The organism is Streptomyces sp. NPDC056480 (genome assembly GCF_042795405.1).
In the GTDB taxonomy this organism is placed as follows: domain Bacteria; phylum Actinomycetota; class Actinomycetes; order Streptomycetales; family Streptomycetaceae; genus Streptomyces.
The window spans coordinates 1-56781 of record NZ_JBHTSA010000030.1 but is presented as its reverse complement, the minus strand read 5'-3'; the positions used below and the strand labels follow the sequence as shown (position 1 = coordinate 56781).

Here is a 56781-nt window from a genome sequence, read left to right as displayed (position 1 = left end):
TCGCTCGCGGGGACCGGTGCGGGAAACGGGTGAACGCGGTCCTGGGTTCGATGGGGGCACCCGGGGCCGCGCAGGAGTCAGCCGCCGGGCGCTGTGGCGACCCGGCGGCTGCTGTGGGATGTCAGTCCGGCCGGGTCAGCTGGCTACTCGCGCGGCGAGCGCGTCGCCGATCTCGTCCGTCGTGCGGACGCTGTCGCCGCGCTCGGTGAGGTCGGCCGCGACGGCCTCCTCGACCCGGGCGGCCTCGGTCTCGTAGCCGAGGTGGCGCAGCAGGAGCGCGACGGAGAGGACGGTGGCCGTGGGGTCGGCTTTGCCCTGACCCGCGATGTCCGGCGCGGAGCCGTGGACCGGCTCGAACATGGACGGGAACTCGCCGCTCGGGTTGATGTTGCCCGAGGCGGCGACGCCGATGCCGCCGGAGACGGCCGCGGCGAGGTCGGTGATGATGTCGCCGAAGAGGTTGTCGGTGACGATCACGTCGAAGCGGGCCGGGTCGGTGACGAGGAAGATCGTCGCGGCGTCGACGTGCAGGTAGTCGGTGGTGACCTCGGGGAACTCGGCGGCGACCTTGTGGAAGGTGTCCGTCCAGAGGTGACCGGCGAAGGTCAGCACGTTGTTCTTGTGGACCAGCGTGAGCTTCTTGCGCGGGCGGGCCTGGGCGCGGGCGAAGGCGTCACGGACGACCCGCTCGACACCGAAGGCGGTGTTGACCGAGACCTCGGTGGCGACCTCGTGCGGGGTGCCCTTGCGGATGGTCCCGCCGTTGCCGGTGTACGGGCCCTCGGTGCCCTCGCGGACCACGACGAAGTCGATCTCGGGCTGGCCGGCGAGCGGGGTGGCGACGCCGGGGAGCAGCTTCGAGGGACGCAGGTTCACGTGGTGGTCGAAGGCGAAGCGGAGCTTCAGGAGGAAGCCGCGCTCCAGGACGCCCGAGGGCACCGACGGGTCGCCGATGGCGCCGAGCAGGATGGCGTCGTGCTTCTTGAGGGACGCGAGGTCGGCGTCGGTGAGGGTCTCACCGGTGGCGTGGTAGCGCTTGGCGCCGAAGTCGTACTCCTCGGTCTCCAGCTTCACGTCCTGGGGAAGGACGGCCGAGAGGATCTTGAGGCCCTGGGCCACGACCTCCTGGCCGATGCCGTCGCCGGGAATGACTGCGAGATTGATGCTGTGAGACATGTCGGCACCCTACTCTTCGTCCCATCGTCTGACACGTCACGTCCATCATGTGGACGAAGCGCCATTCGGGTGAAGGTGTGTCAGTGGCCGGTGGAGCCGCCGTTGTCACGGCGGTCGAGGGCGCGCTGGAGGGCGGCGGCGGCGTTCTGGCGGGCCTCGTCGCTGGGACGGTTGGCGGAGTGGCGGACGCGGCGGGCGGTCTGAGTTGCCATGAGGGATCGACTCCTTGAGATCAGTGGTGATCCGAAGTGCGGAGATCAGTGGTGATCGAAGGTGCCGGCAGGGGCGGGGAGCGCCGCCGCAGGGGTTGCCTGCTCAGGGGCGTCGCGCTCTCGACCGCCATTCGCTGATGGAGCGAGACGTTCGGCTTCTACAAAGCTAGGGCAGGTCCTCTCATCTGTCTCCACAATTACTCGGACTTCCTACTATCTGAGACGGCGCGGGACGGCGCGTCAGCCCGCGATGGCCCGCAGCTCACGGATCAGGGCCCGCACGGCGAGGGAGCCGGCCAGTTCGGGGGTGGTGACATAGCCGACCGAACGGGTCGGGCGCTCCGGGCCGAGATCGGTGATCTCGACCGAGGGCGGCGCTCCGACCAGGGACAGCTCCGGCATGACCGCCATCCCGAAACCGGTGCCCACCATCGAGAGCACCGCCCCGTCGTCCTCGGCCTGGACGGTCGCCGGCGGCAGCCACTCCTGCCCGGCCCACCACTCGCGCGTGTAGGAGGTGCAGTTCTCCGTCCAGTCGATGAGCGGGAGCGACCGGGGCGCCGGATGGCCCGACGGGTGCACCAGCGCGTACCCCTCCTCCACCAGCACGCCGCCGACCAGCTCCGGCGGGACCGGCGAGGTCGTGCCGAGCGTCGCGATCCCCAGATCGGCCCGCCCGTCCAGCACCTCACCGGCCGTGCCGCGCCCCACCTCCCGTACGATCCGCACCTCGGGCACGATCCCCGGATGCCGCTCCGTCAGACGCCCCAGGGCGCGCGGCAGCAGATGGAGCGCGGCGCTGCGGAAGGCCGCGATCCGCAGCGGCCCGGCGAGGGCCCCGGCCCCCGCGCCGAGCCCCGCCCCCGCGGCCGACGCCGCGCCGCGCACCTCGGAGCCCATCACCTCCAGGAGGCGCAGGACCCGCCGCGCGTACGCGAGGGCCCGCTCCCCGGCCGGTGTCGGGGTGGCACCGGACCGCCCCCGGTCGAAGAGGACGGCACCCAGCCTGCGTTCGCTGCCCCGCACCGAGTGGGAGACGGCGGACTGGGTCATACCGAGCGCGACGGCGGCGGCCGAGAAGCCGCCCTCGCTCGCGACGGCGACGAGGACACGCAGCTCGCGGGGCGCGAGATCAGCCATGAGGGCTCCCACCTGGATGTATGAGCGGCTTTCATGGATGAGCCGCAGCCATCGACGCTACCCCCTGCCCGGCCGCCGGATTCCTTCCTACCGTCTGGGCCATGACGAACGACACCATGATCACCGTCCGGCAGACCGCCCGTCCGACCGGCTTCCCCACTCCCGACCTGTTCGCCTTCGTCGAGGCACCGGTCCCGGCGCCGGAGCCCGGCACGGCCCTCGTCGAGAACCTCCTGTGGTCGGTCGACCCGTACCACCGCGAGGCGATGGACTCGGACGAGATCTGGACCCTGAACTCCCCCATGGAGGGCCGCACCCTGGGCCGGGTCCTCGACTCCCGCGACCCCGCGCTGCGGCCGGGCGACCTCGTCCTGCACCGCCGGGGCTGGCGGACCCATGCCGTGGTGTCCCCCGCCGAGGCCCGCAAGGTCCCGGACCTCGGCCCCGGCGTCCCCCTCACCGCGCATCTGAGCCTGCTGGGCGGTACGGGCCTGTCGGCCTTCGTCGGCCTGACCCGGATCGCCCGGCTCCAGCCGGGCGAGGACCTGTTCGTCTCGGCGGCGGCGGGCGGGGTGGGCACGGCGGCGGGCCGGATCGCCCGGCTGCTGGGCGCGGGCCGACTGGTGGGCAGCGCGGGTTCGGCGCGGAAGGTGGCGTACCTGACGGAGGAGATCGGCTTCGACGCGGCCTTCGACCACCACGACGGCCCGGTCCCCGAGCTGCTCGCGAAGGCGGCGCCGGAGGGGCTCGACGCGGTGCTCGACGGGGTGGGCGGCGACCACCTGGAGGCGGCGATCGGAGCGCTGCGCCCGTTCGGGCGGATCGCGTGGGTCGGCGCGGTGGGCCAGTACCACTCGCTCTCCGCTCCCCCGCCGGCCCCGCGCAACCTCTTCGACGTGGTCGGCAAGAGCATCCGGCTCGAGGGCTTCCTGGTCCGCGACCACGCGGACGCCCTCGACGAGCTGTACGACCTGACCGTCCCGCGTCTGCGCGAGGGCTCGCTGCCCCTCGACGTGACGGTGGTGGAGGGATTCGAGCACATCGTGAGCGCGTTCCTGGGGATGCTGCGCGGCGAGAACCTGGGGAAGATGCTGGTCGCCCGGTGAGGTCGACCCTCCTATCTAGTTTGCATTCCTACCTAGCTGGTGCTCCAATACACCCATGGCCGCAGACCGCAGATCCAGCTGGCTCAAGGGAGTCCTCGACCTGCTCGTCCTCTCCCGCCTGACCGACGGCGAGAGCTACGGGTACGAGATCGCCAAGGCGCTCGCCGAGGCGGGCCTCGGCGAGATCAAGGGCGGGACGCTCTATCCCGTACTGAACCGCCTGGAGGAAGCGGGTCTGGTGGAGGCCGAGTTCCGCGCCGCCGAGCGCGGCCCGGGACGCCGCTACTACCGGCTCACCGAGCGGGGGCGCGAGCACCTCGCCGCCGAAAGCCGCGACTGGCTGCGCTTCCACCGCGCCGTCGAGACCACGCTCCACCCAGGGGGAACCACCGCATGACCACGGAATCCGACCGCTACTTCGCCGAACTCGCCGACGCGCTGCGCACCACGGGCGTGCCGGCGGAGCAGATCGCCGCCACCGTCGAGGACCTGCGGGGACACCTCTCCGGGACGGGCACGCGCCCGCAGGAGGAGTTCGGGCCGGCCGCCGCCTTCGCCGCCCAGCTCGGGGGGCTCGCGCCGCTGCCGGGCGAGCCGGACGGGACGGCGGAGAGCTGGACCTGGACGGCCGACCTCTTCAACGACCGCCGGATGCTCGCCGTCCACGGCGACCAGGGCTGGGAGGTGGAGTCCCTGGACTCCCTCGGCCGGTTCGTCTGCCGCCGCTCCGCGACGGCCGCGCTGCGCTGGGAGTACCGCCGCGAGATCATCGGCGCCCGGCGCCGCGCCAAGGTCCTCGCCGAGCTGGAGCCCGAGGGCTGGGAGCTGTGCGGCGAGTGGCTGGTCTACGGCTACTTCAAGCGGCCGCGCGCGGCGACGGCGGGCCCGGCGGGCGCCCTGGAGACCCGGCCGGCCGCCCCGCTCCGGCAGCTGTTCCTGAGCCGCCGGGGCAAGGCGCTGCTCGCGGTGTGGCTCGTGGTGGTCGGCGGCGCGATGGCGGCGACCTTCATCGGGACGCTCGGCACGGGCGGGCTCGCGATCACCATCGCCCTCGCCTCCATGGTCTTCGCCCTGGTCACCTCCCAGCTGGAGACGGCCAGGGGACGGGTGGACCAGGACCGCGCGAAGTCCTCCTGACCCTCCCTCACATCACGTCGCCGTCCCGCCAGTCGAAGAGGAGCGCCGCGGCCGGATCGGGCAGTGCCCGGCCGGCCGCCGGACGGAGGTAGACGTACCCCTCCTCCTCCGCGAGGTGGACGATCCCCTCGGGCCCGACGGCTTCGATGCGGCCTTCCCAGACCTGCCAGCCGCGCCCCCGGTAGAGCGCGGCCCCGGCGTCCGAGGCGCCGAGCGCCCCGAAGACGTACGCCCCGTCGATGACCCGCTCCAGCTCGGCCATGACGGCTCCGGCGAGCCCCCGGCGCCTGAGGCCGGCGCGGACGGCGACGCCTTCGACGTACCCGACGCGGTGCGAACGCCCGCGATGGAGGGCGCGGCGCATGACGACGGCACCGTGAGCGGCGATGCCGTCCTCGTCCTCGATCCAGGCGTGGACGCCGCCGAGCGCATGGTCCCAGTCGTCGTCGGAGAAGTCTCCGTCGAAGGCGGCGTCGAGCAACGCGCGTACGGAGCGGAGCCGGTCGGCCCCGAGTTCATGGGTGGGCGCGGTCCTCACGGTCATGCGCCCAGACTCCCACACGTCCATTTCTAACCTTTAAAAAGTCATTGACAGGTTAGCCGTCGCCTGCTTGAGTCATTCCATAACCAGTGACACGCACCTAAGGGGTTAGAGATGACGAGCACCGTGCTGCCGACCCACCACCGCACCGTCAAGGTCCGCGACCACGAGATCGCCTACCGCGAGGCGGGCCCCGCCGACGCCCCTGTCCTCCTGCTGCTGCACGGCTTCCCCACCAGCTCGCACATGTTCCGCGACCTGATCCCGCGGCTCGCCGACTCCTACCGCCTGATCGCCCCCGACCACCTGGGCTTCGGCCGCAGCGCGGCTCCCGACGCCGCCGACTTCGACTACACATTCGCCGAACTGGCGTCTCTCACCGCAGAGTTCACCGAGGCACTGGGCCTGGACCGGTTCGCGCTCTACATCCAGGACTACGGCTCGCCCATCGGCCTGCGCCTCGCCCTCGCCCACCCGGAGCGGATCACCGCGATCATCAGCCAGAACGGCAACGCGTACGAGGAGGGCCTCGGCGCCGAGGCCTGGGCGCCGGTCCTCGCGCTGATCGAGGAGCGCACCCCCGAGACGGAGGAGCCGGTGCGCGCCATCCGCTCCCTGGACGGCATCCGCTGGCAGTACGAGACGGGCGTACCGGCCGAGTACCGCGACCTTCTCGACCCCGGCGCCTGGCACCACGACGCCGCCCTGATGGCCCGCGAGGGCCAGGACGAGATCCAGCTCGGCCTGATCGCCGACTACGGCTCCAACTTCGCCCTCTACCCGGCCTTCCAGGAGTACTTCCGCACCAGCCGGGTCCCGCTCCTCGCGGTCTGGGGCGAAGGCGACCAGGTCTTCGTCCCGGCGGGCGCCGAAGCCTTCCGCCGCGACCTCCCGGACGCCGAGATCCACCTTCTTCCCACGGGCCACTTCGCCCTGGAGACGCACGCGCCGGCGATCGCCGCCCTGATCGGCGACTTCCTCGCGCGGCGCGTCCCCGTCAGGCCGTAGCCCTCTCCAGGTCGCGGGCCATGCGCTCCACCCAGTCGGTGAGGCCCTCGCGATGGCGGCCGTCGGCTTCGAGCAGGGTCGCGATCTGCGCGTCCGTGAGCTGTTCGGGCCCTGGCACGGTCAGCATCCGGTGCAGCTCCTTCATCAGGGACAGCATCCGCAGCGCGTCGAGGTGCTCGATCGCGTCGACCCCGTGCCCGGGGCCGAGTGTCGTCGAACCGGGCATGTCGTGCCTCCTCACCGAGCCCCCTACCAGCAGCGTAAGCCCCCCGCATGAGAACCGCCCCCGTCCTCAGGTTGGGGGACCGAGGAGGGGGGCGGTGATCAGGGGCCGCTCGCGCGGCGGGCCTCCGGGCGGAGGCGGGGGGCGTCAGCCCATGTGGGGGTAGCCGTACTCGGTCGGCGGGACCAGCGTCTCCTTGATGGCGCGGGTCAGCGTCCAGCGCATCAGGTTCTGCGGGGCGCCGGCCTTGTCGTTCGTACCCGAGGCGCGGCCGCCGCCGAAGGGCTGCTGGCCGACGACGGCGCCGGTCGACTTGTCGTTGATGTAGAAGTTGCCCGCGGCGAAGCGGAGCTTCTCCATCGTGTACGCGGCCGCCGCGCGGTCGCCGGAGATGACCGAGCCGGTGAGGGCGTAGTCCGAGACCGACTCCATCTGGGTCAGCATCGCGTCGTACTGGTCGTCCTCGTACACGTGGATCGCCAGGATCGGGCCGAAGTACTCGGCCTTGAAGACCTCGTTCTCCGGGTCGGTGCAGGCGATGACGGTCGGGCGGACGAAGTAGCCCACCGAGTCGTCGTACGTGCCACCGGCGATGATCGTGCAGGTCGGGTCGGCCGCGGCACGGTCGATCGCGGCCTTGTTCTTGGCGAACGAGCGCTCGTCGATGACGGCGCCGATGAAGTTCGACAGGTCGGTGACGTCACCCATGGTGATGCCGTCGACCTCGGCCGCGAACTCCTCCTTGAAGCCGTCGTTCCAGATGGAGGCCGGAACGTAGGCGCGCGAGGACGCGGAGCACTTCTGGCCCTGGAACTCGAAGGAGCCACGGGTCAGCGCGGTCTTCAGGATGGCGCGGTCGGCGCTGGGGTGCGCGACGACGAAGTCCTTGCCGCCGGTCTCGCCGACGATCCGCGGGTACGAGCGGTACTTCTCGATGTTGGTGCCGACCGTCTTCCACAGGTGCTGGAAGGTCTTGGTCGAACCGGTGAAGTGGATGCCGGCCAGGTCGGGGTGGTTCAGGGCCACCTCGGAGACGGCGATGCCGTCGCCGGTCACCAGGTTGATGACGCCCTTCGGCAGGCCGGCCTCCTCCAGGAGCTCCATGAGGAGCACGGCGGAGTGGGTCTGCGTCGGGGACGGCTTCCAGACCACCACGTTGCCCATGAGGGCGGGGGCGGTGGGCAGGTTGCCCGCGATGGCGGTGAAGTTGAACGGCGTGATCGCGTAGACGAAGCCCTCGAGCGGGCGGTGGTCCAGACGGTTCCACACACCCGGGGAGTTCGCCGGCGGCTGCTCGGCCAGGATCTGGCGGGCGTACGCCACGTTGAAGCGCCAGAAGTCGACGAGCTCGCACGGGGTGTCGATCTCGGCCTGCTGGGCGGTCTTCGACTGGCCGAGCATGGTGGACGCGGCCAGCGTCTCGCGCCACGGGCCGGCGAGCAGCTCGGCGGCGCGCAGGATGATCGCGGCACGGTCGTCGAAGGCCATCGCGCGCCAGGCGGGGGCCGCGGCCAGGGCCGCGTCGACGGCGTCCTGGGCGTCCTGCGTGGTGGCGCCGCGGAAGGTGCCGATGACGGCCTTGTGGTTGTGCGGCTGGACGACCTTGAACTCCTCGCCGCCGCCGAGGCGCTTCACGCCGCCGATGGTCATCGGCAGCTCGCGCGGGTTCTCGGCCAGCTCCTTGAGCTTGATCTCGAGGCGGGCGCGCTCGGGGGAGCCGGGGGCGTAGCTGTGCACCGGCTCGTTGACCGGAGCGGGGACCTGGGTGACAGCGTCCATAAGTCTCGTGACTCCTTGTGAGAGGTGGGCTCAGCCCTTGGTGAGGATGGAGCGGACGAAGAAGAGGAGGTTGGCCGGCTTCTCCGCGAGGCGGCGCATGAAGTAGCCGTACCAGTCGGTGCCGTAGGCGGTGTACACGCGCATGCGGTGTCCCTCGGCGGCCAGCCGGTGCTGCTCCTCGCTGCGGATGCCGTACAGCATCTGGAACTCGTACTCGTCCAGCTTGCGCCCGGCACGGCGGGCGAGCTCCTGGCCGATGGAGATCAGGCGCGGGTCGTGGGAGCCGATCATCGGGTAGCCCTCGCCGTCCATCAGGATGTTCATGATCCGGACGTACGCCTTGTCGATCTCGGGCTTGTCCTGGATCGCGACGGAGGCAGGCTCCTTGTAGGCGCCCTTCACGATCCGGACGCGGGAGCCGTTCGCGGCGAGGCGGCGGGCGTCGTCCTCGGTGCGGAAGAGGTAGGCCTGGATGACACAGCCGGTCTGCGGGTGGGTCTTCCGCAGCTCCTCGTGGATGGCGAACATCGAGTCGAGGGTGGTGTGGTCCTCGGCGTCCAGGGTGACCGTGGTGCCGATCTCGGCCGCGGCCTCGACGACCGGGCGGACGTTGGCGAGGGCCAGCTCGTGGCCGTTCTCCAGGGACTGGCCGAACATGGAGAGCTTCACGGACATCTCGGCGCGCTCGCCGAGGCCCAGCTCCTTGAGACGGCCGATGAGCTCCAGGTAGGCGTCCCGGGCGGCGTACGACTGCTCGACGGTGGTGATGTCCTCACCGACGACGTCGAGGGTGACCTCCAGGCCGCGGTCGCTCAGCTCCTGGACGATCGGGACGACGTCGCCGACCGACTCACCGGCGATGAAGCGGGCGACGACCTGCTTGGTCCCGGGGGCGGCCGACACGAAACGGCGCATCTTGTCGCTGCGCGACGCGGCGAGGATCACGGGACCCAGCACGGGGACCTCCAGAAGGACAGGGTGACGAAGGGGCCGTACCCGATCTTTCGTAAGAAAACGGGAACAGCACGAAGAACCACCGTGAAACCTATGGATCGCTCCGATCGTCCGCCATCTACAGCTGTCACGCATCCGTGCGCGGCATCTCATACATATGTCTGAGAGGGTGCGAGAATGGCGCTGTGAAGGGCGATTACCAAGAACTGGTGGACGAGATCTCCGCGCTGCTCGGCGCACCGGCGACGCTGGAGAACCGCGATTTCGGTCTGATCGCCTTCGGCGCCCACGACAGCGACGACGACACCGCGATGGACCCCGTCCGGACGCGGTCGATCCTGACCCGGAAGTCGACCCCGGCGGTCCGCGCCTGGTTCGAGGGCTTCGGCATCACCCGGGCGACCGGCCCGGTCCGCATCCCGGCCGCCCCGGACGCCGGGGTGTTCCGCGACCGCGTCTGCCTGCCCGTACGCCATCGGGGGGTCGTCCTGGGGTACGTCTGGCTGCTCGACGCCGAGCCCGGTCCCACGCCCGCACAGCTCACGGCCGCGATGGAGGTCGCCACCCGGATCGGCGACCTCCTCGCCGACGAGGAGCGCGCGGACGCCGACCTCTCGCGCGAGTTCGCCGCGGCCCTGACCGCCGGGCGCGGCTGGCAGAGCGACATGGCCGTCGCGACCCTCCGGGTGGCCCTCGGCCCCAGCGCGGACGGACTGCACGCCGTCGTCTGCGTGACCCCCTGGCAGGGCGAGGCCCCCTCGATCCGGTCGGTCGCCGCCGCGGCGGCGGTCGCCGTCCTCCCGGAGGGCGAGTCCGGCGAGTCCCTGGCCGTCCTCGTACGGCTGCGCACGCCCGAGGACCTCGCCCCCGCCCGCGCGGCCGCCGACCGGCTGCGCGGCGCCGTCCCGGCCGGCGTCGCCACCCCCCGCCGGGGCCTCGCGGACCTGCCGGCGGCCTGGCGCGAGGCCAACACGGCGGCCCGTGCCGCCACCGCCCAGCCGACCCTCGGCCCGGTCGCGGAGTGGGCAGGGATCGGCCCGTACCGCCTGCTCGCGGCGCTCTACCACCCCGAGGTCGACCCGGTCGTCGCCCCGCTCGTCGCCCCCGCCCACGCCGAACTGGCCCGCACCGCCGAGGTGTTCCTCGACAACGCGGGCCAGGCGGGCCGCACGGCGGCGGCCCTGGGCATCCACCGCCAGACCCTCTACTACCGGCTGTCCCGGGTCGAGCAGCTCACGGGCCTCGACCTGGACGACGGCGAGGACCGCCTGCTGCTCCACATGTCCCTGAAGTCGGCGCGGCTCTGAACCACGCCGTCGGGAACACGGCGGCCCGGCTCCGAACCATGCCGTCGGGGACATGGCGGCCCGGCTCCGAACCGACCCCGTCAGGGGCGCGGTGGCCCGGCTCCGAACCGAGCCGTCAGGGGCGCGGGCGGCGGCGCAGCTCCGGCTCCGCCAGCGCGGGCGGCACGTATCCGCCGTCCCGGGCCGACAGGTTCGTGCCCGGCGGCACGATCGTGTCGATCCGGTCGAGGACGTCCGTGGTCGAGGATCGCGCCCAGGACGGCGCCGGTGCTTGCGGCGCGGCGCGGCGGGACGGCCGCGGAGGGGATGTCGGCGCGGCGCGGAGGGACGGGGCGGGAGGAGGACATGCGCGTTCTGTCCACGAGGGCCTTCTTCGGGTCCGTTGCGGTGGTGCGTGCCGCCGCCGCGCGGGGTGCGGCCGCCCGTCCCGCCGGGTGCGGCGGCGGGGAGGGACGGCGGACCGGAGGGGCCGGACGGGCGGGGGCCGTTCCGGAGGCGGGCGGACGCGCGAAGCTCCCGGGCGGGAGCCGCTCTCGGCGTGCGCCGACGGGCAGCGGGTCCACTCCCCCGCACGTTCTCGGGGTGTCAGGGGGCCGCGCGGTCTCCGCCGTACGCTCGCGCGGCCCCCCTCCCGTGCCGCCGTCGCCCCTGACATGACGTCAGTCCTGCTCCCCCATGAGCACCTTGAGGCCCTCCGTGAGGTCGTCCGCCGTCGGCGCGGTGTCCGGGTCGACCATCCACTGGATCATCACGCCGGCCACGAGGGCCTGGCAGAGCAGGCCGGCCACCCTGGCCTTCTCCGGCTCCGCCTCCGGGTCGATGCCGAGGAAGCCCTCGGCCATGCCGAGCCGCCCCTCGCGCTGAGGCTCCTTGATCGCCTCGCGCAGCTTCTCGTCGTCGTCGAGCCGGGTGACGATCTCGGTCTGGAGCTTCCAGACGGGCCGGCTGGCCCCGGCCGCGGCGATGACCTGCTCCCAGACGGCATGGAAGCGCTGGTACGGGTCGGCCGGCAGCTCCCGCTTCGCCTCGCCGCTGCCCGCGGGGCCGACCGCCTCGCCCCACTCCTCGGTGACGGCGAGGAAGGCCTGCTGGAGCAGGGCCTCCTTGGAGCCGTAGTGGTAGCCGATGGAGGCGAGGTTGGTGCCGGAGGCGGCGACGATGTCACGGGCCGTGGTCCGCCCGTACCCCTTCTCCAGGAGGCAGCGCTTGGCGCCTTCGAGCAGGTCTTCCTTGTGTCCCATGACAGCACTGTACCCGGTCGATAGACGCTTGTGTAAGACGAGCGTCTATCGACCGGGTACGAGGTCGTGCGGGCACGAGATCGTGCGGGGTGAGGCGTCAGATCAGGTTGACCGAGCGGGCCGAGGCGGCACCGATCTCGGCCGAGATCTCCGCGAGCACCGCGGCCGGGACGGTGTCGTCCACGGTGAGGACGACGAGCGCCTCGCCGCCCTCCTCCGCGCGCGCCACCTGCATGCCCGCGATGTTCAGACCGGCCTCGCCGAGGATCCGGCCGACGGTGCCGACGACACCCGGACGGTCCTCGTAGCGCAGCACGACCATGTGGTCGGCGAGCGCCACGTCCACGTCGAAGTCGCCGACGGCGACGATCTTCTGGAGGTGCTTGGGGCCGGCGAGCGTGCCGGAGACCGCGACCTCCTCGCCGTTCGAGAGCGTGCCGCGCACGGTGACCACGTTGCGGTGGTCGGGCGACTCGGAGCTCGTCGTCAGGCGCACCTCGACACCGCGCTCCTGCGCGAACAGCGGGGCGTTGACGTACGACACGGTCTCGTCGACCACGTCCTCGAACACGCCCTTGAGCGCGGAGAGTTCGAGCACCTTCACATCGTGCTGGGTGATCTCGCCGTACACCTCGACGTCGAGGCGGGCCGCGACCTCGCCCGCGAGGGCGGTGAAGATCCGGCCGAGCTTCTCGGCGAGCGGCAGACCCGGCTTGACGTCCTCGGCGATGACACCGCCCTGGACGTTGACCGCGTCCGGCACGAGCTCACCGGCGAGCGCCAGGCGCACCGAGCGGGCGACGGCGATACCGGCCTTCTCCTGGGCCTCGTCCGTGGACGCGCCGAGGTGCGGGGTGCAGACGACCTGGTCGAGCTCGAAGAGCGGGGAGTCCGTGCAGGGCTCCTTCGCGTACACGTCGAGGCCGGCGCCGGCGACCCGGCCCTCCTTGAGCGCCGAGTACAGCGCCGCCTCGTCGACGATCCCGCCGCGCGCGGCGTTGACGATCCGGACCGAGGGCTTGACCTTGTGCAGCGCCTCGTCGCCGATGAGACCGAGGGTCTCGGGGGTCTTCGGCAGGTGGACGGTGATGAAGTCGGCGACCTCCAGGAGCTCGTCCAGGGCCAGCAGCTTCACCCCCATCTGGGCGGCGCGGGCGGGCTGCACGTAGGGGTCGTACGCGACGATCTTCATGCCGAACGCCGACATGCGCTGGGCGACCAGGACACCGATGCGGCCGAGGCCGACGACGCCGAGGGTCTTCTCGCTCAGCTCGACGCCCGTGTACTTGGAGCGCTTCCACTCGCCGTTCTTCAGCGCGGTGTTGGCCTGCGGGATGTTGCGCGCGGTGGCGACCAGCAGACCGCACGCGAGCTCGGCGGCGGTGACGATGTTCGACGTCGGGGCGTTGACGACCATGACGCCGGCCTTGGTGGCGGCGGAGACGTCCACGTTGTCCAGACCGACGCCGGCGCGGGCGACGACCCGCAGCTTGGTGGCGGCGGCGATGGCCTCGGCGTCGACCTTGGTCGCGGAACGGACCAGGATCGCGTCCACGTCGGCGATGGCGGGCAGCAGTTCGGCGCGGTCCGCGCCGTTGCAGTGCCGGATCTCGAAGTCCGGGCCCAGGGCGTCGACGGTGGCGGGCGACAGCTCTTCAGCGATGAGTACGACGGGTTTCGAGCTCACGTGAGTCCTCACAGATCCAGTGCGGACGGCCGTCCCGACGGCCGCAGGCGGTGGAGGGGGCTTGCCGCGTGAAAGCGCACGACGCTGTGGGCCTGAACGCGAATGTTGTTGAGCAGTGTAGTGGTGCGTCGGCGCCGAGCATGCGCCTCGTTGGAAGGATCACCCGTCCGTGGTTGGACGGGGTGTCCAACGATGCGGACCGGGGCCGGACGGTGTGTCCGGCCCCGGTCCCGGAGGCTTACGCCTCCTCGTCGTTCACCCAGCTCATGAGCTTGCGCAGCTCCTTGCCGGTGGTCTCCAGGAGGTGGTTCTCGTCCTGGGTCTTGTACTCGTTGTACTTCTTCAGACCGCCGTGGTACTCGGCCATCCACTCCTTGGCGAAGGTGCCGTCCTGGATCTCCGCGAGGACCTTCTTCATCTCGGCCTTGGTGGCGTCCGTGATGATCCGCGGGCCGGTGACGTAGTCGCCCCACTCGGCGGTCTCGGAGACCGACCAGCGCATCTTCTCCAGGCCGCCCTCGTACATGAGGTCGACGATGAGCTTCAGCTCGTGGAGGCACTCGAAGTACGCGATCTCCGGCTGGTAGCCGGCCTCGGTCAGGGTCTCGAAGCCCGCCTTGACCAGCGCCGCGGTGCCGCCGCAGAGAACGGCCTGCTCGCCGAAGAGGTCGGTCTCGGTCTCCTCGGTGAAGGTCGTCTTGATGACGCCGGCGCGGGTGCCGCCGATGCCCTTGGCGTACGAGAGCGCCAGCGCGAAGGCGTTGCCGGTCGCGTCCTGCTCGACGGCCGCGATGCACGGAACGCCGCGGCCCTCCTCGTACTGACGACGGACCAGGTGGCCCGGGCCCTTCGGGGCGACCAGGGCGACGTCGACGCCCTCGGGCACCTTGATGAAGCCGTAACGGACGTTCAGACCGTGGCCGAAGAAGAGCGCGTCGCCCTCCTTCAGGTTGTCCTTGATGGACTCCTCGTAGACCTGGGCCTGGATCGGGTCCGGGGTCAGGATCATGATGAGGTCGGCCTCGGCGGCGGCCTCGGCGACGGAGACCACGCGCAGGCCCTGCTCCTCGGCCTTGGCCTTGGACTTCGAGCCCTCCTGCAGACCGACGCGGACGTCGACACCGGAGTCACGGAGCGACAGCGCGTGGGCGTGGCCCTGGCTGCCGTATCCGATCACCGCGACCTTGCGGCCCTGGATGATGGACAGGTCGGCGTCGTCGTCGTAGAACAGCTCGGCCACTGGGTATCTCCTTGAGGTGCTGGTGTTGCGTCCCACCGTACGGCGGGGAGCGGGAGGAAAGTTTTCGGGTCTCGTCAGTCGGACCGGCGGACGGACCGCCGGTCGACCTCCGACGACTCTGAGGCGATGATTCTCAGGCGCTGCGGTCGAGGGCCCGGAGGGACCGGTCCGTGATGGACCGGGAACCACGCCCTATGGCGATCGTGCCGGACTGCACGAGCTCCTTGATGCCGAACTGCTCCAGCATCTTGAGCATCGCGTCCAGCTTGTCACTCGAACCGGTGGCCTCGATGGTGACCGCCTCGGGCGAGACGTCCACGGTCTTGGCGCGGAACAGCTGGACGATCTCTACGATCTGGGAGCGGGTCTCGTTGTCGGCGCGGACCTTCACCAGGACGAGCTCGCGCTGGATCGCAGCGCTGGGCTCGAGTTCGACGATCTTCAGGACGTTGACCAGCTTGTTGAGCTGCTTGGTCACCTGCTCCAGGGGCAGGTCCTCGACACTGACCACGATGGTGATGCGGGAGATGTCGGGGTGCTCGGTGATGCCCACGGCGAGGGAGTCGATGTTGAAGCCGCGGCGCGAGAACAGGGCGGCGATCCGGGCGAGGATGCCGGGCGTGTTCTCGACGAGAACGGAGAGCGTGTGCTTGGTGGACATGGTCTGGGTCTCTTCCTTTTCGCTCTGCTTCGTTCCGCGCTTCAGTCGTCTTCGCCGTCGCCGAAGTCGGGGCGGACGCCCCGGGCGGCCATAACCTCGTCGTTCGAGGTGCCGGCGGCGACCATCGGCCAGACCTGGGCGTCCTCGTGGACGATGAAGTCGATGACGACGGGGCGGTCGTTGATGGCGTTGGCCTCGGCGATGACCTTGTCCAGGTCGGCCGGGTCCTCACAGCGCAGGGCGACACAGCCCATGGCCTCGGACAGCTTGACGAAGTCGGGGACGCGAGTGCCCTTGTTCGCCTGGATGTCGTCCGGGCCGGAGTGCAGGACGGTGTTCGAGTAGCGCTGGTTGTAGAAGAGGGTCTGCCACTGGCGGACCATCCCGAGGGCGCCGTTGTTGATGATGGCGACCTTGATCGGGATGTTGTTCAGGGCGCAGGTGGTGAGCTCCTGATTGGTCATCTGGAAGCAGCCGTCGCCGTCGATCGCCCAGACCGGACGGTCGGGCATGCCGGCCTTGGCGCCCATCGCGGCGGGGACCGCGTACCCCATCGTCCCGAGGCCGCCGGAGTTCAGCCAGGTGGCCGGGCGCTCGTAGTCGATGAAGTGGGCGGCCCACATCTGGTGCTGGCCGACGCCCGCGGCGAAGATCGTGTCGTCGGGGGTGAGCTCGCCGATGCGCTGGATGACCTGCTGCGGCGAGAGGCTGCCGTCGTCCGGCATGTCGTAGCCGAGCGGGTAGGTCTCGCGCCAGCGGTTCAGGTCGCTCCACCAGGCGGTGTAGTCGCCCTTGTTGCCCTCGCTGTGCTCGGCCTGGACGGCCTGGACCAGGTCGGCGATGACCTCGCGGGCGTCACCGACGATCGGGACGTCGGCGGTGCGGTTCTTGCCGATCTCGGCCGGGTCGATGTCCGCGTGGACGATCTTGGCGTACGGGGCGAAGCTGTCGAGCTTGCCGGTGACGCGGTCGTCGAAGCGGGCGCCGAGGGCGATGATCAGGTCGGACTTCTGCAGCGCGGTGACGGCGGTGACCGCGCCGTGCATGCCGGGCATGCCCACGTGCAGCGGGTGGCTGTCCGGGAAGGCGCCGAGCGCCATCAGGGTGGTGGTGACGGGGGCGCCGGTGAGTTCGGCGAGGATCTTCAGCTCGGCGGTGGCGCCGGCCTTGATCACGCCGCCGCCGACGTACAGGACGGGGCGCTTGGCCGCGCTGATCAGCTTGGCGGCCTCGCGGATCTGCTTGGCGTGCGGCTTGGTCACCGGGCGGTAGCCGGGCAGGTCGGTCTGCGGCGGCCAGCTGAAGGTGGTCTTCGCCTGCAGGGCGTCCTTGGCGATGTCGACCAGGACCGGGCCGGGGCGGCCGGTGGAGGCGATGTGGAAGGCCTCGGCGATGGTCCGCGGGATGTCGTCGGCCTTGGTGACCAGGAAGTTGTGCTTGGTGATCGGCATCGTGATGCCGCAGATGTCCGCCTCCTGGAAGGCGTCCGTGCCGATCGCCTTCGAGGCGACCTGGCCGGTGATCGCGACGAGCGGCACCGAGTCCATGTGCGCGTCGGCGATCGGGGTGACGAGGTTGGTCGCACCGGGTCCCGAGGTCGCCATGCAGACGCCGACCTTGCCGGTCGCCTGGGCGTAGCCGGTGGCCGCGTGGCCCGCGCCCTGCTCGTGGCGGACCAGGATGTGGCGCACCTTCTTCGAGTCCATCAGCGGGTCGTAGGCCGGGAGGATGCAGCCACCGGGGAGACCGAAGATGGTGTCGGCGCCCACCTCTTCGAGAGAGCGGATGAGGGACTGCGCGCCCGTGACGTGCTCGACGGCGGTGGCGGTCTGAGCGCCGCTACGGGGCCGCGGCTGCGGATGGTGCCCGGTGGCCTGGTCGGTCATCAGCATCTCTTCTCGAAGCAGAGGTTTTACGAGGGTTTGGGACGACTTTGGGGTGAGCCAGTGCAACAAAAAACCCCTCGTGCCGTGAGGCAAGCGAGGGGAGCGCGTCGGGTGCGTTTCAAGCGGGGCCTACCGTGGCCCTGCTTCAGCCGACGCGCTTTCCAAGTACGAGAATTCGGGTGCGCATGGCAATGACCCTCCCTCTCAGCCCTCACCACTGTCAAGTGGGTGGGACGGGCGTCTCAGTATTTGAGCGGAACGGGGGACGGTTTCCGACCCGCACGGGGACCGCTCCGGGCAGCGGGTACTCGTCCCGCACGAGCGCCCTGCGCAGCCGGTACTCGTCGAGCGGGCCCGAGAAGGCCATGCCCTGGGCGTGGGTGCAGCCCATCGCCCGCAGGGCGACGACCTGCTCCGGTACGTCGACCCCCTCGGCGACGGTCTGCATCCCGAGCTCGTCGGCGATGCGGAGCACCCCGCGGGTGATCTTGCGGAGCCGGGCCGACTCGACGACGCCCTCGACGAGTCCCCGGTCCAGCTTCAGTATGTCGACGGGAAGCCTGCGGAGGGCGTTGATCGCCACATGTCCGCTGCCGAATCCGTCGAGCGCGATCCGCACCCCGAGACGGCGCAGGGTGACCAGGCGCTGCTCCAGCTCGTCGAGCGGGGTCCGGGGGTCGCTGTCGGCGAGCTCGACGATCAGCGAACCGGACGGCAGCCCGTGCCGGGTGAGCAGGGACTCGATCGAGCCGAGGGGCAGCGAGCGGTCCAGGAGGCGGCGGGCCGAGATCCGGATGGACACGGGGGTGCGATGGCCGATTCCCGCCCGCTCGGCCGCCTGCTCGACGGCCTCTTCGAGCAGCCAGCGGCCGAGCTCGGCGGTGCGCTCGCTGTCGTCGGTGACCCGGAGGTACTCGGCGGGGGTGAAGAGGATGCCCTGGGCCGACCGCCAGCGCGCCTGGGCGCTGACGGCGGAGATCCGGCCCGTGGCGAGGTCGACGACGGGCTGGTGGAGCAGGGCGAACTCGCCGTCGTGGAGGGCGGTGCGCAGCCGGGCGGCCAGCTCCGTCCGGCGGACCACCTCGGCCTGCATCTGGGGCGCGTAGAGCTCGACGCGGTCCTTGCCGGCCGCCTTGGCGCGGTACATGGCGAGGTCGGCGTTGCGCAGGAGGTCGCCGGCCTCGATGCCGGGCTCGGCGAAGGCGACGCCGATGGAGGCGGCGACCCGCACCTCGTTGCCCCCGTCGACGCGGTAGGGCCGGGAGAGGGTGAGGCGGAGCCGGTCGGCGATCTCCTGGACCTGCTTCTGGCGGGCCGCCTGGTCGCGGCCGCCGTCCCCGAGGATGAGGGCGGCGAACTCGTCGCCGCCGAGCCGGGCGGCGGTGTCCCCCGCGCGCACCGAGTCGTGGAGGCGGCGGGCGGCCTGGACGAGGAGGTCGTCGCCCGCCTGGTGGCCGAGGCGGTCGTTGACGCCCTTGAAGCCGTCGAGGTCGATGAAGAGCACGGCGGTGCCGGGATCGGAGGCGCGGCGGCCGCTGAGGGCCTGCCGGACCCGCCGGGTGAAGAGCGCCCGGTTGGGCAGGTCGGTGAGCGGGTCGTGCTCGGCGTTGTGCTGCAACTGCGCCTGGAGCCTGACGCGTTCGGTGACGTCCCGGCTGTTGAAGATCAGTCCGCCCTGGTGCCGGTTGACCGTGGACTCGACGTTCAGCCAGTCGCCGCGGCCCGAGCGGAAGCGGCACTCGATCCGGGTGGTGGGCTCCTCGGCGGGTGTGACGGCCAGGAAGCGCCGGACCTCGTGGACGACGGCGCCGAGGTCCTCGGGATGGATGAGCGAGGCGAGCTCGGAGCCGATCAGCTCCTCGGCGTCCCGTCCGTACACCCCGGAGGCGGCCGGGCTGACGTAGCGGAGGATCCCGGTCGGCGCGGCGATCATGATGACGTCGCTCGAACCCTGCACGAGCGACCGGAAGTGGTTCTCCTTCTGGGCCAGTTCGTGGGTCAGGGCGATGTTGTCGAGGAGCATGATGCCCTGCCGTACGACCAGGGCGAGGACCACCGTGCAGCCGGTGAGGACGACGACGCGGTCGACCCGGCGCCCTTCCACGACGTTGTACAGGATGCCGAGGGTGCAGACCGCGGCGGCGAGGTACGGCGTGAGGGCGGCGAGCGAGCCGGCGACCGGACGGCTGTGCAGCCACGGCCCGCGCGCGGTGACGGCGCTGTCCGGGATGCGGCGCACGCCCCAGGGCGCGTAGGCGAGCAGCAGGGAGCCGGCGAACCAGCCGGCGTCGAGCAGTTGGCCCGAGGCGTAGTTCTCGCGCAGCAGCGGCGAGGTGAACAGCGCGTCGCACAGCACGGTCAGGGCGAGGGCGGCGATCGCGGTGTTGGTCGCCGAGCGGTTCGCCTGCGAGCGCCGGAAGTGCAGCACCAGGACCATGCTCACGAGGACGATGTCGAGCAGCGGGTACGCGAGCGACAGTGCCGCCTGGGCGACCGGCTCGTTCTGGAAGTGGGCGGTGCGGGCGAGGGCGAGGCTCCAGGAGAGCGTGAGGAGCGAGCCCCCGATGAGCCAGGCGTCGAGCGCCAGGCAGACCCAGCCGGCCCGGGTGACGGGTTTCTTGGCCAGGACGAGCAGGCCGACGATGGCCGGCGGAGCGAAGAGTAAGAAGAAGAGGTCGGCGATGGAGGAGTCGGGCACCTCCGTGCGGAGCACGACCTCGTACCACCCCCACACGGCGTTGCCCGCTGAGGCCATGAACGAGGAGAACGCGAAGAGCAGCCAGGCGGGGCGGGCGCTGCCGCGGTGGGCGCGCCCGTAGAGGAAGCAGGAGACCGCGGCGGTGAGGGCGGCGGCGCTGAGTCCGAAGTCGCCCATGAAGAGCGCGAGTTCCGGTGATCCCCAGCCGAGCGAGGCGCCGGTCGTGTAGCCCGCGCAGATCACCACCAGGGCGATCTGGGCGAGGAGCGAGCCGAAGCCGGGCCGCCCGGGGTCCGGGTGTCCGGTGTCGCCCGCTCCGGCGACGGGGCGCCGTGCGAGGACCGCCCCGGGCGCGCTCACCGGTCCCTCCGGCGCCGCGCCACCGCACCCGGCCGCGTCGTGCGGCCGCGCCGGCGGCTCGTCGGTGCCGCCGGGGGCGTGCCCGTCGCAGTCGTGGGGGCCGGCGGGGTCCCGTACGGCCGGGGCGGCCCGCTCGGGTGCGGCGCCCGGCTTCCGTACGGCAGGGGCGACCGGCTCCGGTGCGGCGCCCGGCTTCGGTACGGCAGGGGCGACCGGCTCCGGTGCGGCGCCCGGCTTCGGTACGGCAGGGGCGACCGGTTCCGGTGCGGCGCCCGGCTTCCGTCCGACCGGGGCGGGCGGCTCCGGCGCGGCGGCGCCACAGGCCTCGCAGGCGCCGTGTGGCGTGAAGTCGCCATGAGGAGCGGGGGCGCCGTGCGCCGCGGGCGCGCCGTGCGGCGCGGCGGCACGGGTGGCCGGGGCCGTGGCGTCGCCGGGGCGAGCGCCCGCGCCCGGTGGTTCGGCACCGCGCCCCTCGGCCCGGCGGTCCGGTCCGGTGCGCGGTCCGGCGCCCGGCCCGGGAGCCGGGTCGGTGTCCGACCCGGCCTCCGGTCCGGGGTCCGGTGGCTCGGCGGTTCGGGGCGCGCGATGCGGCGCGGCCTGGTCCGGCACGGAACGCGCGAGGCCGGCGGCGAGGTGCGGAAGGCTCGCCGGAGGCGGCGTCGCCGCGTCGGATCGTCGGTCCTCCGGCCGTGCTTCACCCGTCGCCCCCCTCGGAATCTGATGACCCGTCACTTCGCTCCCCAGCGTCAGCCCGTACTCGACGCAGTCCCCCCGCTCCGGGACGATACACCAGGACGGTCACTCAGGGACAGGGTCGCAGTACTCTCCGTGACGGTCCAGGGGCTTGCAGGCAGCGCGTGTCGGGGGCGCGTACCACCCGGCCGGCCCAGCTCGGCCGGTCAGCCGGTGGTGAGCAGGACGTTGGCCTGCTCCTCGCCCGCCGCGAACCGCCGCAGCTGCCCCGCGATCAACCGCTTCGCCCTCGGCATGAAGGCGGAAGTGGAACCTCCGACATGGGGGCTGATCAGGACACCGGGAGCGTGCCACAGCGGATGCCCGGCCGGCAGCGGTTCGGGGTCGGTGACATCGAGTGCCGCCGTGATCCTGCCGCTCTCGACCTCCTTGAGCAGGGCCGCGGTGTCGACGACCGGCCCGCGGGCGACGTTCACCAGGAGCGCCCCGTCCTTCATCCGGCCGAGGAACCCGGCGTCGGCGAGATGCCTGGTCGCGGGCGTGAGCGGGGTGGAGAGCACGACGACATCGGCATCCGGAAGCAGCGCGGGCAGCTCCGTCAGGGGGTGGACCTCGCCGCGCGCTGTGGTGCGCGCGGAGCGTGCGACGCGCGACACCCGCGCGCACTCGAAGGGCGCGAGCCGGTCCTCGATGGCGGCGCCGATCGACCCGTACCCGACGATCAGGACGGACTTGTCGGCGAGGGCCGGGTAGAAGCCGGCGCGCCACTCCTCGGCGTCCTGGCCCCGTACGAAGCCGGGGATGCCGCGCAGCGAGGACAGGATCAGCGCGAGCGTCAGCTCGGCCGTGCTGGCCTCGTGGACGCCCTTCGCGTTGCAGACGGCGACGCCCGGGGGCAGCGAGCCGATGCCGGGGGTGACGTGGTCGATGCCCGCGGACAGGGTCTGCACCACCTTCAGCGAGGTCATCGCGGCCAGCGGCCGTACGGCGATCTCGGAGCCCTTCATGTACGGGACGACGTAGAAGGCGCAGTGCGCCGGGTCGGCCGGGAACTCCGGCCCGCCGTCCCAGAAGCGGTAGTTCAGCCCCGACGCGCCCGGTTCGGGGAGATCTTCGATCTCGTCCGCGGGAATCGGAAGCCACACGTCAGCGGTCGTGTTCGCGAGTCTCATGAGCGGGAGGCTATGCGAAGAATCCCGGGCGTCATTGGTTACTTTGGGGGACGGCACAGGGAGGGGTACCGGCAGGTGGAGCGCAGGACTATCGGGGCGACGGCGCTCGACGTGGGTGCGATCGGCCTGGGGTGCATGCCGATGAGCTGGGCGTACAGCCGTTCGGAACAGCGGGGTGACCGCTCGCTGCGGACCGTGCACGCGGCGCTGGACGCCGGGGTGAACCTGCTCGACACCGCCGACATGTACGGACCGTTCACCAACGAGCTTCTGGTGGGGCGGGTGTTGAAGGAGCGACGGGCGGACGCCTTCGTCTCGACGAAGTGCGGACTGCTCGTCGGCGACGGCGGCGAGCGCCGGCACGTGGTCGCCAACGGCAGGCCGGGATACGTCCGCCGGGCCTGCGACGCCTCGCTGCGACGGCTCCAGACCGATGTGATCGACCTCTACCAGCTGCACCGCGCGGACCCCGAGGTGCCGGTCGAGGAGACCTGGGGAGCGATGGCCGAGCTGGTCTCGGCCGGCAAGGTGCGGGCGCTCGGGCTCTGCGCCGTCGGCAGTCGCTCGGCCCGGCGGGGCGCGACCGGTGTCAGCCGTGACGGCTATGAGGGAACGATCCGCCAACTGGAGCGGATCCAGCAGGTGTTCCCGGTGGCGGCGGTGGAGGCCGAGCTGTCGGTGTGGTCCCAGGAGGCGCTGGTGCGGCTGCTGCCGTGGTGTGCGGCGCGGGGCGTCGGCTTCCTGGCGGCGATGCCCCTGGGGAACGGCTTCCTGACCGGGACGCTGACCCCGGGCGGCGGCTTCGAGCCGGACGATCCGCGGGCCCGGCACCCCCGCTTCACGGCGGAGATGATGGCGGCGAACCAGCCGCTGGTGGCGGGGCTGCGGCGGGTGGCCGCGCGGCACGGGGCGGAGGTCACCCCGGCACAGGTGGCGCTCGCCTGGGTGCTCGGCCGGGGGCGGCACGTCGTGCCGGTGCCGGGGGCGAAGCGGGAGCGCTGGGCGGTGGAGAACGCCCGGGCGGCCGGGCTGCGGCTGACGGCGGCGGACCTGGCGGAGATCGCGGCCCTTCCGGCGGCCCGGGGGTCCTGGGACTGAGGGTCTCGGCGGATCGCGGGAGCGGCTTGTCGCGGAGGTCGGGAACCTGATCGCGCCGGGCGGTGTATCAAGGGTGAAGGGATGCCGCTCGACTCATCGAAGGGGACCGTGCCATGAGCCGTCCTGCAGTTGTGAAGGCCCTGTGGGGCGCCGCCGTGCTGGTCCTGGTGGCGGGCTGCTCCTCGGGAGGTACGGAGGATCGGCCGGGTACGGCTCCGCCGACGTCGGCTTCGGCTTCGGCTTCGGCTTCGGCCACCGCCCCGGCGAGCCCGTCCGGCTCCGCCACCGCTCCCGCCGGCGGGCGGGTGACGGTGACGGGCACGCTCACCGAGGGGCTGCGGTCCCCCTGGGGGCTCGCCGAGCTGCCCGGCGGGGACCTGCTGGTCTCCTCGCGGGACGAGCGGACGATCACCAGGGTCGACGGACGGACCGGGGCGAAGACCCCGCTCGGCGAGGTGCCGGGGGTGGTGCCGGGCGGCGAGGGCGGGCTGATGGGCCTCGCCGTGCGGGACGGCTGGGTGTACGCGTATCTGACCGCCGAGTCGGACAACCGCATCGTGCGCATGCGGTACGGCGGCGCGGAGGGGGACCGGCTCGGCGCGCCGCAGCCGGTGCTGACCGGCATCCCGAAGGGGATCGTGCACAACGGCGGACGGATCGCGTTCGGGCCGGACCGGATGCTGTACGCGGGGACGGGCGAGACGGGCCGGACCGGTCTGGCCCAGGACCGGGAGTCGCTGGGCGGGAAGATCCTCCGGATGACACCGGAGGGCAGGCCGGCGCCCGGCAATCCCTTCCCCGGATCGGTGGTCTATTCGTACGGGCACCGCAATGTGCAGGGCATCGCCTGGGACGACGAGGGCCGCCTGTGGGCGGCCGAGTTCGGGCAGAACACCTGGGACGAGCTGAATCTGGTGGAGCCAGGGAAGAACTACGGCTGGCCTGAGGCCGAGGGGCGGACCGGGAAGGCCGGGTTCGTGGACCCGGTGGCCCAGTGGCCGACCTCGGAGGCCTCCCCCAGCGGGATCGCGTACGCCCGGGGCGCGATCTGGATGGCCGGACTCAGAGGCGAGCGGCTGTGGCGGGTCCCGCTCTCCGGGGCGGAACGCTCGGGGGACCCCCAGGCGTTCCTCTCGCAGGAGTACGGGCGCCTGCGCACGGTCCTCGCGGGGAGCGGCGGGCGGCTCTGGCTGGTGACCAGCGAAACCGACGGCCGGGGTACGCCCGGTCCCGGGGACGACAGGATTCTCCGGCTGGAGGTGAACTGAAGGAGCTGGTGACCGTGTTCGACCCGTTGGCGGAGCTGTTCGCGCCCGGCCGCAGGCACACCGAGGAGGAGCTCCGCAGGCAGGCGCTGACCAGGGAGGATCCGGGTGACGCCGACCCGTCACGGGGGCCGATAGACCTCACCTCGGGCCGTGTGACGATACGGGCCCCCCGCCGCCCGGCGGGGGACGCGGCGGGCGGCGGGCCCGGCGGGTCAGAGGGGCTTGCCGAGGAGGTGGAGGCGGTGGGTCAGGGCGGCGGCCTCGCCCCGCCCGGCGACGCCGAGCTTGGCGAGGATGTTGGAGACGTGGACGCTGGCCGTCTTGGGTGAGATGAAGAGTTCCTCGGCGATCTGACGGTTGGTGCGGCCGGCCGCGACGAGGCGCAGGACGTCCTGCTCGCGGGGGGTGAGACCGAAGGTGTCGTCCCCCGGCTCCGCGGGGGCCGGGACCTGCTTCTCCTCGGTCAGGGAGAGGCGGGCGCGGGCGGCGAGGAGCTCCACGTCCTCGCGGAGCGGGCGGGCGCCGAGACGGACCGCGGTGGCGTGGGCCTCCCGGAGCAGGGCCGTGGCCTCCTCACGGCGGCCGCCCTCGACGAGCAGGGCGTCGGCGAGGCGGTGGCGGGCGCGGGCCAGCTGGTACGGGCGATCGAGCGGTTCGTAGGCGGCGGCCACCTCGGCCCAGCGGGCTGCGGTCTCGCGGCCCTCGGCGCGGGCGATCTCCTCGGAGACCTGCCGGGAGTAGGCCTCCCAGACCGGGGCCGGGGCGGCGAGGGCGCGGACGCTGCGGCGGACCACGGCGAGCGCCTCGGCGCGGCCCTCGTCGGCGGCGGGCAGGCCCCGGCTGTCGGCCTCGGCGGTGACGGCGGTGAGGAGGAGGGGCCAGCCGTAGCGGTGGGTGCTGGGCGGGAAGCCGGCCTGTTCGGCGGCGGCCAGCTGGGTCCGGACGTCCTCGATGCGTCCCTCGGCGGCGGCCACGGCGATCTCGACCTGGGCCATGGGCAGGACGTACTGCGGGATCGAGTCACGGCTGCCGTAGGCGGCCCGGGCGTCGGCGAGGTGGCGGCGCGCCGCGTCGAGTTCGCCGCGGGCGACGGCGAGCTGGGCGAGGCGGAGGGAGGCCGAGCCGCGGGGCTTGCTGCTGGTGGCCGAGCGGAGGAGCCGGGTGGCGATCTCCCCGGTCTCGTCCCAGCTGCCGAGGGAGAAGAGGGACTCGGCCCGGTTGGCCTCGACCCAGCCGACGCTGTCGACGAGTCCGTAGGAGCGGGCGACGCGGATGCCGGTCTCGGCCACTTCGACGGCCTCCGCCGAGCGGCCGAGGGACTCCAGGGCGGAGGAGATGTTGATGTGGGCGCGGGCGGTCTCGGTGAACTGGCCGAGGTCCGCGGTGCGTTCCCGTACGGCGTGCATCTCGCGGAGTCCGGCCTCGACGTCGCCGGCGGCGGTCATGAGGGTGCCGAGGGTGAGCCGGGCGTTGAGTTCGATCGACTCGGCCTTGACGAGCCGCGCGTACTCGACGGCCCGTTCGGCGGCGGCGAGGGCGTCGTGGCCGGGGTTGCGGAGCATGCCCCAGCCGGCGGCTCCGACGAGGACCACGGCGTGGACGGCGGACGGCGGGAGGCCCTTGACGAGTTCCTGGGCGCGGGCGATCTCCTCCCAGCCGTCGCCGCGGCCGAGGTTGGACTGGAGGCGGGCCCGCTCGGTCCAGAACCAGGCGGCGCGCAGGGGGTCACCCGACTCGGCGTCGTCGAGGAGGCGCAGTGCCGTCTTGCCGATCTTCAGGGCGCGTTCGCGGTCGCCGCTGAGCCGGGCGGCGACGGCGGCCTCGGCGAGCAGGTCGAGGTAGCTGAGCGCGGCGGTCTCGGGGTCGCAGCCGCAGGCCGGGTAGGCCTCGGCGTAGTCCAGGGGCCGGAGCGAGCCCCGGATCTCGGCGGGGGCCTCGTCCCAGAGCTCCATGGCCCGTTCGAGGAGGCGGAGTTGCTCGGCGTAGGCGTGGCGCTTGCGGGTCGCGACGGAGGCGCTGAGGACGGCGGGCAGGGCCTTGGCCGGGTCGTGGGCGTGGTACCAGTACGTGGCGAGCCGGTTGGGGCGCTCGTCGGCCCGGACGAGCCCGGGGTCGGCCTCCAGGGCTTCGGCGTAGCGCCGGTTGAGGCGGGAGCGTTCGCCGGGCAGCAGGTCGTCGCTGACGGCCTCGCGGACCAGGGAGTGACGGAAGCGGTAGCCGTCGCCGTCGGGGACGGCGAGCAGGAGGTTGGCGCCGACGGCGGCCCGCAGGGCCTCGATGAGGTCGTCCTCGGCGAGCCGGGCGACGGCGGCGAGCAGTCCGTACTCGACGGTGGAGCCGCCCTCGGCGACGATCCTGGCGACCCGCTGGGCGTCCTCGGGGAGCGTCTCGACCCGGACGAGCAGGAGGTCGCGCAGGGAGTCGCTGAGCTGTCCCGCGGCGCAGCCGGCCTCGTGGGAGACGATGAGTTCCTCGACGAAGAAGGCGTTGCCGTCGGAGCGTTCGAAGACCTCCTCGACGAGCCCGGGGTCGGGTTCGGCGGCGAGGATGCCGGTGAGCTGGCGGTGTACCTCGGTGCGGGTGAAGCGGGCCAGTTCGATGCGGCGGATGGTGCGGAGCCGGTCGAGTTCGGCGAGGAGGGGGCGCAGCGGGTGGCGGCGGTGGATGTCGTCGGCGCGGTAGCTGGCGACGACCACGATGCGGCCGCGGCGCAGGGTGCGGAGGAGGTAGGTGAGCAGGTGCCGGGTGGAGGCGTCGGCCCAGTGCAGGTCTTCCAGGACGAGCACGATCGTACGGTCGGCGGCGAGCCGCTCCAGGAGCCGTACGGTCAGTTCGAAGAGGCGGGCGGTGGAGTCCTCGTCCGAGGACTCGTGGCTGCCGGGGTCGCCCAGTTCGGGGAGCAGCCGGGCGAGTTCCGCCTGCTGGCCGTCGGCCGCCGCGGCGAGTTCCCCGGGGAGGCGCCGGCGGAGCGAGCGCAGCGCGGTGGCGAAGGGGGCGAAGGGCAGTCCGTCGGCGCCGAGCTCGACGCAGCCGCCGAGCGCGACGACGGCGCCCCGCGCGCAGGCCGTGTCGAGGAACTCCTCGATGAGCCGGGTCTTGCCGACCCCCGCCTCGCCGCCGATGAGCAGGGCCTGGGGCTCCCCCGCGGTCGCGCGGGAGAGCGCCTCGGTGAGGGCGGTGAGTTCGCCGGCGCGGCCGACGAACACGGGACTGACTGACCTGGTCTCCACGGCGCCGAGCATCGCACAGCCGTCCGTGCCGTCGCTCATACGGGTGTCACGCGGCCCGGACGAAGCGCCCGCGTCCGCCGTCGCTCACCCGCCCCTCCGCGTCCTTGTCCCCGCTCCGGCGGCCGAGGCGGCGCAGGCCCCGGGCGGAGCCGACCGTCTCGGCGGCCTCGTGGGACAGCCGCTGGGCGGCTGCCTCACGGACGAGCTGGGCGTGGTTCATGCGGTGGAGTTCGTACTCGAACATCGGGTGCTCCCTGGTTCTTCTCGGGTTTCGGTATCGCTCCTTGCGATGCCTCCACTCTCGTTTCCCAGGGGGTGCGGTCACATCGGGCGTGTGCCGCATGTTCGGGGTGCGGGGGTCCTTAGGCGGGTCCCGGGGGTACTTAGGCCTCGCCCCGGGCTGCCCGGGGCAGGGGTCAGGATCCGGCGGTCGGCAGGCTCAGGAACAGGTCGAAGTAGGTACCGACCGACAGGAGCAGCCCCAGGCCGCCGAGGACGGCGCCGGCGACGGCGACCGAGCGGACCCAGGCGGGGCGCCCCGGGAGGACGAGCACGAGGACGGCGACGAGCAGGGCGATCAGCGCGAAGACGCCGTTGACCAGGGCGGTGCTGTGCCAGGCGTCGCCGTAGATCTCGGAGATCTGCTGGGCCGGGGTGCCGGACCCGGAGGTCTTGATCTGTCCGAGGAGGGTCTCGCGCTCGGAGACGACCTTGCCGGTCCAGGTGCCGGTGAGCGCGACGGCGCCGAGAGCGGCGGAGACCACGGCCGCGGCGGCGCCGCCGATGCCGGCGGAGGAGGGAGCCGACGCCTCGGCGAACAGCTCGTCGTCCTCGTCGGCGAGCTCGTCCGTGGCGGCGAGCTCGTCCGCGGCGGCCGGCGCGGTGGCGGGCTCGGCGTCCTGCTTGCCGAGCGCGACCGCGGCCTTCTCCTCGACGGGCGCGGCCGCCTCGGCGGTCCCGGCGGCGTCCGCGTTCTCGCCGGTCTTCTCTGTCGTCGTCTTGGTGTCCATGCGCGGCACGCTAGGCGCCCTGGATGAGAACCGTATGAGGAAAGCGGGCTACGAGGCCTTCGCCGCGCGCCACTCCGGCGCCAGGACGGCCCAGACCTCGGTGTCGGCGCGGACGCCGCGGTGCGGGTAGTTCTCCCGCAGGACGCCCTCGAGGGTCATGCCCAGGCGACGGGCGACGGCGATGCTCGGCCCGTTCTTCGCGGAGGCGTGCCACTCGACGCGGTGGATGCCGCGCTCCTCGATCGCCCAGTCGATGATGACCCGGCAGGCGCGGGTGATGAGACCCTTCCCGGCCGCGGAGGGCTCCAGCCAGCAACCCGCCTCCGCGGTGCCGTACGTGACGTCGAAGGTCCGGAAGAGGACGCCGCCGACGAGCGTGCCGCCGGTCCAGATGCCGTAGATGCGTCCGGTGTCGTTCGCGGCCTTCTCGGCGTACGAGCCGAGGAAGGAACGGGCGGAGTCGAGGTCCGCGACGACGTCGGCGAGGACGATGTGCTCGCCGATGAACGCGCGTCCGCGGTCCATGTGGGCGAGGAACTCCTCGGCGTTCGAGGGCTCCAGGGGCCTGAGCTCGGCACCGTCGTCACCCAGCGATATCGCGAACATCGTCGTTCCTCTCCTCCGCGGCCGGAGCCGCGGGCGCCGTCACTGCCATCACTGCCGTCACACGCTGAGCCGGTATTTTCCCACGCGCGTCGGCGGCCTCGCGGCACTCGGGCGTTTCGATGCTGATCCGGGGCAGCAGTCGGTCGAGCCACTTGGGCAGCCACCAGTTCGCCCCGCCGAGCATGTGCATGAGGGCGGGGACGAGCAGCGTGCGCAGCACGAAGGCGTCGAGGGCGACGGCCGCCGCGAGCGCGATGCCGAACATCGCGATGACCCGGTCGCCGGAGAGGACGAAGGCGAGGAAGACCGCGATCATGATCACGGCGGCGGAGTTGATGACGCGGCTGGTCTCGGCGAGGCCGACCCGCACCGCCCGCCGGTTGTCGCCGGTCTCCAGCCACTCCTCGTACATCCGGCTGACCAGGAAGACCTGGTAGTCCATGGAGAGCCCGAAGAGGACCGAGACCATGATCACCGGAAGGAAGGGCTCGATCGGCCCGGCGCTGCCGAGGCCGAGGAGCTCGCTCCCCCAGCCCCACTGGAAGATCGCCACGACGACGCCGAAGGCACCGGCGACGGCGGCCACGTTCATGGCGGCGGCCTTGAGCGGGATGCCGAGGGAGCGGAAGGCCAGCAGGAGCAGCAGACAGCCGAGCGCGATGACGACACCGACGAAGAGCGGCAGCTTGCCGATGATGATCTCGGCGAAGTCGTCGTACGAGGCCGTGACGCCGCCCACGTGGACGTCGAGCGAGGTGCCGCTCTCGGCCGCGGGGAGGACGTCCGTGCGGAGCCGGTCGACGAGCTCGCTGGTGGCCTTGGACTGGGGCGAGGAGTCGGGGACGACGGTGAGGACGGCGGTGTCGCCCGAGCTGTTGTAGGTGACCGGGGAGACGGAGGCGACGCCCTTGGTGGCGGACAGGGCCGCCGGCAGCCGGTCGAGGGCGACGCGGTCGTCGGCGCCGTCGAGCCCGGCGACCAGGGTGAGGGGGCCGTTCACGCCGGGGCCGAAGCCGTCGGCGATCAGGTCGTACGCCTGCCGTGTGGTCGCGGTGGCCGGGCCGTTGCCCTGGTCGGAGGTGCCCAGGTGGAGCGAGAGGGTGGGCAGCGCGAGGACGCCCATGACGACGGCGGCGACGATCCCGAGGAGCTTGGGGTGCCGCTCGACGAAGGCGGACCAGCGGGCGGCGAAGCCGGTGGGCAGCTCGGGCTGCGGCCCGTGCTCGGCGAGGGTCCGGCGTTCGCGCCGGGACAGCGCCCGCATGCCGATGAGGGAGAGCAGCGCCGGCAGGAGGGTGACGGAGGCCGCCACCGTGAGGACGACGGTGAGGGAGGCGGCGATGGCGACGCCGTTGAGGAAGCTGAGCCGCAGGATCAGCATGCCGAGCAGGGCGATGCAGACGGTGGCGCCGGCGAAGACGACGGCGCGGCCGGTGGTGGCGACGGCGGTCTCGGCGGCCTCGGCGACGGAGAGCCCGCGTTTCAGGCCCCTGCGGTGCCGGGTGACGATGAAGAGGGCGTAGTCGATGCCGACGCCGAGGCCGACGAGCATGCCGAGCATGGGGGCGAAGTCGGCGACGGTCATCAGATGGCCGAGGAGCACGATCCCGGAGTAGGCGATGCCGACGCTGACGAGCGCGGTCGCGATGGGGAGCGCGGAGGCGGCGAGGGAGCCGAAGGCGAGGAAGAGGACGACGGCCGCGACGGCGACGCCGACGACTTCGGCGATGTGTCCGCCGGGGGCTTCGGTGAGGGCGACGGCGCTGCCGCCGAGCTCGACCGAGAGGCTGTCGTTCGCGGCGGCCTTCGCGGTGTCGACGAGGGCGCGGGCCTGCGCCTCGGGGATGTCGTCGGCCTGCTCGTGGAAGGTGACGGTGGCGTAGGCGGTGTGCCCGTCCTCGCTGACCTGTCCGCGGGTGTCGCCGTACGGGGAGGTCACGGTGGCGATGCCGGGGAGTTCGGCGACCTGGTCGAGGACGGCGGTCATGCGGCGCTCGACGGCGTCGGCACGGACGCTTCCCTCGTCGGTGTGCCAGACGATGGTGTCGCTGTCACCGCCGAGGCCGTGGAAGCCGCGCTCCAGGAGGGCGGTGGCACGGCCGGACTCGGTGCCGGGGACCTCGTAGTCGTTGGAGTACGCGCTGCCGGCGACGACCGCCGCGGTGCCGACCCCGCCGAGAGCGACGAGCCACAGCAGGACGGCGACGAGGCGGTGCTTGATGCACCACCGTGCGATGGCTGCCAAAGGACGTGCTCCCTGGGTGGTTCGAGGATCTTCAGCGGGAACAGCCCGAAAAAGAACGCTTGACCTACGTGCGCCCACTGTGGCAGCCAAACGTGATCGTTTGCCCGTTTCGTGGCGATGCTCACAGGCATGCCCGGAGGGTCGGGGCGGAGGTCCTGGACCTCCGTCCCGACCCTCCGGGCAGAACGGCTCACCGTGGGTGCTCAGCCGGAGACGCTGGCCCGGCCGTTCTCGATGTGGCCCATGAGCCGGCGGCGGAAGCCACCGGGCGCGGTCACCTCGATGTCGTACCAGCCGTGCGCGTCGGCGGCCGAGTGCACGACGGTACGGGTCTTGCCGGGCTTGACGGTGACGGTGCGGGTCCAGTCCCCGAGGTCGGCGGAGTCCTCGGGGTCCACGTAGCCCAGCGGCCGCACCGTGAAGGAGACGGGTGCCGAGCCCGTGTTCCGTACGGTGAGGTGCAGGTCACGGTCATGATGATCGATCCGGGAGGCGAGCTCTGCGCCCCCGGTCACGGGTCCCTCGAACTCGCGGCGGAAGCCGTTGGGGCCGGTGATCGTGAAGCGGTAGCGATCACCCGGAACGGGGACGGTCCACTCCCCCGTCCCCCTGACGTCCTTGTGCTGCGGGACGGCGAACTCGCCCGCGTACGGGTAGAGCGCGAAGTGCGCGCTCGCCTTCCCCCGGTTGCCGAGCGCGACCTTCACGGTGCCGGCGTGGAGGGTCGCCTCGGCGTCCGGCTGGTACGGCAGCGGGCGGGCGCGGCGGACGCCGGGCTCCTGGACGGGCATCCGCTGTACGGCCGGGGGCTGCGGCCGCCAGCGGCCGCTGAAGGGCGGGATCGGGCCCGGCTGGTCGACGTCGGGCTGCCGGCGGCCCCGCTGGAAGTCGAAGGCGGAGGTGAGGTCGCCGGTGACGGCCCGGCGCCAGGGGGTGATGTTGGGCTCCCGGACGCCCGTGAGCCGCTCCAGGAGACGGATCACCGAGGTGTGGTCGAAGGTCTCGGAGCAGACGTAGCCGCCGACCGACCAGGGGGAGACGACGAGCAGCGGGACGCGGATGCCGAGGCCGGTGGGCTGGCCCTTCCAGCGCTCGTCCGTGTCGTCGGCCGGCGGGACCGGCGGCGGCACGTGGTCGAAGAAGCCGTCGTTCTCGTCGTAGTTGATCAGGACGACGGTGTGGCGCCAGACGTCCGGGTGGGCGCCGAGGGCGTCGAGCACCTTGTAGACGAGGGTCGCGGAGGCGATCGGCGAGGAGGAGCCGGGGTGCTCGGAGTCGATCGCGGACGGCACGAGGTAGGAGACCTCGGGGAGGGTGCCGGCTGCGACGTCGGCGCGGAAGGCGTCGGCGAGGGTGCCGCTCTCGACGCGGCGCAGTCCGCGCTCGAAGAGGGAGCGCTCGGCCTCGGTGAGGGTCGCCACGCCCTCCTCCAGGAGCCCGAGGAGACGGGCGCGCTCGGCGGCGTCGTCGGTGTCGCGGACGGCGGCGTAGAAGGACTCCATGAAGGTGTGCCCGCCGGTTCCGGCGAGCGCCTTTCGGGCGATCTTCTTGAAGCTGGTGAAGAACTCGATGTTGTTGTCGGTGAAGTTCTCCCACTCGGTGTACGTCTTCCAGCTGCGCCCTGCGGCTTCGAGCCGCTCGGCGTAGGTGGGCCAGCCGTAGCCGGGGTGGGTGCCCTCGGCGTACGCGGCGTTCGTGACGGCGCGGCTGCCGTCGGCCTCGAAGCCGGTCCAGCCGGACCAGAGGTGGTTGCGGTTGGGGCTCGTCGAGGTGTGGATGGACGAGTGGTAGGCGTCGCAGATGGTGAAGGTGTCGGCGAGCTCGTAGTGCAGGGGGATGTCCTGCCGGTCGTAGTACGCCATGGTCGCGGCGGTCTTGGCCGAGACCCAGCCGTCCATCCAGCCGTCGTGCCAGGCCTTGCCGCCGCCGCCCCAGGAGTGGTCGAGGTCCCCGATGTACTGGAGGTCCTTCCGCTGCGTCTCGGCGGCGCCGCGGATCGGGAAGGGCAGCACGGTCCGGCCGAGCGCGGCGGGCTGCTCGAAGACGGGCCTGCCGGAGGGCAGCTCGACGGCGTTGCGGTCGGAGAAGCCGCGGACGCCGCGGAGGGTGCCGAAGTAGTGATCGAAGGAACGGTTCTCCTGCATCAGGATCACCACGTGCCGAACCGCCGACATCCCGCCGGCCGGCGGCTCCGCGGCCATCGCGGCCTGCAACGACGGCGGCAGCAACGAGCCGGCCGCGGCAACGCCGAGGGCGCCTCCGCCCAGTGCGAGGAGCCTTCTGCGGGACATCTCGGATGACAAGACCGACCTCCAGTCGACGACCAATGGTTCTCCGTCGAGCCATTGGGTGGTACGCCGGGGACGGTAGTGAGACGGAATGACGGAAAGAAGACCCGACGGGGGCGCGGTGGTGAACGTCCAAGAGCACGTGACGGGAGTCCAAGCGGCCTCCCCCGCCGCCCCCGCCCCCTCCGCGTTGACCGCGGACCCGCCGGGGCGGCAAGCTGACTGTTCGTCAATCACTGTGCCCTGGGGGAGATTTGAGCAGCACGGCACACCACATCGGGCCCGACTCCGCACCTGACCGGTACCGGCTGCTGCGGTCCATCGGGCGGGGCGGCGAGGCCGTTCTCTACCTCGCCGAGATCGAGCTGGCCGGCGGCACCGAGCCCGTCGTCGTGAAGATCCTCGACGCGAAGACCACTCTCACGCCCGAGATCTTCGAACGCGTCAGCCAGAAGTGGAACGAGCAGGCCGAGCTGCTGCGCTTCGTCCACCGGCCCGGCGTCGTCGGCGTACGGGAGCACTTCCAGGGGCCGCCGATCCACCGGCCAGGCGAGTCCGGGACGATCAGCGGCCGGGCCCTGGCCCTCGTCATGAACCACGTCGAGGGCCTCGACCTGCGCGACTGGCGGGCCGAACGGACCCTGGCCACGGCCGCCGAGCGGCGCGAGGTGATGGGGACGCTCGAGCAGATCGCCGACGTCCTCGACTGGCTGCACTCCGGCAGGGCCACGCCGTCCGGGCGGACCGTGGTCCACGGCGACCTGTCCCCGGGCAACGTCATGGTCGACGAGCACGGGCAGGCGACCCTCGTCGACTTCGGCCTCAGCAAGCTGACGGCCGACCACCAGACGGCCGAGGTGTGGTTCACCCCCGGCTACGCGGCTCCCGAGATCTTCGAGGGCAGGCGCACCCCGGGCACGGACCGCTACGCCTTCGGCGCCATCGCGTACTTCCTCCTCAGCGGCCAGTCCCCGCCGACCGCCCCCGAGCAGCTGGTGGCCGCGATCGGCGCGCTGCCTCAGGTCGCGGGGCTGCCGGCCGAGCAGCGGGACCGGGTGCTGAGCATCGCATCGGCCGACCCGGGCCGGCGGCCGCTCTCCCTGTCGGCCTGGGTGAAGGACGTACGGCACGGAGTCGTGTCGACGACGACCTCGCGCCCGGCGACGATCGCGGACGCGGTTCCGGCCGCGCCGCCCCGGAAGCCGTCGGCGCCGCCCCTGCCGGTGACACCCCCACCGCCCGCGGCCGCGCCGGTGACACCCCCGCCGCCCACGGCCGCGCCGGTGGCGGCACCGCCGCCCGCGCCGCTGCCGGAGCCGCCCGTCGCGACACCCCCGGCGACGGCACCCTCCTCCGTCACCTCACGGCCTGGCGCACCGGAGACCTACGCCGCCACGCCGCACCGCGGGCGGAAGCCGCGCAACGCGGTGGTGGCGGCGGTCGTCGCCGGCGTCCTGCTGGCCACCGGTGCGGTCATCGGGGCGCGGTACCTGGGGGACGAGGACTCCGGCGGAAGGGCCGCCGGCGCCACCCCGAGCGGGGGCACCACCACCGCCACCACCGCGTCCGGCACGCCCGGCGACGGCACCGCGTCCGGGAAGGCGCCCACCTCCGCGACTCCGTCGGGCAGCACGTCGGCCACCGGAAACACACCGGGCCCCGGGCCGAGCTCGGTGTCCCTCACCACGCTCGACAAGGTGGCCAGGGGCGACTACGCCTGGCTGACCGTCGGCAACGGGACGCTGAAGGCCACCTACTACGAAACGGCGCTCGTGCCCGACGGAGGCGACGCGGAGTGCTCGGGGGCCGCCGAGTACAACCTGGGCACCCACTGGAAGACGCTCACCCTGCTCGCCGGTGTCGACGACGCCTCCGCCAACACCTCCGCCCGACTCACCGTCAAGGTCGACGGCAACGCCGTCCACACCGGCGTGGTCAACCTGGGCAGGCCGGAGCCGCTGACACTCGACCTCGACCACGGACTGCGCCTGCGCATCGAGTACGAGGACCCGAATGACAACTGCGACATGGGCCGGCTGATCCTCGCCGAACCGAAGCTCAGCAAGTAGGGACGCCCGGTACGCATGCGGAACGGCCCCACACCGGAACTCCGGTGCGGGGCCGTCCCCATGTCCGTACGAGAAGGGGATCAGCCCTCGCTGACGCCCAGCTTCTCCAGGATCAGGTCCTTCACGCGCGCCGCGTCCGCCTGGCCGCGGGTGGCCTTCATGACCGCGCCGACCAGGGCGCCGACCGCGGCGACCTTGCCGCCGCGGATCTTGTCGGCGATGGCCGCGTTGGCCGCGATGGCCTCCTCGACCGCCGTGCCGAGCGCGCCGTCGTCGGAGACGACCTTCAGACCGCGCTTCTCGACGACCTCGTCCGGGGTGCCCTCGCCCGCGAGAACGCCCTCGATGACCTGACGGGCCAGCTTGTCGTTCAGATCGCCGGCGGCGACCAGGGCCGAGACCCGGGCCACGTCCGCCGGGGTGATCGCCAGCTCCTCCAGGGAGACGCCCTGCTCGTTGGCGTTGCGGGCGAGCTCGCCCATCCACCACTTGCGGGCCGAGGCCGCGTCCGCGCCCGCCTCGATCGTGGCGACGATCGAGTCGACCGCGCCCGCGTTGAGGATGGACTGCATGTCCAGCTCGGACACGCCCCACTCCTCGCGCAGCCGGTTGCGACGCACCCGGGGCAGCTCGGGCAGCGTGCCCCGCAGCTCCTCCACCCAGGCACGGGCCGGGGCGACGGGGACGAGGTCGGGCTCCGGGAAGTACCGGTAGTCCTCGGCGTTGTCCTTGATGCGGCCGGAGGTGGTGGAGCCGTCGTCCTCGTGGAAGTGACGGGTCTCCTGCACGATCGTGCCGCCGGAGGACAGCACCGCGGCGTGCCGCTGGATCTCGAAGCGGGCAGCGCGCTCCACCGAACGGAGCGAGTTGACGTTCTTGGTCTCCGAGCGGGTGCCGAAGGTCTTGGTGCCGTGGGGGCGCAGCGACAGGTTCACGTCGCAGCGCATCTGGCCCTTGTCCATGCGCGCGTCGGACACGTCGAGCGCGCGGATCAGCTCACGCAGCTCGGCGACGTACGCCTTGGCGACCTCGGGGGCACGCTCGCCCGCGCCCTCGATCGGCTTGGTGACGATCTCGATGAGCGGGATGCCGGCCCGGTTGTAGTCGAGCAGCGAGTGCGACGCGCCGTGGATGCGGCCGGTGGCGCCGCCGACGTGCAGCGACTTGCCGGTGTCCTCCTCCATGTGGGCGCGCTCGATCTCCACGCGGAAGATCTCGCCGTCCTCCAGCTGGACGTCCAGGTAGCCGTTGAAGGCGATCGGCTCGTCGTACTGGGAGGTCTGGAAGTTCTTCGGCATGTCCGGATAGAAGTAGTTCTTCCGGGCGAAGCGGCACCACTCGGCGATCTCGCAGTGCAGCGCGAGACCGATCTTGATGGCGGACTCGACGCCGATCGCGTTGACGACGGGCAGCGAGCCCGGCAGACCGAGGCAGGTCGGGCAGGTCTGCGAGTTCGGCTCGGCGCCCAGCTCGGTCGAGCAGCCGCAGAACATCTTCGTCTTGGTGCCGAGCTCGACATGGACCTCCAGGCCCATGACGGGGTCGTACTCGGCGAGCGCCGCTTCGTACGACAGCAGTTCAGTGACAGTCACGGTGAGACTTTCCCTCTCAGCCCAGCAGGACGTCGTCGTCGCCCAGGCGCTTGAGCTCCCGGTAGAGGATCGCCAGGCCGGTAACGATGGCGGCGGCGGACACGGCGGAGTCGATCAGCCGCAGCATGTCGTTGTCGTTGCGGGCCAGCTTGGCCTGCTTCGCGACGCTGATCGCACCGAACGCGGTGGTCGCGAGCGAGACGTAGACGCCGGTCTTGGACTTCTTGAAGTTCTTGGCCTTCTTTGCCATGGCACTCACAGCGACGGAGCCTCCTCGAGCAGCGGGTGCCCCCACTTTTCCACGAAGGCGGCCTCGACGGCGGCTCCGACCTTGTACAGCCGGTCGTCCTTCATGGCGGGAGCGATGATCTGCAGGCCGACCGGCAGACCGTCCTCGGGCGCCAGGCCGCAGGGCAGCGACATGGCGGCGTTGCCGGCCAGGTTGGTCGGGATGGTGCACAGGTCCGCGAGGTACATCGCCATCGGGTCGTCGGCGCGCTCGCCGATCGGGAAGGCGGTGGTGGGGGTCGTCGGGGAGACGATCACGTCCACCTCCTCGAATGCCTTCTCGAACTCGCGGGTGATCAGGGTCCGGACCTTCTGGGCCGAGCCGTAGTACGCGTCGTAGTAGCCGGAGCTCAGCGCGTACGTACCGAGGATGATGCGGCGCTTGACCTCGTCGCCGAAGCCGGCCTCACGGGTGAGGGCGGTGACGTCCTCGGCGGACCGCGTGCCGTCGTCGCCGACCCGGAGGCCGTAGCGCATGGCGTCGAAGCGGGCCAGGTTGGAGGAGCACTCCGACGGCGCGATCAGGTAGTACGCCGAGAGGGCGAGGTCGAAGGTCGGGCAGTCCAGCTCGACGATCTCGGCGCCCAGCGACTTGAGCAGCTCGACGGACTCGTCGAAGCGCTGCACGACACCGGCCTGGTAGCCCTCGCCGCGGAACTGCTTGACGACACCGACGCGCATGCCGGCGACCGAGCCGTTGCGCGCGGCCTCGACGACCGGCGGGACCGGGGCGTCGATGGAGGTGGAGTCGAGCGGGTCGTGCCCGGCGATCGCCTCGTGCAGGAGGGCCGCGTCCAGGACCGTACGGGCGCAGGGGCCGCCCTGGTCCAGGGAGGACGAGAAGGCCACCATGCCGTAGCGGGAGACGCCGCCGTAGGTCGGCTTGACGCCGACGGTGCCGGTGACGGCGGCGGGCTGGCGGATCGAGCCGCCGGTGTCCGTGCCGATGGCGAGGGGCGCCTCGTACGCGGCGAGGGCGGCGGACGAGCCACCGCCGGAGCCGCCGGGGATCCGGGTCAGGTCCCAGGGGTTGCCCGTCGGACCGTACGCGCTGTTCTCGGTGGAGGACCCCATGGCGAACTCGTCCATGTTGGTCTTGCCGAGGATGACGACGTCGGCGGCCTTCAGGTTCTTGACCAGGGTCGCGTCGTACGGCGGGATCCAGCCCTCGAGCATCTTCGAGCCCACGGTCGTCGGCATGCCGGCGGTGGTGAAGATGTCCTTGAGCGCGAGCGGCACACCGGCGAGCGGGCCGAGCTTCTCGCCGCGGGCGCGCTTCTCGTCTACGGCGCGGGCCTGGGCGAGCGCGCCCTCACGGTCGACGTGCAGGAAGGCGTGGACCTTCTCGTCGACGGCCTCGATGCGGGCGAGGTGCGCCTCGGTGACCTCGACGGCGGTCAGCTCGCCTGCGGCGATCTTCCCGGCGATCTCGGCCGCGGTGAGCTTGATGATGTTGTCCGTCATGACTGTTAGTCCTCCCCCAGGATCTGCGGCACCTTGAAACGCTGCTGCTCCTGGGCCGGGGCGCCGGAGAGCGCCTGCTCGGGGGTGAGCGACGGACGGACCTCGTCCGCGCGCATGACATTGGTCAGCGGCAGCGGGTGGGAGGTCGGCGGTACGTCTTGGTCGGCGACCTCGGAGACGCGGGCGACCGCGCCGATGATGTCGTCGAGCTGGCCGGCGAAGTGATCGAGTTCTTCGCCCTTCAGCTCCAGACGCGCCAGCCGTGCGAGGTGGGCGACCTCCTCGCGCGTGATGCCAGGCATGCGGATCCTCACGGGGTGAGCTTGATGGTGTGGGCCCATCCTATGGGGCCGGTGCCGCTGCCCGTGAAACGGTTTGCCCGGGGTCGTCTCCCGGGGTGGACACGGCCTACTGGACGACCTGGCCGGAGGGGTGGTCCACGCCGAGTTCGGCGGCGATGTCGGCGGGTCGGCGCCAGCCGTGCTCGCCGCGGGCGAGCAGCCAGGCGGTGGCCTCGCCGGGCGGCATCGCGGCGGCGACGAGCCAGCCCTGGACGGCGTCACAGCCCAGGTCGCGCAGGCGCTCCCAGGTCTCGTCGTCCTCGACGCCCTCGGCGACGACGAGGAGGCCGAGGGAGTGGGCGAGGTCGACGGTGCAGCGGACGATCTCGGCGTCCTCGGTGTCGACGGCGAGCCGGGCGACGAAGGAGCGGTCGATCTTCAGTTCGCTGACGGGGAGCCGGCGCAGATGGACGAGGGAGGAGTAGCCGGTGCCGAAGTCGTCGAGGGACATCTTGACGCCGTGGCCGGTGAGGCCGTTGAGGGTGTCGGCGGCACGCTGGGGGTCCTCCAGGAGGACGTGCTCCGTTATCTCCAGCTGGAGGGCGCCGGCCGGGACGCCGTGGCGGGCGAGCCGGGCGGCGACGGCTCCGGCGAAGCCGGGGGTGTGCACGTCGCGGGGCGAGACGTTGACGGCGACCGGGACGTTGAGGCCCTGGGCGCGCCAGCGGGCGACCTGGGCGAGGGCGGTCTCCAGGACGTACTCGGTGAGGTGCGGCATCAGGCCGGAGGACTCGGCGATGGCGATGAACTCGTCCGGCGGGACCTTGCCGCGCTCGGGGTGGACCCAGCGGACGAGGGCTTCGAGTCCCGCGACCTGGCCGTCGAACCGGACCTTGGGCTGGTAGTGGAGTTCGACCTCGCCGGCGTCGAGCGCGCGGCGCAGGTCGCCGAGGAGGCCGAGCCGGTCGGGGGTGTTGGAGTCGCGCTTGGACTCGTAGACCTCGACGCCGGTGCGGTCGCGCTTGGCCTGGTACATGGCGACGTCGGCGCGGCGCAGCAGGCCTTCGGCGTCGAGGGCGTGGTCGGGGAAGACGGCGACGCCGGCGCTGGCCTCCAGGACGAGGGTGAGGCCGTCGAGGTCGAGCGGGGAGGAGAGTTCGGCGACGAGGTGACGGGCGACCCGCTGGGCGCTGGTGGTGGAGTCGGCGGTGGGCAGCAGGACGGCGAACTCGTCGCCGCCGAGCCGGGCGGCCTCGGCGCCGCGGGGCAGGGCGAGGCGGAGCCGGTCGGCGATCTGGAGGAGCAGCCGGTCGCCCGCGAGGTGTCCGAGGGTGTCGTTGACCGATCGGAAGCGGTCGAGGTCGATCAGGACGAGGGCGGCGCGGGCCCCTTCGCCCTCGGCCTCCTCCAGGGCGGTCCAGGCCCGTTCGAGGAGCCACTGGCGGTTCGGGAGCCCGGTCAGCGGGTCCCGCAGCTGCTCCTCGGCGCGGGCGCGGGCGATCCACAGGGTGGAGTCGAGGGCGATGAGGGGGACGGCGAAGAGCGGCAGCAGGACGGGCCGGGTGGCGGCGACGACGCAGATCAGCGGGGCGATGCCGAGCAGGGCGACGGCGACGAGGCCCTGTCTCAGGAGCGCGGTGCGGGCGACGGTGGGCAGTCCGCGGGTCGGCGGGGCGAGCGTGTACCACAGGAGGAGCCGGGTCACCACGAGGTAGGTGGCGGCCGCGAGGACGACTTCCGGGAGGTCTCCGATCGTCCAGTCGAGGGGCTGCCAGGGCCGTTCGACGGTGGGGACGTCGCCGAAGAGGGCGAGGACGAGGGCGGCGGCGCCGACCCCGAGGACGTCGGCGGCGCCGTGCAGCAGGCCCTGTCGCCAGCGGTGCCGGCGGGCGGCGCCGACCAGGGTGACGACGGTCATCGAGACGAGTCCGGCCGGCACCCAGCCGTAGAGCAGGAGGACGGCGAGGGTGAGGGCGGCGCCCGAACCGGTGCCGCCCCACCAGCGGTCGCGGCCGAGCGCGACCAGGTGGCCGACGATGAGGCCGGTGAGGACCGCGAGGGACCAGCCGGTGACCCCGCCGGGGAAGAGGCCGCTGCCGGCGCTCAGGCCCTGCTGGAGGCCGACGACGAGTACGACGGCGGCGATGCCCACCACGGCTGCGGGCAGCCGGGAGGTGAAACCCAGGGACACCACACGGCCGTGCGGCCGTGGGACCGGGGCGGCGCTCTCGGTCGGTTCCATTCCCGTCCCTCTCACAGGCGGCGGTGCCGTCGGTGTGCGCTGGGCCGCGGTCAGGCGGCCGTCCGTCGTCCGGCCGTCCGTCGTGCGTCGGACGACCGAGGGCACTGCCGGTCGTACGTCGTGCCACGGGGCCGTTGTCCTGACGCCACGACCGGCAGAGCCCTCGCGCGGTTGTGCAGGACTGGGCGCACGGTCACCACACTAGGCCGCCGAGGGCGTCGACGGGCAGCGCTCTCCCTCTCTTGCCCGAATGCGACCAGGCCACCCGTAACGATCTGGTATGCGCCGAACGGGTGACCGTCGCACGGTCGTCGGGAGGGTGAGGGAGGGGTACGGGCGGGCCGCGAGTGACTACTCCGCGACGGGGACCGCGGCCTCCCGAGCGGCGTCGGGCCCTTGTTCGAGCAGGATCGCGAAGCCGTCCTCGTCCAGAACCGGAACCTTCAGCTGCATCGCCTTGTCGTACTTCGAACCAGGGTTTTCACCGACGACGACGAAGGCGGTCTTCTTCGAAACGGAACCGGTCACCTTCGCACCGAGGCTCTGGAGGGACTCTTTTGCGCCATCCCTGGTGAACTTCTCCAGGGTCCCGGTCACCACGACCGTGAGGCCCTCCAGCGGACGCGGGCCGACATCCTCGCCGGCGCCCTCGTCCTCCAGAGCGACCCCGGCCGCGCGCCACTTGCGCACGATCTCGCGGTGCCACTCCTCGGAGAACCACTGCTTCACCGCGGTCGCGATGATCCCGCCGACCCCGTCGACGGCCGCCAGCTCCTCCTCGCTCGCCTGCTCGATCCGCTCCAGCGAGCGGAACTCACGGGCCAGCGCCTCGGCCGCGACCGGCCCCACGTGCCGGATGGAGAGGCCGTTGATGAAGCGGGCCAGCGGGCGCGTCTTCGCGGCCGCGATGTTCTCCAGCATCGCCAGGGCGTTCTTCTTCGGCTCGCCCTTCTGGTTGGCGAAGACCGTGACGATCTTCTCCTCGCCGGTCTTCGGGTCCCGCCGGGGCAGTCCGCTGTCCGGGTCGAGGACGTACGCCTTGATCGGCAGCAGCTGCTCGATGGTGAGGTCGAAGAGGTCGCCCTCGTCCACCAGCGGGGGCTCGGAGGGCTCCAGGGGGCGGGTGAGCGCCGCCGCGGCCACCGCGCCGAAGTTCTCGATGTCCAGGCACTGGCGCCCGGCGAGGAAGAACAGACGCTCGCGCAGCTGCGCCGGGCAGGTCCGGGCGTTCGGGCAGCGGAGGTCGATGTCGCCCTCCTTCATCGCCTTCAGCGGCGTCCCGCACTCGGGGCACCCGGCGGGCATCACGAACTCCCGCTCGCTGCCGTCCCGCAGGTCGGCGACCGGCCCGAGGATCTCCGGGATGACGTCGCCGGCCTTGCGCAGCACGACGGTGTCGCCGATCAGCACGCCCTTGGCCTTCACGACCTCCTGGTTGTGGAGGGTGGCGAACTCGACCTCGGAGCCGGCCACGGTCACCGGCTCCACCTGCGCGTACGGGGTGACGCGCCCGGTCCTGCCGACGCCGACCTTGATGTCGATCAGCTTGGTGTTGACCTCCTCCGGCGCGTACTTCCAGGCGATGGCCCAGCGCGGGGCGCGCGCCGTGGAGCCGAGCCGGCCCTGGAGCGGGATCTCGTCGAGTTTGACGACGACGCCGTCGATCTCGTGCTCCACGGAGTGACGGTTCTCCCCGAAGTACGCGATGAACTCCCGCACCTCGCCGAGCGAGCCGACCACCTTGTTGTGCCGGGCGGTGGGCAGGCCCCACTCGCGCAGCAGCTCGTACGCGTGGGAGAGGCGGTCGATGTCGAAGCCCTGGCGGGCGCCGATGCCGTGGACGACCATGTGGAGCGGCCGGGAGGCGGTGACCTTGGGGTCCTTCTGGCGGAGCGAGCCCGCCGCCGCGTTCCTCGGGTTGGCGAAGGGCTTGTCGCCGGCCTCCACCAGGCGGGCGTTGAGCCCCTCGAAGGCCTCCATCGGGAAGTAGACCTCGCCGCGGATCTCCACGAGGTCCGGGATCCGGTCCCCGTGCAGCCGCTCCGGGATGTCGGCGATCGTCCGCACGTTGGGCGTGATGTCCTCGCCCGTGCGGCCGTCGCCGCGGGTGGCGGCCCGGGTCAGCCGCCCGTGCTCGTACGTGAGGTTGACCGCGAGGCCGTCGACCTTGAGCTCGCACAGGTAGTGGAAGTCGGGGGTGCCGACGTCCCGCGCGACCCGCTCGGCCCAGGTGGCCAGCTCCTCGTCGTCGAAGGCGTTGTCCAGGGAGAGCATCCGCTCGCGGTGCTCGACGGAGGTGAACTCGGTCTCGTACTGCCCCGCGACCTTCTGCGTCGGCGAGTCCGGCGTCCGCAGCTCCGGGTACTCCTCCTCCAGCGCCTCCAGGGCGCGCAGGAGCCGGTCGAAGTCGCCGTCGCTGATGACCGGCTGGTCCTTCACGTAGTACCGGAAGCGGTGCTCCTCGACCTGCTCGGCCAGTTCGGCGTGCTTCTCCCGTGCCTCGGCGGGCAGGGCCCCCTGTTCGACTGCCACCTTCGTCCGTCCTCCCGTGCCTCGAAACCCGGTCACTCTGGGTTGTCCGCGAGCGATCTCGCCGCCCGGGCGCAGTGGGCGAGCGCCGCACGGGCGTAGGCGGGCGAAGCGCCCGCGAGCCCGCACGTGGGAGTGATGACCACGGACTCCGCGAGAGTCCCCGGATTCAGCCCCAGCCTGCGCCACAGCGTCCTGACACCCATGACGCTACCGCCCGGGTCGGACAATGGGCCGTCGGTGGACGCCACCACACCGGCGAAGAGCCTGGTACCGGCCTCCACGGCCTCGCCGATCGTGTCCTCGTCACGCTCCGTGAGCAGCGAGAAGTCGAACGAGACGCCCGAGGCGCCGGCCCGCCGGAGGAGCGCGAACGGAACGTCCGGGGCGCAGGAGTGGACGACCACCGGACCGTCGTGGACGGCGATCACCTCGCGCAGGGCGCTCTCCACGACCTGCCGGTCGACGGCACGGTAGGTGCGGTAGCCGCTGGCGGTGCGGACGTGGCCGCGCAGGACGGCGGTGAGCGAGGGCTCGTCGAGCTGGAGGACGACCCGGGCGCCCGGGATCCGCTTGCGCAGGTCCGCGAGGTGCTCGTGGAGGCCCTCCGCGAGCGAGCCGACAAGGTCGCGGCAGGCGCCGGCGTCCCCGAGTGCGGCCTCGCCGCCGCGCAGCTCCAGGGCCGCGGCGAGCGTCCAGGGGCCCACGGCCTGCACCTTGAGCGGTCCCTCGTACCCCTGGGTGAACTCCTCCAGGGCGTCCAGGTCCTCGCCCATCCAGGACCGGGCGCGCTTGGTGTCGCGGCCGGGCCGGTCGCTGATCCGCCAGCCGCTCGGCTCCACGTGCGCGTAGAGGTCGACGAGCATCCCGATGGTCCGGCCGATCATGTCGGCGCCGGGACCGCGGGCGGGCAGCTCCGCGAGGAACGGGAAGTCCTCGAAGGACCCCGTGACGGTCTTCGCGGTCTCCCGGGCGTCGCCGCCCGGCATGGAGCCGACGCCGGTGGCGGGCCCCCAGAGCACACGGTCGTCCTCGGCCTGCGTCTCGCTCATGTCTAGCGTCCCGGACGAACGGTGAGGTCGTTGATCTCCGCGTCGCGCGGCAGGTCGACGGCGGTGAGGATCGCCGTCGCGACCGACTCGGGGTCGATCCACCTCGACGGGTCGTACTCCTTGCCCTCCTGGGAGTGGACCTTGGCCTGCATGGGGCTCGCGGTACGGCCCGGGTAGACCGAGGTCACCCGCACGCCGTTGCCGTGCTCCTCGTGGCGCAGGGAGTCGGCGAGGGCCTTGAGTCCGTGCTTGGAGGCGGCGTACGCACCCCACTCGGCGTGCGCGGCGAGCCCGGCTCCCGAGTTGACGAAGACGACGTGGCCCTGGGAGACGCGCAGCTGGGGCAGGAGGTGCCGGGTCAGCTCGGCGGGGGCGACGAGGTTGACGTTGAGCTGGTGGTGCCAGGTCTTGGGGGTGAGGTCCCCGATCGGGCCGAGGTCGACGACGCCGGCGATGTGCAGCAGGCTGTCCACCCGCTCCGGCATCGTCTGGTGCGAGAACGCCCAGGAGAGCCGGTCCGGGTCGGCGAGGTCCCCGACGAGCGTCCGGGCGCCGGGGAACTGCGCGGCGAGCTCCTTGGCCCGCCCCGCGTCGCGCGCGTGGAGCACGAGGTCGTCCCCGCGCGCGTGGAGGCGGCGCGCGACGGCCGCGCCGATGCCGGAACCGGCTCCGGTGATCACATGTGTAGCCATGGTCACCATGCTCGCATCAGCGGGCGGCGATGTTCTCCTCCAGGTGGGTGAGGGCCGTCTGGGCGTCGTCGGCGAAGAGGACGAGGTCGGCGAGGGGGATCGGCAGGAAGCCCTCCTCCTCCATCCGGCGGAACTGGGCCTTCAGTCCGTCGTAGAAGCCCGCCGTGTTGAGCAGGACGACCGGCTTGGTGTGCTTGCCGTGCTTCTTCAGCTCCAGGATCTCGGTGGCCTCGTCGAGGGTGCCGGTGCCGCCGACCATGACGACGACGGCGTCGGACTTGGCGAGGAGGAGCGCCTTGCGCTCGGCCAGGTCCCCGGCGACGACCATCTCGTCGGCGTTCGGGCGGGCCTTGTGGGCGAGGAAGTCGACGGAGACGCCCACGAGCCGGCCGCCGGCCTCCTGGACGCCGTCGGCGACGACCTTCATCAGACCGGTGTCGGAGCCGCCCCAGACCAGGGTGTGGCCGGCCTTGCCGAGGAGCCGCGCGAAGTCGCGGGCGGGGGCCGTGTAGCGCTCGTCGAGGTCGGCCGCGGAGAGGAAGACACAGATGTTCATGGCCCCACCGTAGGCCCTGACCAGCGGCTTCCGACTTTCTCCGAGAAATCCCGGCGTGCGGCGATGAGTTCCGGTGACGGGTCGGGTCTCACCTGCCATGGACGAGGTGAGCACCACGCTGAGCAGGGTCCGGGGACGGGTCACGTCGCGGGACGGGACGCCGATCGCGTACGAGCGGTACGGGGAGGGGCCGCCGCTGGTCCTGGTGAGCGGCGCGCTGGGGACGGCCGCGGGCGAGCGGGCGCTGGGCGGGTTACTGGCCCGGCGCTTCTCGGTCGTGGCCTACGACCGGAGGGGCCGCGGCGGGAGCGGCGACACCGGGCCGTACGCGGTGGAGCGGGAGATCGAGGACCTGGCCGCGGTGGTCGGGGAGGCGGGACCGGGTGCGGCGCTGCACGGGATGGGCACGGGGGGCGCGCTGGTCCTCGCCGCGGCGGCCGCGGGGCTGCCGGCCGAGTCGGTGTCGGTGTTCGAGCCGCCGTACTCGGCGGCGGCCGCCGAGCGGCGGCGGCAGGTGGCCGTGCTGCTCGACGGGGGGCGGGAGGCGGAGGCGCTCGAACTGTTCCTGGCGGAGTCGACGGTGCCCGCGGGGCTGCGGCCCGGGATGGCGGAGCTGGCGCACACGCTGGCGTACGACGTCGCCGTCCTCGGCGACGGGACGGTGCCGGAGCGGATGCTCGCCCGGGTCCACGCGCGCGTGCTGGTGGTCGACGGGGGCGTGAGCCCGGTGGGCGTCCGGCAGGCGGCCCGCGCCCTGACGGAGGCTCTCCCCCGGGGCCGGCACCGCACGTTGACGGGGCAGACGTACGACGTGGCCCCGCACGTCCTCGCCCCGGTCCTGGAGGAGTTCCTCGGCGACGAGCGGGAGCCCGTGGAGGCGGCCTAGGACGGTCCGACGCGACCGCCCCTGATCGGGCCACGGCCCCGGACCGACGGGTTGGCCCCGGACCGAAGGGTTGGCCCCGGACCGAAGGGTTGGCCCCGGGCCGGGCGTGGGCCTACGCCGTCGCCGCCGGTGCGGCCGTCGTCGCCGGTGCCGTCGCCGTCGTGCGGCGGGTCGTCATCGCGATCGTGGCCGAGCCGACCACGCGCGTGCCGTCGTACAGCACGATCGCCTGCCCCGGCGCCACGCCGCGGACCGGCTCGTCGAAGGCGACCGCGAGCTCGCCGTCCGTCAGGGACGCCGTCACCTCGGTCTCGCCGCCGTGGGCGCGGAGCTGGGCCGTGTAGCGGCCCTCGCCCTCCGGAGCCGTGCCGCACCAGCGGGGCTTGATCGCGGTCAGGGCCGTGACGTCCAGGGCCTCGACGGGGCCCACCGTCACCGTGTTGTTCACCGGCGAGATGTCCAGGACGTAGCGCGGCTTGCCGTCGGCGGCCGGGTGGCCGATCCGCAGGCCCTTGCGCTGGCCGATGGTGAAGCCGTACGCGCCCTCGTGGCTGCCGACCTTCGTACCGGCCTCGTCGACGATGTCGCCCTCCGCCTTGCCCAGGCGGGAGGCGAGGAAGCCCTGGGTGTCGCCGTCGGCGATGAAGCAGATGTCGTGGCTGTCGGGCTTCTTCGCGACCGCGAGCCCGCGCCGCTCGGCCTCCGCCCGGATCTCGTCCTTGGTGGTGAGCGTGTCGCCCAGCGGGAACATCGCGTGCGCGAGCTGCTTCTCGTCGAGCACGCCGAGCACGTACGACTGGTCCTTCGCCATGTCGGAGGCGCGGTGCAGCTCGCGGGTTCCGTCCTCGTTCAGGACGACCGTCGCGTAGTGGCCGGTGCAGACCGCGTCGAAGCCGAGGGCGAGCGCCTTGTCGAGCAGCGCGGCGAACTTGATCTTCTCGTTGCAGCGCAGGCACGGGTTGGGCGTGCGGCCGGCCTCGTACTCCGCGACGAAGTCGTCCACGACGTCCTCGCGGAAGCGCTCGGCGAGGTCCCACACGTAGAACGGGATGCCGATGACGTCGGCCGCCCGGCGGGCGTCGCGGGAGTCCTCGATCGTGCAGCACCCGCGCGCTCCGGTACGGAAGGACTGCGGGTTCGCGGAGAGGGCGAGGTGCACGCCGGTGACGTCGTGGCCGGCCTCGGCGGCGCGGGCGGCGGCGACGGCGGAGTCCACTCCGCCGGACATGGCGGCGAGGACCCGGAGAGGACCGGTCTGGGGGCGCGGGGGCGGAGTCTGAGTCATAGCCCTACCAGGGTACGGGGCGCCGGGAACCACAGTCGCGGTAGTGAGCGTTCTCGGTGGCATGGGGAGCAAGGCGAGTGGTGCGGGCAGGGGCGGCGGTTCGGGAAAGGCCGGCGCCTCCGGCAGACGGGTGGGGCGGCGCGCGGTGCTGCTCGGCGGCGGGGTCGCCGTCCTGGGGACGGCGGCGCTGGCCCGGGAGGAGCTGGCGCGCGCCTGGTGGCGGCTGCCGGGGATGGAGAGGAAGCGGGTCGAGGGTGAGCTCGACCACCGGGCCGCCGAGTGGACCTCGGCGTCCCGGGCGAACTGGCGGCGGGCCGACCGGCCGGACGACTACCGGATCGACCGGGTCGTGATCCATGTCGTCCAGGGCAGTTACGCGACCGCCCTGAAGGTCTTCAAGGACCCCGGGCACGGGGCCGCCGCGCACTACGTGGTCCGCAAGGACGGGCACGTGGCGCAGATGATCAGGGAGCTCGACGTCGCGTTCCACGCGGGGAGCCGCGACATGAACGAGCGGAGCATCGGCATCGAGCACGAGGGCTTCGTCGACCGCCCGCAGGACTTCACGGCGGCGATGTACGCGGGGTCGGCGCGGCTGACGGCCGACATATGCGCCAGGTACGGGATACCCGTGGACCGGGAGCACATCATCGGGCACGTCGAGGTCGAGGGCACCGACCACACCGACCCCGGTCCGCACTGGGACTGGGACCGCTATCTGAAGCTGGTGCGCGAGGCGTCGAAGACGCGCGCCTGAGCACCTTCGACGCGGTCGCGCGCGGGGCGCGGGCGGGTCAGGGGTCGTGTGCGGGCCTCGGGCGGGTCAGGGCTCGTGTGCGGGCCTCGGGCCCGGTCCGGGCTCGTGTGCGGGCCTCCGGCGCGGGTCAGCTGAGGCCCGCGGTCCTGGCCCGTTCCACGGCGGGGCCGATCGCGTCCGCGACCGCCGCGACGTCCTCCTTCGTGGAGGTGTGGCCGAGCGAGAAGCGCAGGGTGCCCCGGGCCAGGTCCGGATCGGTGCCGGTGGCGAGGAGGACGTGGCTCGGCTGGGCGATGCCGGCGGTGCAGGCGGAGCCGGTGGAGCAGGCGATCCCGGCCGCGTCGAGCAGCAGGAGCAGGGAGTCGCCCTCGCAGCCGGGGAAGGTGAAGTGGGCGTTGGCGGGGAGCCGCTCGACGGGGTCGCCACCGAGGATCACGTCGGGGACGAGCGCCCGGACCTCGGCCACGAGCTCGTCGCGCAGCGCGCCGACCTCCCGGGCGAACTCCTCGCGCCGCTCGGCGGCGAGCCGGGCGGCGACCGCGAAGGCGGCGACGGCCGGCACGTCGAGGGTGCCGGAGCGGACGTGCCGCTCCTGGCCGCCGCCGTGCAGGACGGGTACGGGGGTGTGCTCGCGGCCCAGGAGCAGGGCGCCGATGCCGTAGGGGCCGCCGATCTTGTGGCCGGAGACGGTCATCGCGGCGAGTCCCGAGGCGGCGAAGTCGACCTCGATCTGACCGACGGCCTGGACGGCGTCGGCATGCAGCGGTACGCCGAACTCGGCTGCCACGTCGGCCAGTTCACGGACCGGCATGACGGTACCGATCTCGTTGTTCGCCCACATGACGGTCGCGAGGGCGACGGAGTCGGGGTCGCGGGCGATGGCCTCGCGCAGGGCCTCGGGGTGCACCCGGCCGTACCGGTCGACGGGCAGGTACTCGACCTCCGCGCCCTCGTGGGCGGCGAGCCAGTCGACGGCGTCGAGCACGGCGTGGTGCTCCACCGGGCTGGCGAGGACGCGGGTGCGGCGGGGGTCGGCGTCGCGGCGGGCCCAGTAGAGGCCCTTCACGGCGAGGTTGTCGGCCTCGGTGCCGCCGGAGGTGAAGACGACCTCGCTCGGCCGCGCGCCGAGCGCGGCGGCGAGCGTCTCGCGCCCTTCCTCGACGGTCCGCCGGGCCCGCCGTCCGGCGGCGTGCAGGGAGGAGGCGTTGCCCGTGACGGCGAGCTGGGCGGTCATCGCCTCGATCGCCTCGGGCAGCATGGGCGTGGTCGCGGCGTGGTCGAGGTAAGCCATGGTGGGTCGATTCTACGAGCCCGTGCCCCCGGCCCTGGCGGGTGGCCGGTTTACGCCGCCGGGCGCGGCGGCTGCCGGGGTCCGTGGCCGTGCCCTCGCCGGGCCCTCGCCGGGCCTTCGCCGGGCGGGCGGCGGCTCGGGACCCGGGCTCGGGACCGGGGCTCGGGACCGCTGGGGCGCGGGGCGTCCTCGGGTCCCGGACATGGCCGACGGGCCACGTCCGGGACCGCCCCGGAGCCGATCGGTCCCTGGTGGGACCGGGATCGGGACCGGGCCGTACGCGCTCCGGGCCGTACGCGCTCCCGGGGTGTGCGGGCCCCGGGGCGTACGGGCCCTGTCGTCGCCTGTCGGCGCGTTCCGGCTCGGGGTCTGAGCCGGAACCGCGTCAGGCGCGCGGCGCGCGGGCCAGCTGCCGGGACTGCGCGACCAGACGGTCGGCGCTGTCCCAGACCTCCGCGTCCTCCTCCAGGAAGCCGCCGGCGAGGTTGCGGGTGGTGATGGAGACCCGCAGCGGGCCGGGGGCCGGGCGGCAGCGGACGTGGGTGGTGAGCTCGACGGTCGGGGTCCAGCCCTTCAGGCCCAGCTCGAAGGAGGTCGGCGGCAGCGCGTCGACCGTCAGGAGCAGGGACAGCGCGTCCGGCTCGCGGCCGTCCGCGAGGCCGAACCACGCGCGCATCTCGCCCTTGCCGGACGGCGCGCCGATCGCCCAGCCGACGCAGGCCGGGTCGAGGCGGAGGTCGAGCCGGTCGGCGATCGCCGAGGAGCCGGGGATCGCCGGGGCCGGGCCGTCGGCGGCGGAGAAGCAGTTCTCGATGGCGGCCATCGCCGGGGGCGTCGCGGTGGTGCGGACGTCGTCGGGGAGCGTGTCGAGGTCGCCGTACGAGGCGAGGACCCGGATGCGCTCGACCTCGGTGCCGTCCTCCGCGTACTGGAAGAGGGAGGCCTGGCCGGTGGAGAGCGTACGGCCGGTGCGGACGGTCTCCGTCCTGATCACCGCGGGGCCCGGCACGGACGGTGTGAGGTAGTGCGCCGAGATCGTGAACGGGTCGGGGTGCGGGAGGTGGTCGCCGAGGGCGCGACCGAGCAGAGCGAGGAGGTAGCCGCCGTTGACCGCGTGGATGATCGTCCAGCCCGCGGAGAGGTCGGCGTCGTAGACGCCGGGCTCCCGGAGGGTGACGGCGGTGTCGCGGTCGAACTCGTACGCGCGCTCGTCGTCGCGCTCGCCCTCGCGTCCGCGCTCGCTCGTCGCGACGGGGGTCTCGATGCTCGTGCTCATGTTTCCGACGGTACCCCAGGAAGCTACTGAGCGGTAGCTTTTTCCGGTTCCTCACGTGCGGACGACCGCCGGTTCCAGGCGCGGGGCGCGCGCCAGTGGTAGCGCATCGCGAGCAGACGGAGCAGGAAGGCGGTGAGGACGGCGGCGCCGCTGGTCCAGCCGTTGAGCATGTCGAAACGGATGCAGAGCACGACCATCGCGGCCCCGACGATCGCGGGGACGGCGTACAGGTCCCGGTCCCAGCGCAGCAGCGACGGCACCTCGTTGGCGAGCACGTCACGCAGGACGCCGCCGCCGACGGCCGTCGCGAGACCCAGCGCGGCGGAGGAGGTGAGACCGAGGCCGTAGTCGTACGCCTTCGTCGTACCGGTCACGCAGAAGAGGCCGAGGCCCGCGGCGTCGAAGACGTTGACGGCGGTCTGGGTGCGCTCGACCTCCGGGTGGAGGAAGAAGACGAGACCCGCGGCGATCAGGGGCATCAGGAAGTAGCCGAGATCGGTGAAGGCGGCGGGCGGTACGGCGCCGATGATCAGGTCGCGGAAGAGACCGCCGCCGAGGGCGGTGACCTCGGCGAGGACGGCGATGCCGAAGACGTCGAAGTTCTTGCGGACGGCGAGGAGGGCGCCGGAGATGGCGAAGACGAAGATGCCGACGAGGTCGAGGGCGTGTTGGACGGAGGGGGTGAACAGGTCGTGGAGCACCGACCAATTGTGCCGGTAGTTCCCGCGGGGGCCGCGGGGGCTCCCCGTCCGGGGGCTTCGCCCCCGGGCCCCCTGGATTCCGCGTGGGGTGCGGGGTGCGCGACCGGCCCCGGGTGGGGCGGGGAGACTCCCCCACCCCGCCCCTTCCCGAAACCCTGACGGGACCGGGGGCAACGCCCCCGAACCCCGACGGGGCGAGGGTCCAGGGCGGACCCGAGGCCGACGGCGTCGGGGGCCGGGGCCGAGGCCGGGGGCCAGGGACCCTGACGGGACGGGGGCTCCGCCCCGAACCCCCGGCACGCCGGACCGGCGGATGTGCGCATCCGGCGGGGCCGGGCCGGGCCGGCCCAGGGGGCCGAGGCCGAGGCCCGGGGCGGGGGAGATTCCCCCACCCCGCCCCTCCCCGAAACCCTGACGGGACCGGGGGCTCCGCCCCCGCACCCCCGGCACCACCGGCCCGCCGGGCGTGCCCGCCCGCGGGGCGGGAGCCGGTCCGGCGGGCCAAGGCCCAAGGCCCAGGGCCGCCAGGCCCGGGGCCCCTGGCCTGCGCGGGCACGGGGGTGGAGGTGGGAGCCGGGGTGCGTGGGGTTGTTCCGGGTGTGCGGAGGCCCCCGGTCGTCTTTCGGGACCGGGGGCCTCCCCTGTGTCATGCCTTCGGTGCGTCGTCCTCGGTGGACGGCTTCGCCGGTGGCGGCTGCTTGATCTCCACCGACTCCCTCGCTCCCGGGATCGTCAGGGACTCCGCGTTCTCCGGGTGGTGGCAGGCCACGCGCTGGCCCGGGCGGAGTTCGACCAGCGGGGGTTCCGCCGTGCGGCAGACGTCCGTGGCCTTCCAGCAACGGGTGTTGAAGCGGCAACCCGGCGGCGGGGCGATCGGGGACGGGACGTCGCCCGTCAGGAGGATGCGGTCGCTCTTCGCACCACGGCGGCGGGGGTCCGGGATCGGGACCGCCGACATGAGGGCGCGGGTGTACGGGTGCATCGGGTTCTCGTAGAGGGACTTGCGGTCCGCGAGTTCCACGATCTTGCCCAGGTACATCACCGCGATGCGGTCCGAGACGTGCCGGATGACCGACAGGTCGTGCGCGATGATCACGTACGTGAGGCCGAGCTCCTGCTGGAGGTCGTCCAGGAGGTTGACCACCTGGGCCTGGATGGAGACGTCCAGGGCCGAGACCGGCTCGTCCGCCACCACGAGCTTCGGCTTCAGGGCGAGCGCGCGGGCGATGCCGATGCGCTGGCGCTGGCCGCCGGAGAACTCGTGCGGGTAGCGGTTGTAGTGCTCCGGGTTGAGGCCGACCAGGCCGAGCAGGCGCTGGACCTCCTTCTTCACGCCGCCCTCGGGCTCCACGCCCTGGAGCTTGAAGGGGGCCGAGACGATCGTGCCGACCGTGTGGCGCGGGTTCAGCGAGCCGTACGGGTCCTGGAAGATCATCTGGATGTCCCGGCGGAACGGGCGCATGCCCGAGACGCCGAGGTGCGAGATGTCCTTGCCCTGGAACTCGACCGTACCGCCGGTCGGTTCGAGGAGCCGGGTGATCAGACGGCCCATCGTCGACTTGCCGCAGCCGGACTCGCCGACGACGCCGAGGGTCTCACCGGGCAGGACCTCGAAGTCGATCCCGTCGACCGCCTTGACCGCGCCGGTCTGGCGCTGGAGAAGCCCCTTCTTGATGGGGAAGTGCTTCTTCAGGCCGGTGACCTTGAGGAGGGGTTCCATGGTCTCGCTCACAGTTTCGGCGCAATCTCTTCGGTCCAGATACGGGTCCGCTCCTCCTGCGGCATGTGGCAGGCCGAGAAGTGGCGGTCCCCGGCCGGCGCGAGCTCCGGTCGCACGGTGCGCGTGATGCCGCCCTTGGGGACGTCCGCGTACGGGCAGCGGGGGTTGAAGGCGCAGCCGCTCGGGATGTTGATGAGGCTGGGCGGGTTGCCCTTCACCGGGATGAGCCGCTCGGTCTGCTCGCGGTCGATCCTCGGCATCGAGCCGAGCAGGCCCCAGGTGTAGGGGTGCTGCGGCTCGTAGAAGACGGACTCGGCCGGTCCGCGCTCGACGCAGCGCCCGCCGTACATCACGAGGATGTCGTCGGCGAGCTCGGCGACGACGCCGAGGTCGTGGGTGATGATGACGACCGCGGAGCCGAACTCCTTCTGGAGGTCCCGCATCAGGTCCAGGATCTGAGCCTGCACGGTGACGTCGAGCGCGGTGGTCGGCTCGTCGGCGATGAGCAGCGCGGGGTTGTTGACGAGCGCCATGGCGATCATCGCGCGCTGGCGCATGCCGCCGGAGAACTCGTGCGGGTAGTTGTCGAACCGCTTGGCCGGCTCGGGGATGCCGACCCGGTCGAGGAGTTCGACGGCCCGCTTGCGCGCCGTCTTCTTGTCGACGTCGTGGTGGACGCGGTACGCCTCCACGATCTGGTTGCCGACCGTGTAGTACGGGTGCATCGCGGAGAGCGGGTCCTGGAAGATCATCGCCATGTCGCGGCCGCGCATCCTGCGGACCTCGTCCGGATCGGCGGAGAGCAGCTCGCGGCCGTTGAGCCAGATCTCGCCCGAGATCTTCGCCTTCTGCCGGCCGTACTGGCCGACGGTGTGCAGGCCCATGATGCCGAGCGAGGTGACCGACTTGCCGGAGCCGGACTCGCCCACGATGCCGAGGGTCTTGCCCTTCTCCAGCTGGAAGCTGAGACCGTCGACCGACTTGACCAGACCGTCGTCGGTCGGGAAGTGGATCTTCAGGTCGCGCACGTCGAGGAAGGCGTCGGAGGGGGCGGACCCGGTGGCGACGGGTTCTCCCACCGCCGCGCCGGTCTTCGTCAGCTTGTCCGTCATGCGAGCCTCACTCGGGGGTCGATCACGGCGTACAGCAGGTCCACGACGAGGTTGGCGATGACGACGCACGCCGCGGTGATCAGCGTGACGGCCAGGATCAGCGGCAGGTCGCGCTCGCTGACGCCCTTGATGGCGAGTCCGCCGAGGCCGTGGAGGCTGAACGCGGTCTCGGTCAGGATCGCGCCGCCGACGAGGGCGCCGAGGTCCATGCCGAAGATGGTCAGGATGGGGGTCATGGTGGAGCGCATGGCGTGCTTGCCGAGCACGACGGACTCCGGGAGGCCCTTGGCCCGCGCGGTGCGGATGTAGTCCTCGCCGAGGACCTCCAGCATGGTCGCGCGGGTGAGCCGCGCGTACATGGCCGCGTACAGGAAGGCGAGGGTCACCCAGGGCAGCAGCAGGCCGCCGAACCAGCCGCCGACGGACTCGGTGATCGGTACGTACGAGGCGTTGAGCCAGCCCAGTTGGGTACGGAAGACCAGCATCGCCAGCATGGCGGTGAAGAAGATGGGCAGCGAGACGCCGGCGAGCGCGGTGATCATGGCCGCGCGGTCGATGATCGTGCCCCGCTTGAGCGCGGAGACGACGCCCGTGGAGACACCCAGGATCAGCCACAGCACGGCGGCGCCGATGACCATGGAGAGGGTGACGGGGAAGGCGTCGACCAGCATCGACCAGACGTCCTGCTCGGTGCGGAACGAGTAGCCGAAGCAGGGCGCCGCGCAGTGGATGGTGTCGCCGCCACCGGTGTAGTCGCGACCGACGAAGATGCCGGAGACGAAGTGCCAGAACTGCACCAGGATCGGCTCGTCCAGGCCCAGCTTCTGCCGGACGGCCTCGATGGATGCGGGATCCGCCTGCTTGCCGACGAACATCGCGGCAGGGTCGCTGCCGGTCAGCTTGGGTATGAGGAAGAAGATGCTGAGCGTCACGAGCGTGACGACGAGCAGCATCACGACGACCGCGAAGAGTCGCCGGACTATGTATGCAAGCATGCGGTCGGCCGGTCGGCGGCCGGGGGA

47 protein-coding genes and 1 pseudogene are annotated in these 56781 nt (G+C 72.4%); 11 read left to right on the top strand and 37 right to left on the bottom strand.

Features of this window, described 5'->3' with window-relative positions; translation table 11 throughout:
• Window positions 1–135: 135 nt before the first annotated feature.
• The 3 genes from ACFQ79_RS16095 to ACFQ79_RS16085 form a co-directional block, all read right to left on the bottom strand.
• Window positions 136–1176: a 3-isopropylmalate dehydrogenase gene (locus tag ACFQ79_RS16095; protein ID WP_383583571.1), complete on the bottom strand. Its 1041-nt coding sequence runs from the start codon at window positions 1174–1176 to the stop codon at window positions 136–138.
• An 80-nt stretch (window positions 1177–1256) separates the two neighbouring features.
• Window positions 1257–1388, bottom strand: a complete 132-nt coding sequence (locus ACFQ79_RS16090; protein ID WP_260461862.1) for a hypothetical protein — start codon at window positions 1386–1388, stop codon at window positions 1257–1259.
• A 240-nt stretch (window positions 1389–1628) separates the two neighbouring features.
• A complete protein-coding gene (locus ACFQ79_RS16085) occupies window positions 1629–2528 on the bottom strand; it encodes a LysR family transcriptional regulator (RefSeq protein ID WP_383583568.1) in 900 nt (299 codons plus the stop codon).
• A 101-nt stretch (window positions 2529–2629) separates the two neighbouring features.
• On the opposite strand from ACFQ79_RS16085, the gene ACFQ79_RS16080 reads away from it, so the two are divergent.
• From ACFQ79_RS16080 to ACFQ79_RS16070, 3 genes are read left to right on the top strand one after another with little or no spacing between them, the layout of a single operon-like run.
• A complete protein-coding gene (locus ACFQ79_RS16080) occupies window positions 2630–3634 on the top strand; it encodes a zinc-binding dehydrogenase (protein ID WP_383583565.1) in 1005 nt (334 codons plus the stop codon).
• A 55-nt stretch (window positions 3635–3689) separates the two neighbouring features.
• Window positions 3690–4031 carry a PadR family transcriptional regulator gene (locus ACFQ79_RS16075; protein WP_073912739.1) on the top strand — a complete coding sequence of 114 codons (342 nt, stop codon included), beginning with the start codon at window positions 3690–3692 and terminating at the stop codon, window positions 4029–4031.
• Entirely contained in the window at window positions 4028–4771 is a 744-nt protein-coding gene (locus ACFQ79_RS16070) for a hypothetical protein (protein ID WP_383583562.1), read from the top strand. The genes ACFQ79_RS16075 and ACFQ79_RS16070 overlap by 4 nt, the downstream gene beginning before the upstream one ends.
• Window positions 4772–4778: 7 nt before the next feature.
• Here the strand turns inward: ACFQ79_RS16070 and ACFQ79_RS16065 are convergent, their stop codons facing one another.
• Window positions 4779–5315 carry a GNAT family N-acetyltransferase gene (locus ACFQ79_RS16065; protein ID WP_383583559.1) on the bottom strand — a complete coding sequence of 179 codons (537 nt, stop codon included), beginning with the start codon at window positions 5313–5315 and terminating at the stop codon, window positions 4779–4781.
• Window positions 5316–5426: 111 nt separating this feature from the next.
• Between ACFQ79_RS16065 and ACFQ79_RS16060 the strand changes: the two genes are divergently transcribed.
• Window positions 5427–6320 carry an alpha/beta fold hydrolase gene (locus tag ACFQ79_RS16060; RefSeq protein WP_383583556.1) on the top strand — a complete coding sequence of 298 codons (894 nt, stop codon included), beginning with the start codon at window positions 5427–5429 and terminating at the stop codon, window positions 6318–6320.
• On the opposite strand, the gene ACFQ79_RS16055 is transcribed toward ACFQ79_RS16060, so the two are convergent.
• The 3 genes from ACFQ79_RS16055 to ACFQ79_RS16045 form a co-directional block, all read right to left on the bottom strand.
• A complete protein-coding gene (locus ACFQ79_RS16055; RefSeq protein ID WP_383583553.1) occupies window positions 6310–6546 on the bottom strand; it encodes a hypothetical protein in 237 nt (78 codons plus the stop codon). The genes ACFQ79_RS16060 and ACFQ79_RS16055 overlap by 11 nt on opposite strands.
• Before the next feature lie 144 nt (window positions 6547–6690).
• Window positions 6691–8322, bottom strand: coding sequence for an L-glutamate gamma-semialdehyde dehydrogenase (gene pruA, locus ACFQ79_RS16050; RefSeq protein WP_266969573.1), 1632 nt, complete (start codon window positions 8320–8322; stop codon window positions 6691–6693).
• 30 nt (window positions 8323–8352) lie between these two features.
• A complete protein-coding gene (locus ACFQ79_RS16045; RefSeq protein WP_383583549.1) occupies window positions 8353–9279 on the bottom strand; it encodes a proline dehydrogenase family protein in 927 nt (308 codons plus the stop codon).
• Between the two features lie 182 nt (window positions 9280–9461).
• Here ACFQ79_RS16045 and ACFQ79_RS16040 point away from each other — a divergent pair, with 182 nt between their 5' ends.
• On the top strand, window positions 9462–10583 hold the full coding sequence (locus ACFQ79_RS16040) for a PucR family transcriptional regulator (RefSeq protein WP_383583547.1): 1122 nt from the start codon (window positions 9462–9464) through the stop codon (window positions 10581–10583).
• 115 nt (window positions 10584–10698) lie between these two features.
• Here ACFQ79_RS16040 and ACFQ79_RS16035 read toward each other — a convergent pair.
• The 8 genes and pseudogenes from ACFQ79_RS16035 to ACFQ79_RS16000 all read right to left on the bottom strand — a co-directional run.
• Window positions 10699–10818 (bottom strand): annotated as a pseudogene (locus ACFQ79_RS16035) (aldo/keto reductase); the annotation flags it as partial.
• A gap of 424 nt (window positions 10819–11242) precedes the next feature.
• Window positions 11243–11824 (bottom strand): TetR/AcrR family transcriptional regulator, encoded by a 582-nt coding sequence (locus ACFQ79_RS16030; RefSeq protein WP_383583545.1) that lies wholly within the window; start codon window positions 11822–11824, stop codon window positions 11243–11245.
• A 97-nt stretch (window positions 11825–11921) separates the two neighbouring features.
• Complete coding sequence (gene serA, locus ACFQ79_RS16025) at window positions 11922–13511, bottom strand: phosphoglycerate dehydrogenase (RefSeq protein WP_383583542.1); 1590 nt, start codon at window positions 13509–13511, stop codon at window positions 11922–11924.
• Window positions 13512–13749: 238 nt separating this feature from the next.
• The gene (gene ilvC / locus ACFQ79_RS16020; protein WP_073912719.1) at window positions 13750–14751 is read right to left on the bottom strand and encodes a ketol-acid reductoisomerase; all 1002 of its coding nucleotides are present in this window, start codon (window positions 14749–14751) and stop codon (window positions 13750–13752) included.
• Between the two features lie 133 nt (window positions 14752–14884).
• Complete coding sequence (ilvN, locus tag ACFQ79_RS16015; protein WP_266897003.1) at window positions 14885–15412, bottom strand: acetolactate synthase small subunit; 528 nt, start codon at window positions 15410–15412, stop codon at window positions 14885–14887.
• A gap of 41 nt (window positions 15413–15453) precedes the next feature.
• A complete protein-coding gene (locus ACFQ79_RS16010; protein WP_383583539.1) occupies window positions 15454–17304 on the bottom strand; it encodes an acetolactate synthase large subunit in 1851 nt (616 codons plus the stop codon).
• 214 nt (window positions 17305–17518) lie between these two features.
• Window positions 17519–20356 carry a putative bifunctional diguanylate cyclase/phosphodiesterase gene (locus ACFQ79_RS16005; protein WP_383583631.1) on the bottom strand — a complete coding sequence of 946 codons (2838 nt, stop codon included), beginning with the start codon at window positions 20354–20356 and terminating at the stop codon, window positions 17519–17521.
• Window positions 20357–21255: 899 nt separating this feature from the next.
• Complete coding sequence (locus ACFQ79_RS16000; RefSeq protein WP_383583536.1) at window positions 21256–22221, bottom strand: 2-hydroxyacid dehydrogenase; 966 nt, start codon at window positions 22219–22221, stop codon at window positions 21256–21258.
• A 75-nt stretch (window positions 22222–22296) separates the two neighbouring features.
• Here ACFQ79_RS16000 and ACFQ79_RS15995 point away from each other — a divergent pair, with 75 nt between their 5' ends.
• The 3 genes from ACFQ79_RS15995 to ACFQ79_RS15985 all read left to right on the top strand — a co-directional run bounded on the left by ACFQ79_RS15995 (window position 22297) and on the right by ACFQ79_RS15985 (window position 24916).
• Complete coding sequence (locus ACFQ79_RS15995; RefSeq protein ID WP_383583533.1) at window positions 22297–23319, top strand: aldo/keto reductase; 1023 nt, start codon at window positions 22297–22299, stop codon at window positions 23317–23319.
• A 113-nt stretch (window positions 23320–23432) separates the two neighbouring features.
• Window positions 23433–24587: a PQQ-dependent sugar dehydrogenase gene (locus ACFQ79_RS15990; RefSeq protein WP_383583530.1), complete on the top strand. Its 1155-nt coding sequence runs from the start codon at window positions 23433–23435 to the stop codon at window positions 24585–24587.
• An 8-nt stretch (window positions 24588–24595) separates the two neighbouring features.
• Window positions 24596–24916 (top strand): DUF6191 domain-containing protein, encoded by a 321-nt coding sequence (locus ACFQ79_RS15985; protein WP_383583527.1) that lies wholly within the window; start codon window positions 24596–24598, stop codon window positions 24914–24916.
• On the opposite strand, the gene ACFQ79_RS15980 is transcribed toward ACFQ79_RS15985, so the two are convergent.
• The 6 genes from ACFQ79_RS15980 to ACFQ79_RS15955 all read right to left on the bottom strand — a co-directional run bounded on the left by ACFQ79_RS15980 (window position 24800) and on the right by ACFQ79_RS15955 (window position 33981).
• The gene (locus tag ACFQ79_RS15980; protein ID WP_383583524.1) at window positions 24800–27856 is read right to left on the bottom strand and encodes an AAA family ATPase; all 3057 of its coding nucleotides are present in this window, start codon (window positions 27854–27856) and stop codon (window positions 24800–24802) included. The two genes, ACFQ79_RS15985 and ACFQ79_RS15980, sit on opposite strands and share 117 nt — an antisense overlap.
• A gap of 7 nt (window positions 27857–27863) precedes the next feature.
• The gene (locus ACFQ79_RS15975) at window positions 27864–28061 is read right to left on the bottom strand and encodes a hypothetical protein (protein WP_376572720.1); all 198 of its coding nucleotides are present in this window, start codon (window positions 28059–28061) and stop codon (window positions 27864–27866) included.
• Between the two features lie 172 nt (window positions 28062–28233).
• A complete protein-coding gene (locus ACFQ79_RS15970) occupies window positions 28234–28827 on the bottom strand; it encodes a hypothetical protein (RefSeq protein ID WP_383583522.1) in 594 nt (197 codons plus the stop codon).
• Between the two features lie 48 nt (window positions 28828–28875).
• Window positions 28876–29433: a GNAT family N-acetyltransferase gene (locus tag ACFQ79_RS15965; protein WP_383583520.1), complete on the bottom strand. Its 558-nt coding sequence runs from the start codon at window positions 29431–29433 to the stop codon at window positions 28876–28878.
• The gene (locus tag ACFQ79_RS15960; protein WP_383583518.1) at window positions 29411–31678 is read right to left on the bottom strand and encodes an MMPL family transporter; all 2268 of its coding nucleotides are present in this window, start codon (window positions 31676–31678) and stop codon (window positions 29411–29413) included. The genes ACFQ79_RS15965 and ACFQ79_RS15960 overlap by 23 nt, the downstream gene beginning before the upstream one ends.
• 203 nt (window positions 31679–31881) lie before the next feature.
• Window positions 31882–33981 (bottom strand): phosphocholine-specific phospholipase C, encoded by a 2100-nt coding sequence (locus ACFQ79_RS15955; RefSeq protein ID WP_383583516.1) that lies wholly within the window; start codon window positions 33979–33981, stop codon window positions 31882–31884.
• A gap of 239 nt (window positions 33982–34220) precedes the next feature.
• Between ACFQ79_RS15955 and ACFQ79_RS15950 the strand changes: the two genes are divergently transcribed.
• Window positions 34221–36035 (top strand): protein kinase, encoded by a 1815-nt coding sequence (locus tag ACFQ79_RS15950; RefSeq protein ID WP_383583514.1) that lies wholly within the window; start codon window positions 34221–34223, stop codon window positions 36033–36035.
• Window positions 36036–36115: 80 nt separating this feature from the next.
• Here the strand turns inward: ACFQ79_RS15950 and gatB are convergent, their stop codons facing one another.
• The 9 genes from gatB to ACFQ79_RS15905 form a co-directional block, all read right to left on the bottom strand.
• Window positions 36116–37627, bottom strand: a complete 1512-nt coding sequence (gene gatB, locus ACFQ79_RS15945) for an Asp-tRNA(Asn)/Glu-tRNA(Gln) amidotransferase subunit GatB (protein WP_383583512.1) — start codon at window positions 37625–37627, stop codon at window positions 36116–36118.
• Window positions 37628–37643: 16 nt separating this feature from the next.
• A complete protein-coding gene (locus tag ACFQ79_RS15940) occupies window positions 37644–37877 on the bottom strand; it encodes a hypothetical protein (protein ID WP_030320338.1) in 234 nt (77 codons plus the stop codon).
• Between the two features lie 5 nt (window positions 37878–37882).
• Entirely contained in the window at window positions 37883–39379 is a 1497-nt protein-coding gene (gene gatA, locus ACFQ79_RS15935) for an Asp-tRNA(Asn)/Glu-tRNA(Gln) amidotransferase subunit GatA (protein ID WP_355969762.1), read from the bottom strand.
• Window positions 39380–39384: 5 nt separating this feature from the next.
• Entirely contained in the window at window positions 39385–39681 is a 297-nt protein-coding gene (gene gatC, locus ACFQ79_RS15930; RefSeq protein WP_015036350.1) for an Asp-tRNA(Asn)/Glu-tRNA(Gln) amidotransferase subunit GatC, read from the bottom strand.
• 106 nt (window positions 39682–39787) lie between these two features.
• Complete coding sequence (locus ACFQ79_RS15925) at window positions 39788–41902, bottom strand: putative bifunctional diguanylate cyclase/phosphodiesterase (protein ID WP_383583509.1); 2115 nt, start codon at window positions 41900–41902, stop codon at window positions 39788–39790.
• Between the two features lie 351 nt (window positions 41903–42253).
• Window positions 42254–44434 carry an NAD-dependent DNA ligase LigA gene (gene ligA, locus ACFQ79_RS15920; protein ID WP_383583506.1) on the bottom strand — a complete coding sequence of 727 codons (2181 nt, stop codon included), beginning with the start codon at window positions 44432–44434 and terminating at the stop codon, window positions 42254–42256.
• Between the two features lie 32 nt (window positions 44435–44466).
• Window positions 44467–45483 (bottom strand): methionine synthase, encoded by a 1017-nt coding sequence (locus ACFQ79_RS15915; RefSeq protein WP_266969535.1) that lies wholly within the window; start codon window positions 45481–45483, stop codon window positions 44467–44469.
• 2 nt (window positions 45484–45485) lie between these two features.
• Complete coding sequence (locus ACFQ79_RS15910; protein WP_073912672.1) at window positions 45486–46184, bottom strand: SDR family oxidoreductase; 699 nt, start codon at window positions 46182–46184, stop codon at window positions 45486–45488.
• Between the two features lie 7 nt (window positions 46185–46191).
• Entirely contained in the window at window positions 46192–46731 is a 540-nt protein-coding gene (locus ACFQ79_RS15905) for a TIGR00730 family Rossman fold protein (RefSeq protein ID WP_383583501.1), read from the bottom strand.
• A gap of 97 nt (window positions 46732–46828) precedes the next feature.
• Between ACFQ79_RS15905 and ACFQ79_RS15900 the strand changes: the two genes are divergently transcribed.
• Window positions 46829–47617, top strand: coding sequence for an alpha/beta fold hydrolase (locus ACFQ79_RS15900; RefSeq protein ID WP_383583498.1), 789 nt, complete (start codon window positions 46829–46831; stop codon window positions 47615–47617).
• A gap of 112 nt (window positions 47618–47729) precedes the next feature.
• Here the strand turns inward: ACFQ79_RS15900 and mnmA are convergent, their stop codons facing one another.
• Window positions 47730–48902: a tRNA 2-thiouridine(34) synthase MnmA gene (gene mnmA / locus ACFQ79_RS15895; protein WP_383583495.1), complete on the bottom strand. Its 1173-nt coding sequence runs from the start codon at window positions 48900–48902 to the stop codon at window positions 47730–47732.
• A gap of 61 nt (window positions 48903–48963) precedes the next feature.
• Here mnmA and ACFQ79_RS15890 point away from each other — a divergent pair, with 61 nt between their 5' ends.
• Window positions 48964–49659 (top strand): N-acetylmuramoyl-L-alanine amidase, encoded by a 696-nt coding sequence (locus ACFQ79_RS15890; RefSeq protein WP_383583628.1) that lies wholly within the window; start codon window positions 48964–48966, stop codon window positions 49657–49659.
• A gap of 127 nt (window positions 49660–49786) precedes the next feature.
• Here ACFQ79_RS15890 and ACFQ79_RS15885 read toward each other — a convergent pair whose 3' ends face one another.
• The 6 genes from ACFQ79_RS15885 to ACFQ79_RS15860 all read right to left on the bottom strand — a co-directional run bounded on the left by ACFQ79_RS15885 (window position 49787) and on the right by ACFQ79_RS15860 (window position 56754).
• The gene (locus ACFQ79_RS15885; protein ID WP_383583492.1) at window positions 49787–50950 is read right to left on the bottom strand and encodes a cysteine desulfurase family protein; all 1164 of its coding nucleotides are present in this window, start codon (window positions 50948–50950) and stop codon (window positions 49787–49789) included.
• 385 nt (window positions 50951–51335) lie between these two features.
• Window positions 51336–52226: a thioesterase family protein gene (locus ACFQ79_RS15880; RefSeq protein ID WP_383583489.1), complete on the bottom strand. Its 891-nt coding sequence runs from the start codon at window positions 52224–52226 to the stop codon at window positions 51336–51338.
• Between the two features lie 23 nt (window positions 52227–52249).
• Window positions 52250–52927 (bottom strand): trimeric intracellular cation channel family protein, encoded by a 678-nt coding sequence (locus ACFQ79_RS15875; protein WP_231071552.1) that lies wholly within the window; start codon window positions 52925–52927, stop codon window positions 52250–52252.
• A 646-nt stretch (window positions 52928–53573) separates the two neighbouring features.
• On the bottom strand, window positions 53574–54647 hold the full coding sequence (locus ACFQ79_RS15870) for an ABC transporter ATP-binding protein (RefSeq protein WP_383583626.1): 1074 nt from the start codon (window positions 54645–54647) through the stop codon (window positions 53574–53576).
• A gap of 8 nt (window positions 54648–54655) precedes the next feature.
• Entirely contained in the window at window positions 54656–55759 is a 1104-nt protein-coding gene (locus ACFQ79_RS15865) for an ABC transporter ATP-binding protein (protein ID WP_383583487.1), read from the bottom strand.
• Window positions 55756–56754 (bottom strand): ABC transporter permease, encoded by a 999-nt coding sequence (locus ACFQ79_RS15860; protein WP_383583623.1) that lies wholly within the window; start codon window positions 56752–56754, stop codon window positions 55756–55758. The genes ACFQ79_RS15865 and ACFQ79_RS15860 overlap by 4 nt, the downstream gene beginning before the upstream one ends.
• Window positions 56755–56781: the final 27 nt, after the last annotated feature.

Excerpts from the sequence above, each read along its gene's own strand:
- ACFQ79_RS16095 (WP_383583571.1), bottom strand. The coding sequence starts at position 1,176 with ATGTCTCACAGCATCAATCTCGCAGTCATTCCCGGCGACGGCATCGGC.
- ACFQ79_RS16090 (WP_260461862.1), bottom strand. The coding sequence starts at position 1,388 with ATGGCAACTCAGACCGCCCGCCGCGTCCGCCACTCCGCCAACCGTCCC.
- ACFQ79_RS16085 (WP_383583568.1), bottom strand. The coding sequence starts at position 2,528 with ATGGCTGATCTCGCGCCCCGCGAGCTGCGTGTCCTCGTCGCCGTCGCG.
- ACFQ79_RS16080 (WP_383583565.1), top strand. The coding sequence starts at position 2,630 with ATGACGAACGACACCATGATCACCGTCCGGCAGACCGCCCGTCCGACC.
- ACFQ79_RS16075 (WP_073912739.1), top strand. The coding sequence starts at position 3,690 with ATGGCCGCAGACCGCAGATCCAGCTGGCTCAAGGGAGTCCTCGACCTG.
- ACFQ79_RS16070 (WP_383583562.1), top strand. The coding sequence starts at position 4,028 with ATGACCACGGAATCCGACCGCTACTTCGCCGAACTCGCCGACGCGCTG.
- ACFQ79_RS16065 (WP_383583559.1), bottom strand. The coding sequence starts at position 5,315 with ATGACCGTGAGGACCGCGCCCACCCATGAACTCGGGGCCGACCGGCTC.
- ACFQ79_RS16060 (WP_383583556.1), top strand. The coding sequence starts at position 5,427 with ATGACGAGCACCGTGCTGCCGACCCACCACCGCACCGTCAAGGTCCGC.
- ACFQ79_RS16055 (WP_383583553.1), bottom strand. The coding sequence starts at position 6,546 with ATGCCCGGTTCGACGACACTCGGCCCCGGGCACGGGGTCGACGCGATC.
- pruA (WP_266969573.1), bottom strand. The coding sequence starts at position 8,322 with ATGGACGCTGTCACCCAGGTCCCCGCTCCGGTCAACGAGCCGGTGCAC.
- ACFQ79_RS16030 (WP_383583545.1), bottom strand. The coding sequence starts at position 11,824 with ATGGGACACAAGGAAGACCTGCTCGAAGGCGCCAAGCGCTGCCTCCTG.
- ilvN (WP_266897003.1), bottom strand. The coding sequence starts at position 15,412 with ATGTCCACCAAGCACACGCTCTCCGTTCTCGTCGAGAACACGCCCGGC.
- ACFQ79_RS16010 (WP_383583539.1), bottom strand. The coding sequence starts at position 17,304 with ATGCTGATGACCGACCAGGCCACCGGGCACCATCCGCAGCCGCGGCCC.
- ACFQ79_RS16000 (WP_383583536.1), bottom strand. The coding sequence starts at position 22,221 with ATGAGACTCGCGAACACGACCGCTGACGTGTGGCTTCCGATTCCCGCG.
- ACFQ79_RS15990 (WP_383583530.1), top strand. The coding sequence starts at position 23,433 with ATGAGCCGTCCTGCAGTTGTGAAGGCCCTGTGGGGCGCCGCCGTGCTG.
- ACFQ79_RS15980 (WP_383583524.1), bottom strand. The coding sequence starts at position 27,856 with ATGAGCGACGGCACGGACGGCTGTGCGATGCTCGGCGCCGTGGAGACC.
- ACFQ79_RS15975 (WP_376572720.1), bottom strand. The coding sequence starts at position 28,061 with ATGTTCGAGTACGAACTCCACCGCATGAACCACGCCCAGCTCGTCCGT.
- ACFQ79_RS15970 (WP_383583522.1), bottom strand. The coding sequence starts at position 28,827 with ATGGACACCAAGACGACGACAGAGAAGACCGGCGAGAACGCGGACGCC.
- ACFQ79_RS15965 (WP_383583520.1), bottom strand. The coding sequence starts at position 29,433 with ATGTTCGCGATATCGCTGGGTGACGACGGTGCCGAGCTCAGGCCCCTG.
- ACFQ79_RS15940 (WP_030320338.1), bottom strand. The coding sequence starts at position 37,877 with ATGGCAAAGAAGGCCAAGAACTTCAAGAAGTCCAAGACCGGCGTCTAC.
- gatA (WP_355969762.1), bottom strand. The coding sequence starts at position 39,379 with ATGACGGACAACATCATCAAGCTCACCGCGGCCGAGATCGCCGGGAAG.
- gatC (WP_015036350.1), bottom strand. The coding sequence starts at position 39,681 with ATGCCTGGCATCACGCGCGAGGAGGTCGCCCACCTCGCACGGCTGGCG.
- ACFQ79_RS15925 (WP_383583509.1), bottom strand. The coding sequence starts at position 41,902 with ATGGAACCGACCGAGAGCGCCGCCCCGGTCCCACGGCCGCACGGCCGT.
- ACFQ79_RS15915 (WP_266969535.1), bottom strand. The coding sequence starts at position 45,483 with ATGAGCGAGACGCAGGCCGAGGACGACCGTGTGCTCTGGGGGCCCGCC.
- ACFQ79_RS15910 (WP_073912672.1), bottom strand. The coding sequence starts at position 46,184 with ATGGTGACCATGGCTACACATGTGATCACCGGAGCCGGTTCCGGCATC.
- ACFQ79_RS15905 (WP_383583501.1), bottom strand. The coding sequence starts at position 46,731 with ATGAACATCTGTGTCTTCCTCTCCGCGGCCGACCTCGACGAGCGCTAC.
- ACFQ79_RS15900 (WP_383583498.1), top strand. The coding sequence starts at position 46,829 with ATGGACGAGGTGAGCACCACGCTGAGCAGGGTCCGGGGACGGGTCACG.
- mnmA (WP_383583495.1), bottom strand. The coding sequence starts at position 48,902 with ATGACTCAGACTCCGCCCCCGCGCCCCCAGACCGGTCCTCTCCGGGTC.
- ACFQ79_RS15890 (WP_383583628.1), top strand. The coding sequence starts at position 48,964 with ATGGGGAGCAAGGCGAGTGGTGCGGGCAGGGGCGGCGGTTCGGGAAAG.
- ACFQ79_RS15885 (WP_383583492.1), bottom strand. The coding sequence starts at position 50,950 with ATGGCTTACCTCGACCACGCCGCGACCACGCCCATGCTGCCCGAGGCG.
- ACFQ79_RS15880 (WP_383583489.1), bottom strand. The coding sequence starts at position 52,226 with ATGAGCACGAGCATCGAGACCCCCGTCGCGACGAGCGAGCGCGGACGC.
- ACFQ79_RS15870 (WP_383583626.1), bottom strand. The coding sequence starts at position 54,647 with ATGGAACCCCTCCTCAAGGTCACCGGCCTGAAGAAGCACTTCCCCATC.
- ACFQ79_RS15865 (WP_383583487.1), bottom strand. The coding sequence starts at position 55,759 with ATGACGGACAAGCTGACGAAGACCGGCGCGGCGGTGGGAGAACCCGTC.
- ACFQ79_RS15860 (WP_383583623.1), bottom strand. The coding sequence starts at position 56,754 with ATGCTTGCATACATAGTCCGGCGACTCTTCGCGGTCGTCGTGATGCTG.